Source organism: Streptomyces sp. NPDC093225, assembly GCF_044753805.1.
GTDB lineage: Bacteria > Actinomycetota > Actinomycetes > Streptomycetales > Streptomycetaceae > Streptomyces.
This window is the reverse complement of record NZ_JBIVNX010000003.1, coordinates 306,708-363,765: the sequence shown is the minus strand read 5'-3', so window position 1 is coordinate 363,765 and position 57,058 is coordinate 306,708. Positions and strand designations below refer to the sequence as shown.

Here is a 57,058-nt window from a genome sequence, read left to right as displayed (position 1 = left end):
CGCGAACCCGGCCGTCTGGATGTACTCCTCCGGCCCGGCGTTCGCCGGCATCCTCCACGAGGAAGGCAACGAGGCGCAGAAGCGCATCGCCCAGATCGCGGTCGAGAAGCGCTGGGGCTCCACCATGGTCCTCACCGAGCCCGACGCGGGCTCGGACGTCGGCGCCGGCCGCACCAAGGCGGTCCAGCAGGAGGACGGCTCCTGGCACATCGAGGGCGTGAAGCGCTTCATCACGTCCGGCGAGCACGACATGGAGGAGAACATCCTCCACTACGTCCTCGCCCGCCCCGAGGGCCACGGCCCCGGCACCAAGGGCCTGTCGCTCTTCCTCGTCCCGAAGTTCCACTTCGACTGGGAGACCGGCGAGCTGGGCGAGCGCAACGGCGTGTACGCCACCAACGTCGAGCACAAGATGGGCCTCAAGGCCTCCAACACGTGCGAGATGACCTTCGGCGACCAGCACCCCGCCAAGGGCTGGCTGATCGGCGACAAGCACGACGGCATCCGCCAGATGTTCATGATCATCGAGTTCGCCCGCATGATGGTCGGCACGAAGGCCATCGCGACGCTCTCCACCGGCTACCTCAACGCGCTGGAGTACGCCAAGGAGCGCGTCCAGGGTCCCGACCTGGCGAACTTCATGGACAAGGCCGCACCCAAGGTCACCATCACGCACCACCCGGACGTCCGCCGCTCCCTGATGACGCAGAAGGCGTACGCCGAGGGCATGCGCGCCCTCGTCCTCTACACCGCCGCCGTCCAGGACTCGATCGCCGTCAAGCAGGCGGCCGGCGAGGACGCCTCCGCCGAGGTCGGCCTGAACGACCTGCTGCTGCCGATCGTGAAGGGCTACGGCTCCGAGCGTTCCTACGCGCTGCTCGCCGAGTCCCTGCAGATCTTCGGTGGCTCCGGCTACCTGCAGGAGTACCCGATCGAGCAGTACATCCGCGACGCCAAGATCGACACCCTGTACGAGGGCACCACCGCCATCCAGGGCCAGGACTTCTTCTTCCGGAAGATCGTCCGCGACCAGGGCGCGTCCCTGAACATCCTCTCCGAGGAGATCAAGAAGTTCCTGGCCACCGCCGAGGGCGGCGAGGACCTGGCCGGCGCCCGCGACGCGCTCGCCAAGGCCGCGGTCGACTTCGAGGCGATCACCGGCAAGATGGTCACCGACCTGACCGCCTCCGTCGAGGACGCCCGGAACATCTACCTGGTCGGCCAGAACACCACCCGCCTGCTGATGGCCGCCGGCGACGTCGTGGTCGGCTACCTGCTGCTGCGCGGCGCCGCCGTGGCCGCCGAGAAGCTGGCCACCGCCTCCCCGAAGGACGTCCCCTTCTACCAGGGCAAGATCGCGGCGGCGAAGTTCTTCACCGCCCAGGTCCTGCCGGGCCTCGGCGTCCAGCGCCAGCTGGCCGAGGGCGTCGACAACTCCCTGATGGACCTCGACGAGTCCGTCTTCTAGTTCCAGCAGGGCGGGCGGCCGGTCCCCACGGGGTCCGGCCCGCCTTCCGGCACCGAAGGGTGCGGGGTGCCGTTCCGCACGGCGGCACCCCGCACCCTTCTTCGGCACCACGGCCCCACGGCCCCACCCACCGCCCGAGGCCCGCACCCCCACCCACGACCCGGTGCCCGGGCCGCCGCCACCGGAGGCCGAGCCCCACGTCACAGCCGCGCGGGGCCCCCTTTGTCACCGGCGCATGGCACGCTCGTACGTATGAGTGCACACGAGCAGGGACCCAGGGGGTACGGCGCCCCCGCGGGGGGCTACTCCGTCCCGACCGGGCGGCCGTACGCCCTCAAGGAGCTCCAGGCCGCCCTCGGCGCCCTCGGCGACCAGGCCAGGGAGCTGTACGAAGGCGCCCACCCCGCCGAGTACGAGACCATCGCCGACGCCCTGCACGCGGCCTTCCAGACCGCCGCCGGGCTCGCCCCCGCCCGCTCGTACACCGGCTGCGCCGAGCACCCCAACGGCGCACTGGACCCCGAGGCCCCCGACGGCTGGGGCCGCTGCCTGATCTGCAACGACCGCCGCCGCCTGGCGCTGGCCCGACGGCACGGCCGCTCCGGGCAGCACACCGGCATGCCGGGCGCCGGACCGGCCCCGGACCAGCAGCCCCGGCTCGGCTACCCCGTCCCCGAGGGCCCGTACACGCTCCAGGCCCTGCTCACACACCTGCGCACGGTCGAGGAACAGCGCTTCCACCTCACCATCTCCTCGCCGGACGAGGCCTTCGTCCGCATCGCCGACGACGTCCACAAGGCGTTCATCGTGGCCCGCGAGCTCTCCCGGCCGCGCGGCGCCTCCGGATGCGCCGAGCACCCCGGCGCCCCCGTGGACCCCGACGCACCCCCAGGTGAGGCCTGTATCTTCTGCGCCGGACGCAGGCGCCGCGCGCAGCGCGCCTCCGGGACCCCCGAGATGCTGCCCCGCATCCGCCGGGGCGAGCGGCGGCAGCTGCAGCGGCGCTTCGACCGTCCGACGGGCTGAGACAGGTCCACGGGACGCCCCGCACCATGGGGCGGACCGCGAACACGACCCACCTCGCCGGCTACCCGCCGCAGTCCGGACATGGCGAACACGACCGTCGTTAAGGTGAACCACATGAGCTCTCCCGCCCGCTTCGACCGCGGCCACACCGACGACCTGATGACCTATCTGGCGGCGAGCCCGTCCCCGTACCACGCCGTGGCCAACGCGGCCGAGCGGCTGGAGAAGGCAGGCTTCCGGCAGCTGGCGGAGACGGACGCATGGGACGCGAGCGCAGGGGGCAAGTTCGTGCTCCGCGGCGGCGCGATCATCGCCTGGTACGTCCCGGAAGGCATGCCCGCGCACACCCCCTTCCGCATCATCGGGGCGCACACGGACTCCCCCAACCTCCGGGTCAAGCCGCTTCCTGACACCGGGTCACAGGGCTGGCGGCAGATCGCCGTCGAGATCTACGGCGGCACGCTCCTGAACACCTGGCTCGACCGCGACCTGGGCCTGGCCGGCCGGCTGACCCTGCGCGACGGCAGCCACCGGCTGGTCAACGTCGACCGCGCCCTGCTGCGGGTGCCGCAGCTGGCCGTGCACCTGGACCGCTCGGTCAACACCGACGGGCTCAAGCTCGACAAGCAGCGCCACATGCAGCCGATCTGGGGCCTGGGCGACGTCCAGGAGGGCGACCTGATCGCCTTCCTGGAGGAGGAAGAGGGCCTGCCGGCCGGCTCGGTGGCGGGCTGGGACCTGATGGTCCACTCGATCGAGCCCCCGGCCTACCTCGGCCGCGACCGCGAGCTCCTGGCCGGCCCCCGGATGGACAACCTCCTCTCCGTGCACGCCGGTACGGCCGCGCTGGCCGCGGTGGCCACCGCCGGCAAGCTGGACCACATCCCGGTGCTGGCCGCCTTCGACCACGAGGAGAACGGCTCGCAGTCCGACACCGGCGCGGACGGCCCGCTCCTCGGCAACGTGCTGGAACGTTCAGTCTTCGCCCGCGGCGGCTCGTACGAGGACCGCGCCCGCGCCTTCGCCGGCACCGTCTGCCTGTCCTCCGACACCGGCCACGCCGTGCACCCCAACTACGGTGAGCGGCACGACCCTTCGCACCACCCGCGCGCCAACGGCGGTCCGATCCTCAAGGTCAACGTCAACCAGCGCTACGCCACCGACGGCAGCGGCCGCGCGGTCTTCGCCGCCGCCTGCGAGCGCGCCGGCGTGCCGTGGCAGTCCTTCGTGTCGAACAACTCGATGCCCTGCGGCACCACCATCGGCCCCATCACCGCGGCCCGCCACGGCATCCAGACCGTCGACATCGGCGTGGCCATCCTCTCGATGCACAGCGCCCGCGAACTGTGCGGCGCCGAGGACCCGTACCACCTCGCGAACGCCCTGGTCGCCTTCCTGGAGGACTGATCCCGGCCCGCGCGCGTGCCGGACCGGCATCCCGCGCGCACGCGTGCAGGACCGGCTTCCGCACGCGTGCGGGACCGAACTCCGCACGCACACAAGCGGAATGGCCCCGTCGGTACAACCCGGCGGGGCCCCGGCACGTCTCCCCTGCGAAAACGACCACTCTTTCGCCACAGGGGGAACTGTGCGCCCGTCCGCTCCCGTCCCGTCCGCCCGCGACCCACGAGCGCGCCGCCGCGCCCTGGCCGCCCTGGTGGTCGCCGCCGTCGTGGCCGGCACCGCTCCGGCGCTGACCGCGACCGCCCACGCGGTGGACCTGCCGCCGTGGACGCCGGGGACCAGCGTCACCGCCGAGCAGCTGCGCGACGCCGACACCCAGGCCCTGGTCCGGACCGGCGACGGCACCACCGTCGTGCTCTACGGCCGGCACCTGTACGACGCGGAGAACAACACCGCCCTGTACGCGGCGGTCCGCCCGGCCGGCAGCGAGACCTGGGGAACGCCGAAGCAGCTGTCCGTCGCCGCCCGGCACCCGGGCGCGGGCCGGCTCGCCGTCGTCGGCGACCGGGTGGTCGCGGTCTGGGCCGACTACCCGCACAGCAGGGGCTCCGCCTGGGACAGGACCCCGGGCCGGATCGTCACCGCGACCCTGGACGGCGGCACCTGGTCGGCGCCGACCACCCTGCTCGACGTGGACCGGAACGGCTTCCCGGACGAGCCCGACCTGGCCGCGGGCACCGACGGCACGCTCGCCCTCACCTGGCAGCAGCGCCAGGCCGACGGCGTGGACTGGTCGGTCTGGGCGGCCACCCGCTCCCCCGCCGGCACCTGGTCCGCCCCCGCCCAGGTCAGCCGGGCGACCGAGGACGGCGCCCACGAGGCCGCCCACCCCGAGGCGGCCGTGGCCGCCGGGGGCAGGCCGGTGGTCGCCTTCCGCCAGCTGAGCGACGACCAGGGCGCCAGCATCCGCACCTCCACGCTGCCGGCCGGCGCCTCCGCCTGGACCCGGCCCGCGGTCGTGGCCTCCGCCCCGGCCCTGGGCGAGCCCGCCCTGGCCGGCTCGGGCACCGGCACCGTGGGCCTGACCTGGTCCCAGTGGCGCCGCGCCGAGGGCGACCGGATCCTGCGCACCGCCACGGCCGCCACCGCCGACGCGGCCTGGAGCGAGGCCGCGCCGCTGGCCGTCGGGCCGCACCTGGGGAAGACCCCCGAGCCGCTGATCGGGCCCGCCGGCGACGTGACCCTGGTCTGGAACGGCGGTACGGACGAGTTCCGGGGCCGCATCCGCTCCGCCACCCTCGGCCACGCCGACCGCCGCTGGTCCGCCGTCACCGCCGTCTCCACCAAGGACCACTTCGTCATCGCCACGGACCACGACGCCTCCCTGGGCGCGGACGGCACCGTCCGGGTCGTGTGGGCGCAGGACGGCCGCGAGATGCGCCAGGCACGCCTGAAGGACGGCGTGTGGACCGGCGGCAGCCTGCTGTGGGGCTCGCGCGCCGACCACGTCCGGGGCCTGGTCGTCGCCGGCCCGGACGGCACCGCCACCGCCGTCTGGGGCATGCGCGGCAAGGGGGGCACCGGCCTGATGAGCGCACGCACCACGACCGCGCCGCTGACCGTGGACTCCACCGGCGTCCCGGCCCGCTTCGACGTACGGCAGCGGGCGGACTGGCCCGCCCGGTGGCAGCTCAGCCGGCCCGTCTCGTCCTGGACCCTGACCCTCACGGACACCTCGGGCCGGTTCCGCAGCACCGTCACGGGCGGCGAGGCGCTGACCCCCTCGACGGACTGGAACGGCCGCGCGGACGGCTCCGTCGGGACCCTCGCCCCCAACGGCCCCCTGAAGTGGGCCCTCAAGGGCACCCCCGTCGGCGAGGAGACCGAACGCACCCTCGCCACCGGCACGGTCACCGTCGTGAACGGCGGCGGGGTCTTCCGCGACCAGGGCAGCGCCACCGGCCTGCCCGACGGCACCGGCGACGCACTGGTCCTCACCTCCGGCGGCGGCCTCCGCTCCGTCTACGGCGACCGCGCCACCGGCGCGTTCAAGGGCACGGCCACCGGCGAGGGCTGGGCGGCCGGCAGCCTGCCGGTACCGGTCGGGGACCTGGACGGCGACCGCTGCAACGACCTCCTGGTCCGCAACTCCAAGGGCGAGCTACGCCGTTACACCCCGGCCTGCGGCACGACCGTCACCCCGAAGACCGCGAACAAGCTGCTCGGCCCGGGCTGGAACCAGTACGACGTGCTGACCTCGCCCGGCGACGTCACCGGCGACGGCCGGGCCGACCTGATCGCCCGCAGCGCCGCCACCGGCGCGCTGTACCGGTACTCCGGCACCGAGGCGGGCCTCCTCGCCTCCCGCGTGAAGCTGACCGGCTCCTACAAGGGCTACAAGAGGATCACCGGGGCCGGCGACCTCAACGGCGACGGCCACGGCGACCTGCTGCTCCAGAGCAGGACCGCCCAGCTGTACCGGATGAACGGCACCGGCCGCGGCACGTTCGCCGCGCCGGTGAAGCTCGCCGACGGCTGGGGGGCGTCGTACGACGCCGTGGTGGCCGCCGGCGACCTCACCGGCGACGGCCGGGCGGACCTGCTGGCCCGGGACACCTCCGGGACCGTCTGGCGCTACGCCGGCACCGGCAAGGGCACCTTCGGCGGCCGCGTGAAGATCGCCACCGGCTGGCAGGTCTACAAGGGCCTGTACTAGAGGGCACCGCGGGGCCCGGGCCCGCGGGACCCGGGCGCGCGCCCGAGGCCGCGCGCCCGAGGCCCGCGGCCCTCGGCTCCGTGGACTCAGCCCTGCCGCCGGTCCCCGTCGTCCATGCCGGCGAGGACCAGCGGCAGCCGGGCCGCACCGCCCGCCACGATCCGGACCGGCACGCCCCAGTCCTGCTGGTGGACGTGGCAGGCCGGGTACTCGTTGTCCGGGTCGTCGTCGCACGAGGCGGCCATCGCCGACACGTGCAGCACGCCCTCCGCGACGCCCTCGGCCAGCACCAGCTCGCGGAACAGGTCCGTCCCCGCGCCCTCGCCGGCGGCGAGCAGCTCCGGCGGGGTCGAGCTGACCAGCAGGCGGGTGGAGGGCCCGTACCGGGTGTCGAGCTTCTGCCCCTGGGGCGCCTGGAAGACCACGTCGAGCCGGAGCGTGCCCGGGGCCACCTCGGTCGCGGCCCGCTGCGTACGGTGCGCCACGGCGTCCACCCGTACCGCCTCCTCGGGCAGCCGGAGCCGGGTCAGCCGGTGCCGGGCGGACTCGACGACGACGATGTCGTCCCCGGCCAGCACCGCGGCACTGGGCTCGCGCAGGTCGGTGGCGAGGGTGGTGACCTGGCCGGAGGCCGGGTCGTAGCGGCGCAGGGCGTGGTTGTACGTGTCGCTCACCGCGACCGAGCCGTCCGGCAGGGCCGTCACGCCGAGCGGGTGCTGGAGCAGCGCCTGGGCGGCGTCGCCGTCGCGGTGGCCGAAGTCGAAGAGGCCGGTGCCGACGGCCGACACGATCCGGAAGCCCTCACCGTCCCGCTCCACGTACCGCAGGGCGCTGGTCTCGGAGTCGGCGATCCACAGCCGGTCGCCGGCCGCGGCCAGGCCCGAGGGCTGCGCGAACCAGGCCTCGGCGGCGGGCCCGTCGACCAGGCCCTCGTTGGTGGTGCCGGCCTCGACGCGCACGGTGCCGGTGGCCGGGTCCCACGACCACAGCTGGTGCACGCCGGCCATGGCGATCCAGACCCGGTCCTGCCACCAGGCCACGTCCCACGGCGAGGACAGGTCCACCTCCAGGGCGGGGCCCGAGGTGGCCGAGCCCTGCCACCACTGGCGGCCGGTGCCCGCGACGGTCTCGACCGCGCCGGTGTCGAGGTCGAGGACGCGCAGCGCGTGGTTCACCGTGTCGGCCACCACGACGCGCCCTCCCCCAGAGCCTTCGGCCTGGGAGGTACCCCCGGGCAGCAGGCACAGCCCCTGCGGCTCGCTGAACGCGTCCGGGCCGAAGCCGCGCTCCCCGGAGCCGATCCGGCGCACGACGGTCTCGCCGTCCGGCTCGATCTCCACGAGCTGGTGGCGCGTGGAGTCGGACACCAGGAAGTTCCCGTTCGGCAGCACGATCGCCTTGCCGGGGAAGCGCAGGTGGGTCGCCACCGGCTCCGGGGCCACGTACGGGCCGTCGCCGCGCCGCAGCGTGCCCTTGGCCTCGTGCTCCGCCTCCAGCTCCGCGACCAGCCGCTCGATGGCGTGCGCGTGGCCCTCGCCGGCGTGCTGGGCGACGACGTACCCCTCGGGGTCGATCACCACCAGCGTCGGCCAGGCGCGCACGGCGTACTGCTTCCAGGTCGCGAGCTCGGGGTCGTCGAGCACCGGGTGCTCGACCCCGTACCGCTCGACGGCGTCGACCACGGCCGCGTGCTCGGCCTCGTGCACGAACTTCGGCGAGTGCACCCCGATGATCACCACGGTGTCGCGGTGCTTCTCCTCGAGCTCGCGCAGCTCGTCGAGAACGTGCAGGCAGTTAATACAACAAAACGTCCAAAAATCGAGGATCACGATCCGGCCCCGCAGCCCGGCGAGGTCGAGGTCCTTCCCGCCGGTGTTGAGCCAGCCGCCCTTGCCGATCAGCTCGGGGGCACGGACACGGGCGCGGCGGGTCGTCGCGGGCGGCGCGGGCGCGGGGGTGGGCACCGGGGCGGCAGCATCGTTCATGTTTCAAGCTTGCCATCCCGCGACGGCCACCCCTACGGGTGACCGGCTCCCGACATCCGACCGACACGAACGCCTGTGTGGGACGGTGGCGGCAGGCACCTACGGAGGGAGTACCCGGCATGTCCACAGCGCCCGACTACGGCAAGGGGATCGACCCCGAGCGCGCGCTGAAGTACGCCATCCAGCACATCGAGGGCGATCGCACGGAGATCATCGAGGGAGTGATCCGGCCAGCGGTTCCGACCTGGGGACACGAACGCGCCGCGAAGGTGGTGCGCCGCCAGATCGCAGACCGCGTGGACCAGCTGGGGTGCATCGAGGGATCGGGGAACATCGACCTGCCGGACTCGCCGAACTGGTACATCCCGGACATTGCGGTGGTGCCGGAAGAGCTGGCCAAGGACGACGAGCCCTTGCTGCCCGACCAGACCCTGCTCGTCGTCGAGGTGACCTCGAAGTCCAACGCCGAGACGGACCGCGTCGTGAAGCGCAAGCGGTACGCCGAGTACGGCGCGCCGCTCTACCTGCTCGTCGACCGGCAGGAGGGGAGCGTCACGCTGTTCTCCGAGCCGGGGCACCTCGGGTACACGAAGGCCGACGGGCCGCATCCGTTCGGGACGTCCGTGCACCTGCCCGCGCCGTTCGGGATCGACCTCGACACGAGCGGGCTGTAGCCCGTGAAGTACCTCGTGCGGGACAAGGCGTTCGCGGTCGGGGACGACTACTGGATCGAGGACGAGCACGGGCGGCACGCGTTCCTCGTGGACGGGAAGGCGCTGCGGCTGCGGGACACGCTGGAGCTCCAGGACCCGCAGGGGCGGGTGCTCATCACGCTGCGGCAGAAGCTCCTGAGCCTGCGCGACACCATGACGCTGGAGCGGGACCTGGCCCCGCTCGCGACCATCCGCAGGAAGCGGCTCTCGCTCGTCCGCAACCACTACCGCGTGGCGCTGGTGGAGGGCACGGAGCTCGACGTGCACGGGCGGGTGCTCGACCGCGAGTTCCGGATCGACTACGACGGCGAGCTGCTGGCGCTGGTCTCCCGGCAGTGGTTCCGGATCCGGGAGACGTACGCCGTGGACGTGATCCGCGAGGACGCCGACCCCGCGCTCCTCATCGCGGTCGCGGTGTGCGTGATCCGGATGGCGGAGAAGGAGCGCGAGGGCGGCGACGACTGAGGCCCGGGGGCCGCCCCTACGGCGTGGCGGGGCGCAGCCGGCAGTGGGCCGGGCCCAGGGGGCGGAGGGTGATCCCGGCGCCGACCGGGACCTCCTGGGTGACGGCTTCCAGCTCGTAGGCGCGCAGCACCATCGCCAGGGCCACCACGGACTCCAGCATCGAGAAGTGCTGCCCGATGCACGCCCGCGGACCGCCGCCGAACGGGAACCAGGCGTACCGCTCCCGGGCCTTCTCCGCCTCGGGCGTGAAGCGGTCGGGGTCGAAGCGCTCGGGGTCGGGCCAGTAGCGGGGGTGCCGGTGGGTGACCCAGGGGGCGACGATGACGTCCGCGCCGGCCGGGACGAGCTGCCCGTCGATCTCCGTGGCCGCCACGGCCCGGCGCCCGATCACGGGCGCGGCCGGGTAGAGCCGCATGGCCTCCTTGAGCACCTGCGTCAGGTACGGGAGGGCGTCGGCGTCGGCCGCCCCGGGCGTACGGTCGCCCAGCACGCGCCGCACCTCCTCGCGGGCCCGGGCCTGCTGCTCGGGGTGCTTGGCCAGCAGGTGCAGGGCGAAGGCGAGCGAGGTGGCGGTGGTCTCGTGGCCGGCCAGGAGGAAGATCAGCACCTGGTCGCGGAGTTCGGCGGCGTCGAAGCTGCCGTCCTCGGCGTTCCCGGCCGCCGCGAGGAGGGTGAGCAGGTCGTCGCCCCCGGTCTCGAGGGCGGTCCCGGCCCCCGGGGCGGTCCCGTCCCCGAAGGCGCTCCCGCCCTCCGGTGCCGCCCCACCGGCCGCCCGGCGGGCGGCGATGATGCGGTCGCAGACCGCGTACAGCTCGGCCGTCGCGGCCGCCGCGCGCCGGTTGTCCGGGGTCGGCCAGTGCCGCGGGAGGCTGGCGGGCGAGTAGCCGCGCCGCAGGACGTAGTCGCCGATCACGGGGAAGCACCGCTCCACGACCGCGATGGCCGCCTCCACGTCCGTGCCGAAGAGGATCCGCGCGACCGTGCGCAGGGTGAAGCGGGTCATCTCGGCGACGAGGTCGACCCGGCCGGTGCCGTCGGGTGACTCCCCCCACCCCGCCAGCATCCGCTCGGTCTCCGCCGCCACCGCCGCCGCGTAGCCGTCGACGCGGCGGCGGGTGAACAGCGGCTGCACCAGCCGCCGCTGGCGCAGGTAGTCGTCGTCCTGCGCGGTCAGCAGGCCGTTGCCGAAGGACTCCCGCACCTCCTCGTAGAAGACGTTGTCCTTGCGGAAGTTGGCCGACCCGGTCGCCAGCACCTGCTGGGCGCCCGCCGCCGAGAAGACGCCGTAGACCTCGACCCGCATCCCGGGCGGGCCGCCCCAGACGCGGACCACGTCCCCGTGGGCGCGCCGGGCGGCCAGGAAGGTGCCGAGCGAGTCGTTCCTGAGGTCGAACATCGAGCCCAGCAGGGGGAGTCCCGCCGGGCCGGGGACCTCCCGGCCGCCCGTGCCCACCGTCCGCGTCGCCATGTCGCCGCCCTCCGCGCCTCGCGGCCCGTCCGCAGCCCCGTGCGCGGACGCCGGCCGCCCAGGGCGATCCTCTCCCCGGTCGGTGCGTGCCAACCAGCCGGTTTCCGGCGATCGCGCCGCAGGAGGGGCGGTTACCGGCCACTTTCGACGGCGGGAGCGGGGTCCGGCTCGGCCGGCGCGGCAGGAGGAGTCGCAGACGGGTCCGACGCGGCGGCCGGCCCCGGCACGGTCGCAGCCGCCGTGCCCCACCGCGACTCCGCCGCCAGCGCGGTCACCAGCACCGCGAGCAGCGCGCCCAGTTCCACGGCCCCGTTCACCCGCGGCCCGGCCGCGGCCGTCGCCAGTACCCCGGCCAGCGCCGCCGCCCGGAACCGCAGCGGCCCGATCCGGAGCACCCGGCGGAAGGCCAGGTCGCCGGCGAGGTACAGCCCCACCCCGCCGGCCAGGGCCAGCGCCGGGCCGGTGGCCAGCGGCTCGCCCAGGTGCCCGATGGCCTTCTTCACGCCGGCCGCGAAGATCGCGACACCGATCAGCACCGGCAGGAAGAAGTAGTAGTAGGCCAGCATCGACAGCTTGAAGCGGGTGGGGCCGTCGACCGACGCCAGGTACTCCTCGGCCCGTCCCTCGTCCCGCACGAAGTACGTCCACCACAGCGCGGAGCCGATCGCGAGGGCCAGGAACGCGCCCCCGAACAGGCCCGCGGTCAGCGGCTGGCCCTCCACCCCGATGCCGATCGCGATGACCGACTCGCCGAACACGATGAGCAGCAGCAGCCCGTGGCGCTCCACCAGGTGCGCGGCGCTCATCCCGCCCAGCTGCCCGCTGACGGTGTCCTCCGCGACCTCGGGGGGCGTGGTGGCGAACCGTACGATCAGCTGGGTGCTGAACTGGAAGGCCAGCGCCAGCACCCACAGCCCCCACGCCGGGGCCCCGTCGAAGAAGCCGGCGGCCAGCACGCTCAGGGCGCACAGCAGGTTCGGGGTCGCGAACCAGATCACGCTGCGTCCGTGGACCTCGGCGTACATGAGGCCGTGGACGGCCGTGACGAGCAGGTAGCCGATCCCGAAGGGCACGCCGCCGGCGCCGAAGGCGGTCGGCACGGACAGGGCGCACATCAGGAATCCGCACATGGCGAGCATGAGCAGGAGCCGGCGGCGGGTGCGGTCGGGCGGCACCTGGTTGGTCAGGTGGGCGTAGCCGCCGTACATCCAGAACAGGACGGTGAAGACCAGGACCACGCGCGCCAGGCTCGGGAGCGCGAAGTCGTGGGCGAAGAGGACCGTCAGCTGGGTGACGGTGAAGACGAAGACGAGGTCGAAGAAGAGCTCCAGGGTGGTGACCCGGCGCTCCTCCTCGGCGGTGGTTCTGTCGGTGCCCGAACTGCCCAACACGTGCTCTCCCCCTGAGCGGTGGCCGAAAGTCGAGCGCCAGGGAATCACGCCCGGGGCCGTCCCGGCACCCCCAGTCCCAGCACTCGGTCCTTCAGGGCCGGGAACTGCTCGCGGGTGTCGGCGACCTTCGCCGGGTCGAGGTCGACCACGAGGACCTCCTCGTCCGGGCCGGCCTCGGCGAGGACCTCGCCCCACGGGTCCACGACCATGCTGTGCCCGGCGAGTTCGACGCCGGCGTGCTCGCCCGCGCAGGCGAGCGCGAGGACGTAGGCCTGGTTCTCGACGGCCCGGGCCTGCGCGAGCAGCCGCCAGTGCGCCCGGCGCCGCGCGGGCCAGCCGGCCGAGACGACCAGGGCGGTCGCCCCCGCGTCGACGAGTCCGCGGTACAGCTCCGGGAAGCGCAGGTCGTAGCAGGTGGTGAGGCCGAGGGTGAGGTCCGGTACGGGGACGGTCACCAGGTCGGTGCCGGCGCCCATCATCACGGCCTCGCCCTCGTCGAAGCCGAAGCGGTGGATCTTCCGGTAGGTCGCGACGAGCTCGCCCGCGGGGTCCAGGACGAGGGTGGTGTTGTACATCCGGCCGTCCGGGGCCCGCTCGACGATCGAGCCGCCGTGCAGCCAGACCCCGGCGTCCCGGGCGGCCTTGGACAGCTCCGCGCACGTGGGGCCGTCGACCGGCTCCGCCTCGGCCTCGAAGCGCTGGTAGTCGAAGGCGCCGACCGGCCACAGCTCGGGCAGCACGACCAGGTCGGACCCGCTCTGCTCGCGTACGAGGGCACCCGCGCGCGAACGCCGGGAATCCGCCGACTCGCCCTCGTTCACGGCCATTTGGATCAGTGAGGCGCGCACACTACCACCGTTCCGCCAGGGGCCTGGCTCACATGTCGTCAACTCGGGCCTACGATCGTCACACGAAAGCACTGCCGGGGCGCTCCCCGGCAGCGTAACTTTGGCAGAAAGCCTCCCACTGCCTCCCACTCCGTTCCGTCCAGACCGCGCCACTGAACAGCACGAGGGGTCCCGTGACCGTCCATCCCAGCCTGCAGCCCTCCATCGACGCGTGGACCCACACCATCGAGGCGATATCCGAGCTCGTGCAGCCGCTGGCGGAGAGCGAGTGGAACCGGGCGACCCCCTGCCCGGGCTGGTCGGTCCGGGACGTGGTCTCGCACGTCATAGGCCTGGAGTGCGAGGCGCTCGGTGATCCGCGCCCGATCCACACGCTGCCGCGCGACCTGCGCCACGTCGTGGACGAACCGAGCCGGTACATGGAGGTGCAGGTGGACGTGCGCCGCCACCACACCTCGCCCGAGATGCTCGCCGAGCTGGAGTACACGGTCATCCGCCGGCAGCGGCAGCTGCGCAACGAGAAGCGGGATCCGGCCACGCTCGTGCGCGGCCCGTTCGGCGAGCAGGTGACCCTGGAGCTGGCCATGCGGCTGCGCGCCTTCGACGTGTGGGTGCACGAGCAGGACCTGCGCACCGCGCTGGGCGTGCCGGGGAACCTCGACGCCCCCGGCGCCCACATCGCGCGCGACCTCCTGCTGCACGGGCTGCCGAAGGTGGTCGCGAACAAGGCGGGCGCGCCGGCGCACACGGCCGTCGTCCTCGACGTGCACGGCCCGCTGGAGTTCCTGCGGACGGTACGGGTCGACGCCGAGGGCCGGGGCACGATCGACGGTTCGGTGTCGCTGGGCCCCGCCGTGACGCTGGCCATGGACTGGGAGACGTACGTGCGGCTGGCCGCCGGGCGGGTCCGGCCGCACGCGGTGGCCGACCGCGTCAAGATCGACGGGGACCAGGAGCTGGCCGACGCGATCCTGCGGGAGTTCGCGGTCACGCCCTGACCACGGCGGTCGTCCCCTGACCCCGGCGGTCGTCCCCTGACCCGGCGGTCACCCCCCGACCGTCGCCGCGGGGCCGTGCGCGAGCTCGCGCCCGCTCTCCCGCTCCCGCTCGCGCCGCAGGGCCCGGCCGCGCAGCCGGAGGATCTGCACCACGCCCAGGGCCTCCAGCACGAACACCGAGCAGAACGCGATCCGGTAGTCGTCCCCGGTCGCGTCCAGCAGCACGCCCACCGTCAGCAGCGTGGTCATCGACGCGATGAAACCGCCCATGTTGGTGATCCCGGAAGCGGTGCCCTGACGCTCCGGCGGGTTCGCGGGCCGCGCGAAGTCGAAGCCGATCATCGAGGCGGGTCCGCACGCGCCCAGCACCGTGCACAGCGTCACCAGCAGCCACATCGGCGCCCGGTCGCCCGGGTACGCGATCGTGGCGCCCCACAGCAGTGCGGTGGCCGCGACCGTGCCGAGCGCCAGCGGCACGCGGGCGCTCTGGCGGCGCCCGACGAGCTGCCCGTACACCAGGCCCAGCGCCATGTTGGAGGCCACGACCAGGGTCAGCAGGCCGCCGGCCGTGGTCCGGTCGAGGCCCTGTGCCTCGACCAGGAACGGCATGCCCCACAGGAGCAGGAAGACCATGGCCGGGAACTGCGTGGTGAAGTGCACCCACAGCCCCAGCCGGGTGCCCGGCTCCCGCCACGAGGCGGCGATCTGGTTCCGCACGAAGCCCGGGCCGCCCGGCCGCTCCCGCGCCCCGGTCGGCCCGTGCCCCTCGGGCTGGTCCCGCAGGAACAGCACCAGCGGCACCAGCACCAGCAGCCCGGCCGCGGCGCTGCCCGCGAAGGCCGGCACCCAGCCGACCCCGTGCAGGACGGGCGCGAGGACGAGGGTGGAGACGAGGTTGCCGGCCATGCCGACGAGGCCGGCCAGCTGGGCCATGAGCGGGGCGCGCCGGGCCGGGAACCACCGGGTGCCCAGGCGCAGCACGCTGATGAACGTCATCGCGTCGCCGCAGCCGAGCAGGGCGCGGGCGGCCAGCGCCATGCCGTACGAGGGCGCCAGCGCGAAGCAGAGCTGCCCCGCGGTGAAGAGGGTGGCGCCGATCGTGAGCACCCGCTTCGTGCCGAGCCGGTCCACCATCAGGCCGACGGGTATCTGCATGCCCGCGTAGACCATCAGCTGGAGGAGCGAGAACGTCGACAGGGCGGAGGCGCTGACGTGGAACCGGTCGGCGGCGTCGAGGCCGGCCACCCCGAGGCTGGTGCGGAAGATGACGGCGACGAAGTAGACGGCGACGCCGATCGACCAGACGGCCACGGCGCCGGCCCCGCCGGGGGGGTCGAGGTGCGCGGGCGCGGGACGGGCCGGCCCGCCCTGGACGGGCGCCTGCCGGGCCCCGGCAGGGGCCCGGACCGGTTCGGCGCTCATCGGACCTCGCTCGCGCCGCGGACCAGCAGCTCCACGCGCCCGATGTGGGCGCGTACCGCCGCGGCGGCCGCGGGCGCGTCCCCGGCCCGCAGGGCCGCCAGGATCCCGGCGTGCTCGGCCAGGCTCTGCGCGAGCCGGTCCGGGTGGCCGTGCATGAAGGCGACGCCCATGCGCAGCTGGCGGTCGCGCAGCTGGTCGTACAGGCGGCTGAGGATCTGGTTGCCGGCGCTGCGCACGATCTCGGCGTGGAAGCAGCGGTCCGCGACGGCGAAGGCCGCCAGGTCCCCGGCCCCGGCGTGCCGCCGCTGGGCCTCGAGCAGCTCCTCCAGCCGGTCGAGCAGCGCGGGCGGGGCCGGCACCGCCCGCCGCACGGTGAACTCCTCGACCAGCAGCCGGGTCTCCACGACGTCCGCGATCTCCTGCGCGGAGACGGGGAGGACCAGCGCGCCCTTCTTCGGGTAGAGCCGGAGCAGGCCCTCCGTCTCCAGGCGGAGCAGCGCCTCGCGCACGGGGGTCCGGGACACGCCCACGGCCTCGGCCAGCTCGCCCTCGGTGAGGAGCGTCCCGCCCTCGTAGCGGCGGTCCAGGACCCCCTGCTTGACGTGCTGGTACACGCGGTCGGCGGCGGGCGGCTGCTTGGTCGGGGCGTTCGTCGGCGCTGGCATGCACACAGCATAGATACAACAGAGATACGTCGGGATCCCCGTTCCACGATCCGGACGGGAGCCGCCCGCTGCATCGAAGGATGTAGCCCGTTTCTCCTCCGCCCGTACGAGGAAAGGCCCTTCGCCCGCCGGGACGCTGGAGGCATGTCCACATCCCAGACGTCCGGCCGGTCCGAGACCCCCGCCCAGGCCGGCCCCGCCGCCCCGACCACGTCCGGCGGCGACCGCATCCCGCTCCTCGACGTCCTGCGCGGCGCCGCCGTCCTCGGCACCCTGATGACCAACGTCTGGATCTTCACCGCCCCCGGCTCGGAGTGGTCCGTGCTGCAGGGCGTGCAGACGCCCGACCCGCTCGCCGACCCGTCCCCCGCCACGATCGCCGAGACCGTGTTCCGGTTCCTGGCGGACGGCAAGTTCCTGTCCCTCCTCACCGTCCTCTTCGGCGTCGGCCTGGCCATCCAGTACGACTCCGCCGCCCGCCGCGGCCTGCGCTGGCCCGCCGGCTACCGCCCGCGCGCCCTGTTCCTGCTGGCCGAGGGCACCCTGCACTTCGTCCTCGTCTTCGCGTGGGACGTGCTCATGGGGTACGCCGTCACCGCGCTGCTGGTCGCCCGGCTGCTGACCCGCTCCGCGCGCGCCCGGACCCGGATCATGTGGCTCGCGGGCGGCCTGCACCTGGCCCTGATGGCACTGATCACGGCCGCCATGGCGAGCGCGCCGGGAGACGGGGACGGGGACGCGGTCAGCGCCCGGGCCGTGGACCTGTACGCCCACGGCGGCTTCCTCGAGCAGGTCTCCTTCCGCCTCCACAACGCCCTCGCCCTGCGCATGGAGCCGGTCTTCTCCTTCGGCCTGCTGGTCCTGCTCTTCCTGCTCGGCGTCCGCCTCCACCGCGCCGGCGCCTTCGCCGCCGACGCCCGCGGCCGCCGCCTGCGCACCCGACTGCTCGCCTGGGGCCTGGGCCTCGGCCTGCCGCTGAACGCCCTGTGCACCCTCGGCGGCTCCGACTTCTACTTCCTCGGCCGGTACGTCACGGCCCCGCTCGTCGCCCTCGGGTACCTCGGCCTGGTCGGCGTCGCCCTCGACCGCCGGTGGCTGCCGCGTCCGCTGCGGTCCGGGCTCGCCGCGGTGGGGCGGACGGCGCTGTCGGCGTACGTCCTGCAGAACCTGCTGTGCGTGCTGGCCTGCTACGGGATCGGGCTGGGCCTGGCCGAGCGGTTCGCGGGCCACGGGCCGTGGTGGGTGATGGGGTTGTGGGCCGCGGTCTGCGCGGTGCTCGTCGGCGGCGCGACGCTGTGGCTGCGGCGTTTCCCGCACGGTCCGCTGGAATCAGTACAGAAGAGGCTCATCCGCCCCAAATCGGCCTAGGTTTACCGGAGTCAGGTTGCAGGTTGGTCAAGAAAGCGGGAACCCCCGCATCCATATGATCGTCTTGCATGTCTTGGCCTCGTAGGGCCCGCACCGCGTGCCGGGCCCTCGACAGCACCAAGCACGTGCACGAACCGCACATTCCTGAACATTCGCGAACTCGGGGACACACACTTGATATCCAGCATCTCCCGCGTGCGCCGCCTCGCCGCCGTCACGGCCGCCGCCGGCGCGCTGCTCGCGGCTCCGCTCGCCACGTCCGCCCAGGCCGCCTCCGCGCCGGCGACGTCGGCCAAGGGCGCGTTCATGATGAACAGCACCACGGGCGCGACGCTGTACGGCAAGTACGCCGACACCCGCCGGCCCCTCGCCAGCACCGCCAAGATCATGACGGCGCGCGTCGTCCTGACGACTCCGGGCCTGGACCTGGACAAGCGCATCACGTACAAGCAGGCGTACACGGACTACGCGAACAACGTCGGCGGCAGCCAGGCCTACCTGATCCCCGGCGACCGCTTCACCGTCCGCGGCCTCCTGAACGCCCTGCTCACGCCGTCCGGCTGCGACGCCGCGGCCGCCCTCGCCGACAACTTCGGCAAGGGCTCGACCCAGGCGGCCCGCTTCGCCGACTTCATCAAGCAGATGAACGCCAAGGCGGCCACGTACGGTCTGAAGAACACCCACTTCGACTCGTTCGACGGCAACTCGCCGATCAAGACGGGCACGACGGGCACGTACTCCACGCCCCGCGAGATGGCCAAGCTCGCCCAGTACGGCATCAAGAGCGCGACCTTCCGCGGCATCGTGGACGGCGCGGGCACGGCCACCGCCATCGCCCCCAACGGCCGCTACCGCTACTACAGCTGGAAGAACTCCAACCTCCTCGTGCGCGCCACGAGCGACGGCGGCTACGGCTACCCGGGCGCCATCGGCATCAAGACCGGCACGAACACGCCGGCCGGCCACTGCCTGGTCTTCGAGGTCACGCGCAACGGCAAGACCGTGATCGGCGTCCTGCTGGGCGACACGAACACGTCCCGCTACCCGGACGCGATCAACCTCCTCAACTGGACGTACGGCTCCGGCGCCGCCGCTGCCTCGCAGCGGGCCAACACGGACCCGATCCCGGACGTCCTCGACTGACCCCGACGTCCGGGGGCGTCACCGACGCCCCCGGACGTCGCCCGACCGGTGCCGGCTCCCCTCGGGGCGCCGGCACCGGCGTTTTCACGGGAGCGGGACGGGACGCCGCCGTCGTACGGTGATGCCATGAAGATCATCGACCTGGAGCCGGGCGACCCCCGCCTCATCGACGACCTGCTGCCCGTGCTGGTCGAGCTCCGCCCGCACCTCACCGAGCAGCTCTTCCGCGACATCTACGCCGAGGGCCACCCGCAAGGCCTGCGCTTCACCGCCGCGTACGACGCCGACGGCCGGTGCGTGGGCGCGGCCGGCTGGCGGATCGTCGCCAACACCTGCGACGTCCGCCGCCTGTACGTCGACGACCTCGTCACGGCGTCGACGGCCCGCTCCGGCGGCGTCGGCCACGCGGTGCTGGACCACCTGGAGGCGAAGGCCCGGGACGCCGGCTGCACGCTGCTGGACCTCGACTCCGGCACCCAGCGCACCGACGCGCACCGCTTCTACTTCCGCGAGCGCCTGGTGGTCAACGCGTTCCACTTCGGCAAGGAACTGAACTGACGAACGCCGTCCAGGCCGACGGGCCGACCCGCACCACGGGTCCGCCCGTCGCCTTGCTGTCCCGGAGCGCGACGACGCCGGGTATGTTGCGGGCGACCTCGACGCAGTCGTTGTTGAGGTTGCCCCCGTTGCTGTAGCTCGACTTGACGAACTCGAACTCGAACTCGGCCATCGCTAGATACCTTTACTGAGGTTCTCGATCAGGACTCGGGAGTTGTGCGGCGGAAGGCTGCGCCGGCTCAACTCGTCGAACGCCTTGAGGTGCGGCCTCGTGCTCTCCTGGCTCTCCGTCCAGACGGCACCGGCCGGCCCTTCCGCGTACGCCACGTCGAGGGCATCGGGTTCGGCGAACGACAGTACGTTGAACACACCGCCCATCCCCGAGTGTGCACCAATCCGGAACGGCAGCACCTGGACGCAGACGTTCGGACGCCTGGCCATGTCCACGAGGTGGGCGAGCTGGGCCCGCAGCACCTCCGGGCCGCCGACCTCCTGCCGCAGCGCGGCCTCCCAGATGACGGCGTGCAACTGGAGCGGTTCGTCGCCCCACAACCGGGCCTGCCTCTTGAGGCGCGCCTCGACCATGACCTCGATCTCGTCCGGACGGTCCATCCACCAGTCGCCCGTGACCGCGAGGGCACGGATGTACTCGGGGGTCTGGAGCAGGCCGGGGACCAGCGACAGCTGCCACGTCCGGATGCGGGTGGCCACGTCCTCCATGGACACGTACTCGGCGAACGCGTCCTTGCCGTAGGCCTGTTGCCACCAGCCCTTGGCCCGACGGCGCTCACGGTCCAGGCGCGCGAGACCGAGGAGCCCGTCGATCAGCGCCGCGTCGGTCTCGCCGTACAGGTGGCACAGGGCGCGCACGTCGGGGTCCCGCATGGGGACGAGGCCGCGCTCCATCTTGGCCACTTTCGCCACCGAGGCCGTCAGCGCCTCCGCCGCGTGGACCTGCCTGAGCCCCAACGCCTCGCGCATCCTCAGCAGTTCACCGCCCAGCCTGCGGCCGAGCACCGTCGACACCGTCATGCCCCGGTCCGGACTCCTGCCAGGCATTGCACGCTCCCTCCCTCGGCATCCGGACAGTCTCCTCCCAGCCCTCGGGGCGGACAACTCGCCTCAGTAGAAATTTCTGGCTCGTTCGATTGCTGGCCGCATCACTCTCTCGCTACCGTCGGTGCACAGCCGCTCACAGCAGGCCATCGGGACGGAAGTGCACCCGTGTGCGCGAAAACGCCAGGGCAAGCCACCGCACTCGGCGGGCAGGACTCCCCTGAGGAGGTCGGAAGATGACGAACCGGCATGACGTGAGGAACTACGCCCCGCGGCAGGACTCCGTGACCGCGGCCAGACGGCGGACGGCGTGGTTGGCGGTGGCGTGGGGATACCCCGAGGTCGCGGCGGACGCGGCGCTCGTGACCAGCGAGCTCGCCACGAACGCGATCCTGCACGGGAGCGTGGCGGACCGGCTCGTCCGGGTGGAGGTCAGCCTCAGCCAGAGCGCGCTGCGGATCGCGGTGTCGGACCCCCGGGGCGAACGGCACCCGATCCCGCGCCACGCCGGACCCGACGACCAGTTCGGGCGCGGACTGCACATCGTGGAGGCGCTCAGCAGCCGCTGGGCGGTCACCCCGCGCTCGGTCGGCAAGACGACGTGGGCCGAACTACCCCTCAGCGAGCGGCAGTCCGGCCCGTAGCCGCAAAATGGGAGCGGGCGGCGCCGGGTCGGTCGTCAGTCCTGCCAGCCCTGGTCGGCGAGGGCCTGCTCGATGCGCGCCCGATGGGCCGCCTCCCACTCGTCCAGGGACTGCGCGGCCTCCTCGGCCAGCTTCGCGCGGGCGGCCGCGAGGACCTCGTCCGCGCGCGCCGCCGGGACGACCACCACGCCCTCCTCGTCGGCCACCACGACGTCACCGGCGTGGACGGTCACGCCCGCGCACACCACGGGCTCGCCGAGGGGGGCGACGGCGGACTTCGTGCCGGGGAACGGGACGACGCCGCGGCCGTACACGGGGAAGCCGAGCTCCCGCACCTCGCCCACGTCGCGGATGAGGCCGTCGACGACGAAGCCTGCGACGCCGCGGCGCCGGGCGACGGCACAGACGTTCCCGCCGGCGAGGGCGTACTCGAGGTCGCCGGACTCGGCGACGATCACGTCGCCGGGCCGGGCGCGGTAGATCGCGGCGTGCAGCATGAGGTTGTCACCGGGCGGGCACTTCGCGGTGAAGGCCGGACCCGCGAGCCGCTGCCCGCCCTGCCACAGCGGGCGGATGCCGATGTCCATGACCTGGGCGCGGCCGAGGACGTCGGCGAGGGTGGTCGTGGGGATCTCCTGGAAACCGCCGGTGTCGCTCACGTGCCCGGACCTCTCTCTACGCGTGGTCTGCCGCTGCCCTCGCCCGGCACCCTACGCGGGCGGTCCGGCCGCTCCTCCACCGGGGCGAGAACGCTGTCCACAGCCTGTGGACAGCGTCGCGACCCTCGGACGTACGACCTAGCGTGACGAGCCCGAACGGGGGGCCGGCACAGGGCCGTCCGATGGAATGCGCCCCCGGATCCGCCACCATCCGGCCAGGACGCGCGTTTCACGCCACAGCACAGGGCACTCTCGGGCCCTCTCCCCCCACCGTCCCCCACCCCCACACGGAGGCTTCCATGCGCCGCATCACCACCGCCGTCTTCGGAGCCATCGGGCTCGTCGTCGCCGCCGCCTCGGCGGCCAGCGCGGCCGACTCGATCACCGGCCCGGTCACCGGTCTCGCCGTCAACCCGATCATCACCGCGACGGACCTGATCACCGCCACCAACATCCTGAACAACCTCCTGCCCACCGGCCTGCTCTAGGCACCGCCACCGGTAGCGGTACCGGCAGGCCGCGACCCGTCGGGTCGCACCGGGGGACGGCGGCACCGCAGATCCGCCGTCCCCTGCGCCTGCGCCTGCGCCGACCCGGCAGGCCGGGCGTGTCAGGCCGGGCGGACCGCCTCGAGGATGACGCGGCGCTCCGTGACGCGGTAGCCGGCGCGGGTGAAGGCGGCGGCCATCGGGGCGTTGACGGTGTCGGTCGTCGCGGTGATGCGGTCGGCATCGGCGGCGGCGTGCACGCGGGTGATCTCGCCGAGGATCTCGTCGATCAGGCCCCGGCCGCGCTGCTCCGGGACGACGCCCAGGTAACCCACGTTGCGGTGGTACGGGGTCGCGGACGGGATGGCCATGCCGGCCAGGGTGCCGTCGGTCAGGTGGGCCAGCCGCCACCAGGAGCGCTCGCCGGGGGCGTCGAGGTAGAACGCCATGTCCTCGCGGGCCTGCCGGTCCGGGTCCATGGACGCCAGCTCGCGGCGGGTGTTGACGTCGAGGCTGCCGACCGCGATCCGGCGGAAGACCTCCAGGAACGCCTCGTCGTCCGCCTCCGTGAAGACCAGCCGGCCGGTGGCCTCCGGGACCGGCGAGCCGGCCGTCCACTCCAGGCGCAGCCGCTCGTTCTCCTCGGTCAGGCCGGCCTTGCGGGCCGCCTCGACCCGCCACTCCACGGCCGCGACGACGTCCGGGCGCTCGTGCCAGTCCCCGGGCAGGGCCAGGATGTTGTAGAGCGGCGGGTGCTCGGCGCCGGCCTCGGCGAACGCCGCGTGCCCGGCGGCCAGCAGCTCGGCCGCCAGGGCGGCCGGTTCGCCCGCCCCGTCCCGTACGTGCAGGCAGTCCAGCGCCACCGGGTGCGCGCTGTCCGCCCGCCCCCACCACACCGCGCGGGCCAGGAACTCGCCGTCCTCGTCCTCGGCGAACCAGGTCCACTCGGGACGGTACTGGCGGGCCTTCAGCTCGGCGCGGTACTCGGCGGCGGAGACGGCGGGGACCGGACCGGTCGCGTGGTATTCGGCGGCCCGGTCGGTCTGGTCGGCGGCTATGGGGTGGTAGCGCATCCCGCGATCATCACACGCGGTCACGGACACGACGAAGGGCCCCTACCAACTGGTAAGGGGCCCTCCGTATGGCCGGGTTGGTCGCGCCGCCGGAGCGACTACGACCAGGTCATCAGGCGCTTGGGCTGCTCCAGCACCGCCGCGATGTCCGCGAGGAACCGGGAGCCCTGCTCGCCGTCGATCAGGCGGTGGTCGAAGGACAGCGCCAGCGTGGTGACCTGGCGCGGCTTGACCTTGCCCTTGTGGACCCACGGCTGGAGCTTGATCGCACCGACCGCGAGGATCGCGGACTCGCCCGGGTTGAGGATCGGCGTACCGGTGTCGACGCCGAAGACGCCGACGTTGGTGATGGTGATGGTGCCGTCCTGCATGGCCGCCGGGGAGGTCTTGCCCTCGCGGGCGGTGGCCACCAGGTCGGACAGACCGTTCGAGAGCTCCGCGAGGGTCATGGCGTGCGCGTCCTTGATGTTCGGCACGATCAGACCGCGCGGGGTGGCCGCGGCGATGCCCAGGTTGACGTAGTGCTTGCGCACGATCTCCTGGTTGGCCTCGTCCCAGGCGGAGTTGATCTCCGGGTTGCGCTTGAGCGCGACCAGGACCGCCTTGGCGATGAGCAGCAGCGGGTTGATGCGCAGGCCGGCCAGGTCCGGGTCGGCCTTGAGCTCGGTGACCAGCTTCATCGTGCGCGTCACGTCGAAGGTGATGAACTCCGTGACGTGCGGGGCGGTGAACGCGGAGTTCACCATGGCCTGCGCGGTGACCTTGCGCACGCCCTTGACGGGGATGCGGGTCTCGCGCACGGCGTCCGCGCCGGTCCAGGCCGGAGCGGCGGCCGGCACGGCCTCCGCGGCCGGTACGGGCGCGGCGACCGGCGCCGGGGCGACGGCCGGGGCGGCGGGAGCGGCCGGGGCGGCCACGGCCGCGTGCACGTCCTCGCGGGTGATGATGCCGTCCGGGCCGGTCGGGGTGACCGTGGCCAGGTCGACGCCGAGGTCCTTGGCGAGCTTGCGCACGGGGGGCTTGGCCAGCGGACGGGCACCAGCGGCGGCACCGCCGTGGCCGTTCAGCCCGTTCGCGGACACCGGGGCCGGGGCCGGGGCGGCCGGGGCCGCGGGCGCCGGGGCGACCGGGGCCGCGGCGGCGGCCGCCGGAGCGGCGCCGGGGACCGCCTTGCGCGGCCGGCGCTTGGTCGAGGTCTGGGCCACGCCGTAGCCGACCAGGACCGGCTGCCGGGCGGCGGGCTGGGCCTCCTCGGCCGGGGCCGCCGGGGCGGCCTCCGCCACCGGGGCCGGAGCGGCCGCCGCGGCGCCGCCCTCCCCGGTGTCGACCGTGATGATCACCTGGCCGACGTCGACCGTGGTGCCCTCCGCGAAGCGCAGCTCGGCCACCACGCCGTCGAACGGGATCGGCAGCTCGACGGCCGCCTTCGCCGTCTCGACCTCGCACACGACCTGGCCGTCGGTGACGGTGTCACCCGGCTGGACGTACCACTTCAGGATCTCGGCCTCGGTGAGTCCCTCGCCCACGTCGGGCATCTTGAACTCGCGCAGTGTCGTCGTCATCGTCGTCACGACCTCTCCCTCAGTACGCCAGCGAGCGGTCGACGGCGTCGAGCACGCGGTCCAGGCCGGGCAGGTACTCCTCTTCCACCCGGGCCGGCGGGTACGGGGCGTGGAAACCGCCCACGCGCAGCACCGGCGCCTCCAGGTGGTAGAAGCACCGCTCGGTGATGCGGGCGGCGATCTCGGAGCCGACGCCCAGGAACACCGGGGCCTCGTGGACGACGACCAGGCGGCGGGTCTTCTCGACCGAGGCCTGGACGGTGTCGAAGTCGACGGGGGACATCGAGCGCAGGTCCACGACCTCGACCGACTTGCCCTCCTCGGCGGCGGCCGCGGCCGCCTCCAGGCAGACCTTCACCATCGGGCCGTACGCGGCCAGGGTGAGGTCGGCGCCCTCGCGGGCGACCCGCGCCTTGTGGAGCTCGCCGGGGATGGCGTCGACGTCGACGTCGCCCTTGTCCCAGTAGCGGCGCTTGGGCTCGAAGAAGATCACCGGGTCGTCGCTCTGGATGGCCTGCTGGAGCATCCAGTACGCGTCGGAGGCGTTCGAGGGCGAGACCACCTTCAGGCCCGCCACGTGCGCGAACAGCGCCTCGGGGGACTCGGAGTGGTGCTCGACCGCGCCGATGCCGCCGCCGTACGGGATGCGCACGACGACCGGCATCTTGACCTTGCCGAGCGCGCGGGCGTGCATCTTCGCGAGCTGCGTGACGATCTGGTCGTACGCGGGGAAGACGAACCCGTCGAACTGGATCTCCACGACCGGCCGGTAGCCGCGCAGGGCCAGGCCGATGGCGGTGCCGACGATGCCGGACTCGGCCAGCGGGGTGTCGATGACCCGGTCCTCGCCGAAGTCCTTCTGGAGGCCGTCGGTGATGCGGAAGACACCACCGAGCTTGCCGACGTCCTCGCCCATGACGAGGACCTTGGGGTCGGTGTCGAGGGCCTTGCGCAGCGACTCGTTGAGCGCCTTCGCGATCGACATCTTCTCAACAGCCATGATCAGTGACCCTCCTCGAAGGACGCGAGGTAGGCGGCGAACTCGGCGCGCTCCTCGTCCACGAGCGCGTGGCCGTCCGCGTAGACGTTCTCGAACATCGACATGCCGTCGGGGTCGGGCATGGCGCGCACGACCTCGCGCACGCGCTTGCCCAGGGTCTCGCTCTCGGACTCCAGCGAGGCGAAGAACTCCTCGTCTGCGCCGCCGGAGGCCAGCAGGTAGGCCTTCACGCGGGCGATCGGGTCCTTGGCCTCCCAGGCCTCGCGCTCCTCGTCGCGGCGGTAGCGCGTCGGGTCGTCGGAGGTGGTGTGGGCGCCCATGCGGTACGTGAAGGCCTCGACCAGGGTCGGGCCCTCGCCGCGGCGGGCCCGCTCCAGGGCCCAGCGGGTCACGGCGAGGCAGGCCAGGACGTCGTTGCCGTCCACCCGGATGCCCGGGAAGCCGAAGCCGGCGGCGCGCTGGTAGAGCGGGACGCGGGTCTGGCGCTCGGTGGGCTCGGAGATCGCCCACTGGTTGTTCTGGCAGAAGAACACCACGGGGGCGTTGTAGACCGCCGAGAAGGTGAAGGCCTCGTTGACGTCGCCCTGGCTGGAGGCGCCGTCGCCGAAGTACGCGATCACGGCCGAGTCGGCGCCGTCCTTGGCGATGCCCATGGCGTAGCCGGTGGCGTGCAGCGTCTGCGAGCCGATGACGATCGTGTACAGGTGGAAGTTGTTGGTGTTGGGGTCCCAGCCGCCGTGGTTCACGCCGCGGAACATGCCCAGCAGGTTGGTCGGGTCGACCCCGCGGCACCAGGCGACGCCGTGCTCCCGGTAGGTCGGGAAGACGTAGTCGTCGTCGCGCAGCGCGCGGCCGGAGCCGATCTGCGCGGCCTCCTGGCCGAGCAGCGAGGCCCACAGGCCGAGCTCGCCCTGGCGCTGCAGGGCGGTGGCCTCGGCGTCGAAACGGCGGGTCAGGACCATGTCGCGGTACAGCCCGCGCAGGTCGTCGGCGGAAATGTCGGCGACATAGGGGGCGAACTCGGGGTCCTCGACCCGGTCGCCCTCGGGCGTCAGCAGCTGTACGAGCTGGGGCTCGGCAGCCTGCGCGGCGGCGGCGGTCTTGCCGGTCGCTCGCTTGGTGCCGCTGCTGCGTCGCGGCTTGCGCGCGGCAGTGCTCTCCACGGTCACGTGTGCTCCTCCGTCGGTCCGGCACCCGGGGTCGTCCGGGGACCAGTGCGGCTCGCCCGTGTTCCCTTCCTCGCACGGGGTGGGTGCGACTCGGCGGGAAACAGGCGTGACAGGTGCCCCGGCTAGTGCCCTGCGCAATGCACGTTACCCAGTGCGCCGCATAACCGCGAAACCCCAGTTGACCTGGGATTTTGCTTGGATTTCCAAGTAAATCCGAGGTTGGGGGAACAACCACTGGTCACAGCCTTGCAGGAGGCCGGAACAACGGCACGTTATCCGGATCACCCCCGCCTGTGAAGAGGCGAGTGTGTGAAACTGAATCCGTGCGGGAAGACGGAAAAATCACGGTATTCCTCCTTGACGACCACGAAGTGGTGCGTCGGGGCGTCCACGAGCTGCTGTCGAGCGAGGCCGACATCGAGGTGGTCGGGGAGGCCGGAACGGTGGCCGACGCGCTGGTGCGGATTCCGGCCACGCGCCCGGACGTGGCCGTGCTGGACGTGCGCCTGCCGGACGGCAGCGGGGTCGAGGTCTGCCGCGAGGTGCGCTCCCGGGACGAGGACGTCAAGTGCCTCATGTTGACCTCGTTCGCGGACGACGAGGCCCTCTTCGACGCGATCATGGCCGGCGCCTCCGGGTACGTCCTGAAGGCGATCCGCGGGAACGAGCTGCTCAACGCCGTACGGGACGTGGCGGCCGGCAAGTCGCTGCTGGACCCGGTGGCCACCGCGCGGGTGCTGGAGCGGCTGCGGGACGGCAAGAACGGCAAGGGTGACGACCGGCTCGCGAACCTGACGGACCAGGAGCGCAAGATCCTCGACCTGATCGGCGAGGGCCTGACCAACCGGGTGATCGGCGAGCGGCTGCACCTGGCCGAGAAGACCATCAAGAACTACGTCAGCAGCCTGCTGTCCAAGCTCGGCATGGAGCGGCGCTCGCAGGCGGCCGCGTACGTGGCGCGGCTCCAGGCGGAGAAGCGCTGACGCCGCCCGGCTGACGGCGGACCCGGTTCCCGCTCCCCGAGGGGGCGGGAACCTCTTTTTTTCGCCGTGTTCGAGCCGGTCCTCCTGCGGTATCCGGCCACAGTTCGCCCTCGTGCACGCGTTCGCGGGAAATCCCGGACGCGTCACCGGCACGTTCTCGGATTACCGGCGGTACGCCCCGTTTTCTCCATGATCACCTGACGGTGTACGGTCACCCTCAGCAAAACTACTGGACGGTTATACCCATCGGTAACAGCCTTTGAGGAGGCTTCCTTTGGGCTGCCGTCCTGGTCTTGCCTTCCCGTGACCTGACCACTCAACGCCGAAGGTGACCCCACCCATGTCCAAGCGCACCCTGCCGCAGCGCGCCCTCGTGCTGCCCGCGCTGACCGTGACCGCCTCCCTCGCCCTCTGCGGCGTCCTCGCCGCCCCCGCCACGGCCGCCCAACCGGCAGCCCCGGCAGGCCCGTTGACGGGCCCGGCGGCCGGACGCGCCGCCACCACCCCGCTCGCGCTCGCCTCGTACGACCGCCGCACCGGCAAGGCGAGGCTCACCGCGCCCCGCGCCGCCCGCGGCCCGCACGCCCCCGCCGCCGAGACCGCCGGCGTCCGGCCCGGCCAGCTCATCGCCAGCCCGCCGTCGGCCGCCGCGCCGCGCGGCGCCCTGCTCGCCATCACGGCCGTGGAGCCGGCCGCGGGCGGCCAGGTCGAGGTCAGCACCCGCCCGGCCACCATCGCCGAACTGCTCGGCGACGCCAACGCGGCGCTGCACAAGGAGCTCGACCCGCGCGCCATCCAGGTCAAGCCCATGCTCAAGGACCTCAAGGTGTCGTACACCAAGCGGGCCGACGGCGCCGACGGCCACGCGTCGGCCGCGCTGGAGCTCGACGCGGACACCAGCGTGCCGCTGCCCGGGGGCGCCTCCGCGAGCCTGTCGGGCGCCGTGGAGATCGACCCGTCGGTGAACTTCTCGTACACCGGCACCAAGGGCATCCTGCGACCGCAGCAGGCCAAGGTCGGCCTCGACCTCGGCGCGCACGCCAACTGGCACATCAGCGCCGGGCTCAGCGCCTCCGCGACGCCGGTGCGCATCCCGCTCGCCAAGCTCAGCGCCAGCCCGGTCCTGATGGTGGGCCAGCTGCCGGTCGTGGTGAACCTCGACCTCACGCTCGCCGCCGAGATCGGCGCGGACGGCTCGGTCACCCTCGACACCCAGCAGGACATCAACGGCTCCTGGTCCATCGAGGGTTCGTACACCAAGGGCGAGGGCTGGAAGACCGCCACCACCCCGCTGACCGTCAACGCCTCCCCGGTCCGCGCCAAGCTCAGCGGCAACGCCTCGGTGCGCACCGGCCTCGCCGCCGACGCCTCGGTGGCGCTGTACGACACCGTGGGCCTGAAGGCGTCGGTCAAGCCGTACCTGCGGACCTCGGTCAACGGCACGGTCACGGTGGACAGCAGCGGCGCCGCGCCGGTCGTCCAGGGCTCGGCGGGGCTCTACGGCGGCTTCGACCTCACCGGCGCCCTGATGGCCCGGATAGCCATCTTCGGCACGCCGCTGTTCGAGAAGGACATCCCGCTGGGGTCCCTGCACCGCGAGTGGACGATCGCCGAGCGCACGACCGGCTGACGCCCGTCGGACGACCGTCGGACGACCGTCGGACGACCCATGAGAAAGCCGATGCCGGCACCCCCTCGTCGAGGGGGTGCCGGCATCGGCGTACCGCTTCGGTGCGTGCCCGCGGGGCCGCTCAGCCCGCGCCCGCGCCGCCGTCCGGGCCGCCCGCGTCCGTGCCCGGGCTCTCGGTGCCCTTGGTCGGGTCCGTGGTCGGGTCGGTGGTCGGGTCCGTCGGGTCGGTCGTCGGGTCGGTCGACGCGGTCGGGTCCGTCGTCGGGTCCGTCGACCGCGTCGGGTCGGTGGTCGGCGGGTCCTGGCTCGGGTGGTCCCAGGACGGCTTCGGCTTGGGCGTCCACGTCTCGCCGTCGTCGGAGCCGGTCTCGTCGTCCGTCGTGCCCTTGGAGGACTCCTCCGGGTCCGGGCTCTTCGGCGCCTGGCTCTGGCTGTGCGACACCCCGGGGTTGACCGGGCCGTTCTCGTCGCCGCCGGTCGGCGTCTTGGCCTTCTGCAGCGCGTACGTGACGCCGCCCGCGATCGCCACCATCGCGACCACGGCCAGCAGCCACATCTTCCAGCGGCCGCCCCCGCCGCCCCGGGCGGTGCGGTCGTCGTGGTAGCCGCCGCCACCGCCGCCGTAGGCGGCGCCGTCGTCCGGGTTGAGCGGGGGCACCATCGGCCCGCCGAACTGCGGGGTGTTCCCGTGGGAAGGGTACGCCTGCACGCCCGGACCGTTCGCGGCCGGGCTCGCTGTGGTGGCGTTCGGGCCGTGCGGCAGGGCCATGGTGACCGGGCCGGTGTTCCACGTACCGGTGCCGGCGCCCTGCTCCTGGAGCATCTGGAGCGCGTACTGGACCAGCCCGCGCATCTCCTCGGCGCTCTGGAAGCGGTCGTCGGCGTCCTTGGCGAGGGCGCGCATCGCCAGGCCGTCGAGCTCCGGCGGCACGCCCGGGGTCTGGTGGGACGGCGGCACGGGCGCGTCCTGCACGTGCTGGTAGACCACCGACAGCGGGGTCTCGCCCGTGAACGGCGGCCGTCCGGTGAGGAGTTCGTAGAGCAGGCAGCCGGTGGCGTACAGGTCGCTGCGGTGGTCGACGGCCTTGCCGAGGGCCTGCTCGGGCGACAGGTACTGCGGCGTTCCCATGACCATGCCGGTCTGGGTCATCGTCGTGGACGCGCCGTGCAGGGCGCGGGCGATGCCGAAGTCCATCACCTTGACCGCGCCGGCGTTGGTGATGATGACGTTGGCGGGCTTGATGTCGCGGTGCACGATGCCGTGCTGGTGCGAGTAGGCCAGCGCCTCCAGGACGCCGGAGACGATGATGAGCGCCTGGTCGAAACCGGGGGGCTCGGCGCTGATGAGGAGGTCGCGGATCGTGCGGCCCTCGACGAGCTCCATGACGATGTAGGGGACGACGTTGCCGTTCACCCGGTCCTCGCCGGAGTCGTAGACCGCCACCACCGCGTGGTGGTTGAGGCCGGCGACCGACTGCGCCTCGCGCGTGAAGCGGGCCTTGGAGACCGGGTCCTCGGCCAGGTCCGCGCGCAGCAGCTTCACGGCGACGGTGCGGCCCAGCCGCACGTCCTCGGCGGCGAAGACCTCCGCCATGCCGCCGCGGCCCAGACGGTGGGTCAGCCGGTAACGGCCGTCGCCCACCATGTTCCCTGAGAACTGCTCGGGGACATCTGCCATCCCGGCGCCGCTGCCCTCGGGTTCGGGTGCCATCAGTCCTCGCCGTCGTTTCCAGCCCGCGTCAGCGGTACGTCTTACGTTTGTTTTATTCAGGGTGCTCCGATGAACGCTACAGCCTTCGGGCCCTCCGCCGGTCCGGCATCGCGCCCTGTCCGCGTGTGGTCACAGAGCGGGCACCCGGCTTGACTGGTCACGACCCTCCGGCAGACTGTGGCCCGACATACGGATATCGCCAGGCGTGGCCGCGTACAGCCGACGAGAGCTGAGGAGTACTGCGGCGCACCGCCGGGCACCGCCGAGGGGAAGCACAGTCATGAGCCAGGACGGCACACAGGGGCGTTACGCAGGCGGCTCCCTGGCCCGTGGCCGTTACCAGCTGCGGGACTTGCTCGGCGAGGGAGGCATGGCGTCGGTGTACCTCGCCTACGACGCCGCCCTCGACCGGCAGGTCGCGATCAAGACCATGCACACCGAGCTCGGCCGCGAGCAGTCGTTCCGCGAGCGCTTCCGCCGCGAGGCGCAAGCTGTGGCGAAACTGTCGCACACCAACATCGTCTCGGTATTCGATACGGGCGAGGACACCGTCGCGGTGCCGGGCGAGGGCGACGGCGCCCTGATGCCCTACATCGTCATGGAGTACGTCGAGGGCCAGCCGCTCGGTTCGGTGCTGCGCGACGCGATCGGGCAGCACGGGGCGATGGCCGCGGACCAGGCGCTGAAGGTCACGGCCGACGTGCTGGCGGCGCTGGAGGCCAGCCACGAGCTCGGCCTGGTGCACCGCGACATCAAGCCCGGCAACGTGATGATCACCAAGCGTGGTGTGGTCAAGGTCATGGACTTCGGCATCGCCCGCGCGATGCAGTCGGGCGTCACGTCCATGACGCAGACCGGCATGGTCGTCGGCACGCCGCAGTACCTCTCGCCGGAGCAGGCGCTGGGCCGGGGCGTCGACGCCCGCTCGGACCTGTACTCGGTCGGCATCATGCTCTTCCAGCTGCTGACCGGGCGGCTGCCGTTCGACGCGGACTCGCCGCTGGCGATCGCGTACGCGCACGTGCAGGAGGAGCCGGTGGCGCCCTCCGCCGTGAACCGGTCCGTCACGCCGGCCATGGACGCGCTGGTGGCGCGGGCGCTGAAGAAGAACCCGAACGAGCGTTTCCCGACCGCCGCCGCCATGCGCGACGAGTGCCTGCGGGTGCTGTCGGCCGGGCAGACCGGCGCGCCGGTGATCGTCGCGGGCGGTCCGGTGAACAGCGGTGCGGGCGTCGGCTCGACCGTGTTCCCGCCGCTGGACTCCGGGCTCCAGGGCCCGCCGCCGCAGTCGGTGCAGCAGCCCTACCCGGGTCCGTACGGGCCCGCCCAGACTCCTCCGCCGCAGCACACCCCGGTCCCGCAGCAGCAGGCGCACCACCAGGCCGGCTACGCGTACCCGCCCTCCCCGGCGCCGCAGCAGGGCTTCTCGACCCCGCCGCCGTACCCCGGTGCGAGCACCGGCTCCACCGGAGCGGCTTACGCCGCGCCCCTCAATGGGCCGGCCACGGCCCCGTCGTCGTCCCCCGCCCGACCGGGCTCGGGCTCGGGCGGGCAGCGCAGCCGGCTGGTGACGGTCGGCTCGATCGCGGTCGCGCTGCTGGCGGTGGGCGGTCTGGTCACGGCGCTGATCCTGAACATGGAGAACGACGACGAGGGCGGCAACTCCCCGCAGGCCGGCAGCTCGTCCTCCAGCTCGTCGGCGAAGGCGGGCCACCGCGGCCCGGACCGCTCGCGGACGATCAAGGAGTCCGAGTGCAAGGACGCCACCGAGTCCTACAACGACCCGTCCAAGGTCAAGATGCCGGACCTGCGCTACAAGGACATCCTCTCCGTCAAGAAGTGCATCCAGTTGGCCGGCTGGCACATCGACGTCCAGGAACGGGACGAGGCCGTGTACGGCGAGGACCAGGTGCTGGAGCAGTTCCCGAACCCGGACGACGACATCGACCCGAACGGCACCAAGGTCACCGTGTACATCTCCACGGGCAACCCGGCCTCCTGACGGCCCCCTGAGCCGCGGGGCCCCGCGGCCCCGCCGCACCGGGCCGCAGCGGCCACCGGGCCGCAGCGACCCGCACCGGCGTCAGTCGTCGCGCATGCGCAGCCGCAGCCCCATGTAGCCGAGGCCCAGGCCCATCAGGGCCAGGCCGGCGCCGAGCGGGAGCAGGTGCGCCGCCAGGTCGGCGGCGCGCGCGTTCGGGTCGGCGCCGAGCGCGGCCGGGGGCCTCTCGCTCGGTTCGGGGCGGGCCGGCTGCTGCGGACGGGGCCGGGCCGGCTGCGGGACGACGTGCGGGGGGACGGGCGGGGGGACGGGGGGCTGCGGTACCGGCCGGGCCGCGGGCAGTCCCGGCCCGGGCAGCTGTACCTCCTCGCCGACCCGGCCGGGCCGGGTCCGGCCCTCGCCGGCGAAGCTGCCGGCGAGTTCGTCGTCCGCGTGGGTGAGCGCGTCGAGGTCCACCTCGTCCGCGGCCTCGGCGGCCCCGGTGGCCTCGGTCGCCTCGGTGGTCTCCGCGATCTCGGCCGTCTCCACGATCTCCGCGGCTTCCGCCGCCTCCGGGGCGTGCGCCCCGTCCACGGCCTCCCGGGCGGGGGCCCGAGCGGGAACGGGGTCCGGGGCGGCCGGCCGGTCCGGTACGGACGCGGCCGTACGGGGGTGCGCGGGGGCCGCGTCCGCCGTCCCGGGGAGCAGCGCGCCGAGGGCGAACGCCGCCCCGGCCGTCCACCGGACCGCACGAAGGCGCTGAGTCACGGGGACCCCTCCGTCCCGAACCACCGAGATGTCAGGCTCAGATTCACACGAACCGACATTCCCGGCATCCCGGACGGGTCGTCAGAGCGGCGCCGCCGGCGTCCCCCCTGAGATGTACATCTCAGGGAGCTTTGCAGCCTCGAACATACTCGGTATACATACTCGGTATGTCGATCCGCCACGGACTCCTCGCCCTGCTGGAGCGCGGCCCCCGGTACGGCTCCCAGCTGCGTACCGAATTCGAGACCCGCACCGGCTCCACCTGGCCGCTCAACGTCGGCCAGGTCTACACGACCCTCGCCCGCCTGGAGCGGGACGGCCTCGTCGCGCCCGACGGCGAGGACGCGGCCGGGCACACCCTCTACGCCATCACGGAGGCCGGCCGTACCGAGCTCCACGACTGGTACGAGCGCCCGGTCGACCGCACCAGCCCGCCCCGCGACGAGTTGTCCATCAAGCTCGCCATGGCCGTGGGCGCCCCCGGCGTGGACATCCGCGCCGTCATCCAGGCCCAGCGCTCCGCCACGATCAAGGCGATGCAGGACTACACCCGGCTCAAGGCGCAGGCGCTCGCCGCGATCGAGTCTGGGCGGTCCCAGGAGCGCGACGACGTGGCGTGGCTGCTCGTCGTCGAGCAGCTCATCTTCCAGACCGAGGCCGAGGCCCGCTGGCTGGACCACTCCGAGACCCGGCTCGTCCGGCTCTCCGCGGCGGCCGGACGGAGAGCCGAGCACGACCCGGCCGAGACGACCACCCCGACCCCGCGCGGCGCCGGCGCCGCCGCTCCGACCCCGACCGCCCAGGCCCCCGCACGGGCCCCGCGGAACTGACGACCGTCCCAGGGGGGACCGCTCCATGCCCGACCAGCACCTGCCCCACCAAGGCCACCAAGCCCACCCGACCCCGCCGACCTACTCGGCGCCCCCGACCCACCCGACCCACCCGACCCAGCAAGGTCAGCAAGGTCAGCAGGGTCAGCAGGGTCACCAGGGCCGGCAGCCCGTCCTGCACCTCCAGCAGCTCACCCGCGTCCACGGCAGCGGCGCCACCGAGGTGCACGCCCTGCGCGGCATCGACCTCGCCGTGCACCCCGGCGAACTCGTCGCCGTCATGGGCCCCTCCGGCTCCGGGAAGTCCACCCTGCTGACCCTCGCGGGCGGACTGGACACCCCCACCAGCGGCCGCGTGGTCGTGGAGGGCACCGACATCACCACGGCCGGCCGCAAGCAGCTCGCGGCCCTGCGCCGCCGCAGCATCGGCTACGTCTTCCAGGACTACAACCTGATCCCGGCGCTCACCGCCGCGGAGAACGTGGCCCTCCCCCTCGAGCTCGACGGCACCTCGGCCCGCCGCGCCCGAGCCGCCGCCCTGGCCGCGCTGGAGGAGATGAACCTGCCGCAGCTCGCCGACCGCTTCCCCGACGAGATGTCCGGCGGCCAGCAGCAACGCGTGGCCATCGCCCGCGCCCTGGTCGGCGACCGCCGCCTCGTCCTCGCCGACGAGCCCACCGGCGCCCTCGACTCCGAGACCGGCGAGTCCGTCCTCGGCCTGCTGCGGGCCCGCTGCGACGCGGGCGCCGCCGGCGTCCTCGTCACGCACGAACCGCGGTTCGCGGCCTGGGCCGACCGCGTGGTGTTCCTGCGCGACGGCAGCGTCGTCGACGAGACCGTGCGCAGCAACGCGGACTCCCTGCTCTCCGGGCGGGCCGCCCGGTGACGTCCTGGTACCACTCCTGGGTCGCGGCGGTCCGCATCGCCCGCCGCGACGCCTGGCGCTCCAAGGGCCGCAGCCTCCTGGTCCTCGCCATGATCGCCCTGCCCATCCTGGGCGTGAGCGCCACCGACGTGACGCTGCGCAGCGCCGACCTCTCCCCCGAGCAGAAGCTCTCCCGCGCCCTCGGCGCGGCCGACGCCCGGGTCGAGGGCACCGGCATGGGCGGAACGCCGATCCTGCAGGACGCGAAGGCCACGAACTGGGCGCCGGCCGGCGGCTACGAGGACGGCAAGGACTACCCCGAGGGCCCCACGAACATCCCCTCTGCGCTCCCGCCCGGGTCCACCGTCCTGAAGGACACCACGACCACCGCACGGATCCGCACCAGGTACGGCCTGCTCAGAGCCGACGTGCGCGAGCTCGACACCGCGAGCCCGCTGGCCGCCGGCCTGCTGACCCTCAACCGCGGCCGCTTCCCCGCCGGACCGGGCGAGATCGCCGCCACCGACCACCTGCTGGAGTCCGCCGGCCTGTACGTGGGCTCGAAGGTCGTCTTCCGCGGCATGGAGAACTCCCCGCTGCGCGTCGTCGGCGCGTACGAGCTCCCGAGCTCGCTGAAGGACGACCAGCTGCTCGGCGCCCCCGGCGCGGTCCTCCCGCGGCTCGACGGTGCGCTGAAGGCGACCGGCCTGCAGCCCCTGGACACGAACAGCAGTTACTTCGTGCGCACCGGCACCCCGGGGGGCTTCACCTGGGACATGGTGCAGAAGGCCAACGCCAAGGGCGCCCTGGTCCTGTCCCGACAGGTCTCGCTGCACCCGCCGGCCGACTCCGAGGTCCCGTACTACCGGCAGGAGCCGCGCCACGACTACGGCGACTCGGCCGCTGCGAACGCCGAGGCCCTGGCCGTCGCCGCGACCGTCGTGATGCTGGCCATGTTGGAGATCTGCCTGCTGGCCGGCCCCGCCTTCGCCGTCGGCGCCCGGCGCTCGCGCCGCCAGCTCGGCCTGGTGGGCGCCAACGGCGGCGACCGCCACCACATCCGCGCCATCGTGCTCTCCGGCGGCCTGGTCATCGGCGCCTCCGCCGCGGTCGTCGGCACCGCCTTGGGCCTGGTGCTCACGTGGGCCCTGCAGCCGGTACTGGAAGGCCAGTTGGGGAATCGTTTCGGCGGCTTCGAGGTGCGCCCGCTGGAGCTCCTGGGCATCGCCCTCCTCGCCGTCGTGACCGGCCTGCTGGCCGCGGTCGTCCCCGCCGTCACGGCCTCCCGCCAGACCGTGCTGGCCTCCCTGACCGGCCGCCGCGGCGTGCGCCGCGCCAACCGCGTGCTGCCCGTCGTCGGCCTGGTCGCCGTCGGCATCGGCGCCGCCGTGGCGCTGTACGGGTCCACCCAGGAGTCCGGCGGCTTCCTGATGGTCGGCGGTGGCAGCGCCGTCGCCGAGCTCGGCGTGGTCGCGCTGACCCCGACCCTGGTCGGTCTGTTCGGGCGGGCCGGGCGCTGGCTGCCGCTGTCACCGCGGCTCGCGCTGCGGGACGCGGTGCGCAACAGGGGGCGTACGGCTCCGGCCGTGGCCGCCGTCCTGGCCGCCGTGGCGGGCACCGTCGCCGTGGCCACGTACAGCGCCAGCACCGACGCCCAGCAGCGCGCGGAGTACGACGCCAAGGCCCCGTACCTGTCCGGCTGGGCCAGCGCCACGGACGCGGCCTCGCAGCGGGACCTGCCGGCCGTCCGCGCCGCCATGGCCCGGGAACTGCCCCTGGCCGTACGGACGGACGTCGAGCGGGTCTACGTCGGCAAGCCCAGCTGCGACCCGTGGAACGTCGGCGACGGCTGCGGACAGGTGCAGCTGTACACGCCCAAGGCGAACCGCTGCCCGCGCGACACCGTCCGGGACCTCGACAGCCTGCCGCCCGAGAAGCTGCGCGCCATGGCCTCCGACTGGCGCTGCAAGCCCCTCAGCAAGGTGTACGCCGAACTGGACGTCGTGGTCGGCGACGAGAAGCTGCTCACCGTGCTCGGCATCACCGACCCCGGCGCCGTCCGGGCCCTGCGCGACGGCGGGGCGGTCGCCTTCGGCAAGGCCAACGTGGCGAACGGCCGGATCAAGTTCACCGAGGTCGTCGACGAGAAGAAGGCCACCGCCGCCTCCGACCGGGGCGAGGACCCCCCGGGGCGCACCTCCACCGTCCCGGCCCACCTCACCACCTCCGACGGGTACGGCCTCCGGGCGATCCTGTCCCCGGCGGCGGCGAAGACCGCGGGCTTCAAGACCGTCGCGTACGCCACGTACTTCACGCTCGACCAGGAGCCGAAGCCCGAGCAGCGGCAGGCTCTGGACGCGGCCCTGGACCGCATCGGCACCGAGATCGTCGTGTACGTCGAGCGCGGGTACGAGAGCGAGACGGGCATCGAGACGCTCGCCCTCACCGTGTTCGCCGGCCTCGTCACGATCGGCGCGGCGGGCATCGCCACCGGCCTCGCCCAGGCGGACGCCGAGGCCGACCTCAAGACGCTGGCGGCGGTCGGCGCCGCCCCGCGGGTACGCCGCACCCTGAGCGGGTTCCAGTGCGGCGTGGTCGCGGCGATGGGCGTCCTGCTCGGGTCCGCGTCCGGGATCCTGCCGGCGGTGGGGCTGCGCTGGAGCCAGCAGCGGACCCAGGAGTCCTTCTACCAGCAGTCCGTCGCCGGCGGCTGGGGCGTCGCGGGCGAAGGGCCGGCGGAGCTGCCGGTGATCGTGCCCTGGCAGACGCTGGCGCTGCTGCTCGTGGCGGTCCCGGTGGGCGCGGCGCTGCTGGCGGCGCTGGTCACCCGCTCCTCGGGCGCGCTGGCCCGGCGGGCCGCGCAGTAGGGGGAATTCCCGGCTTCGTGCCCCCGTACAGGGTGGATCACCGCTGTACGGGGGCACACCGTCTGATGACGCAGGTGTGCGAGAGAATGGCGGCATGGAGATGCCGAGGAGTGAACGGTCGCAGGACAGCCCCCCGCATGTGCTGATCGTGGGCCAGGACGGGATGGCGGTCGGCGGCGCCCATGACGAGTCCCGCGAGGTGCCGGTGACGGAAATGGTGGAACAGCCCGCGAAGGTCATGCGCATCGGGAGCATGATCAAGCAGCTTCTTGAAGAAGTACGAGCGGCTCCTCTGGACGAGGCCAGCCGGGTGCGCCTGAAGGACATCCACGCCTCCTCGGTGAAGGAACTGGAGGACGGCCTCGCGCCGGAGCTGGTCGAGGAACTGGAGCGCCTGTCCCTCCCGTTCACCGACGAGGCCATCCCTTCCGAGGCGGAACTGCGCATCGCACAGGCGCAGTTGGTGGGCTGGCTGGAGGGCCTCTTCCACGGCATCCAGACCGCCCTGTTCGCGCAGCAGATGGCCGCGCGGGCCCAGCTGGAGCAGATGCGCCGCGCCCTCCCGCCCGGCGCCCCCACGGACGACGAACCCGGCCACGGCATCGCCTCGGGCCCGTACCTGTAACCCCCCTCGAACGCCGGCGAGGCTGGATGTGCGCATCCAGCCCGCGCGGCGTTTGAACGCACCCGGCGCGCAGCGCCAGGGTTTCCCGGGCGGAGCCCGGTGGGCGGCGTCCGTGGTCGCGAGCCACGGTTGCGGGAAGGGGCGGGGAGGGGACACCGCCCCGCAGGGCCCACCGGCCGAGGACGGCCCACCCGGGGCGCCCCGCCCGGCCCGAACCCGCCCCGCGTGCGGGGCGGGGTGAGCACCCCACCCCGCACGGAAGACGACCCCGCCATACTCGAGGGCATGACGTACGACGCCATCGTGTTGGCAGGCGGCGCCGCGCAACGCCTCGGCGGCGCCGACAAGCCCGGCCTGCCCGTCGGCGGCCGCCCCTTGGTCGACCGCGTACTGGACGCGTGCGCCGACGCGGCCACGACCGTGGTCGTCGGCGGCCGACGGGCCACGCCCCGCCCCGTCACGTGGGCCCGCGAGGACCCGCCCGGCGGCGGCCCCCTCGCAGCCCTGGAGGCCGGCCTCCGCCACGTCACGGCGGACCGGGTGCTCGTACTCTCCGCCGACCTCCCGTTCCTGGACCGCGCCACCGTCCGCACGCTGCTGGCCGGACTGGACGCCGCGCAGGCGTCCACCGACCGGGCCCACGAGCCCGCCGGCCCACATCCCCGGCCGCACCGCCCCGAAGCCGTCCTCGTGCGGGACCGTACCGGCCGGGACCAGCCACTGGTCGCGGCGTACGCCACCGAACCGCTGCGCCGCGAGCTCGCGCTGCTCGCCACCGAGTACGGATCCGTCACCGGCCTCCCGCTGCGCCTGCTCACCGCCGAGCTGGCGCTGGCCCGCGTCGACGGGGCCGACGCGGCCGCCTTCGACTGCGACACCTGGGAGGACCTCGCGGCGGCCCGCGCCCGGATCAGGGAGCATGGGAACGTGCTCGACGAATGGATCACCGCAGTCAAGACCGAACTCGGCATCGACGTCGCCGTCGACATCCCCGAGCTGCTGGACCTGGCCCGCGACGCCGCACACGGCGTGGCCCGCCCGGCCGCACCGCTGACCACCTTCCTGGTCGGGTACGCCGCCGCGCTCGCCGCGGCCGACGGCGCCGACCCGAAGGCGGCCCTGACCGAGGCCTGCCGCAAGGCCGCCGACCTCGCCACCCGCTGGGAGGCCGAGACCGGCCCGGCCGGCAGCCCGGCCGGCGGATGACCGCCGCCCCCGCGTCGCCGGAGGAGCGGGCCGTGTCGCCGGAGGAGAAGGCCGTCCAGGAGGCCCTCGCCCTCGTGAGCCGCCCCGGCCACGGCTCGCCCGCCGGCGGCACCCGCGGCACCCCCGGCCCGTCCGACGCCCCCCGCCCCGGGGCCGCCGCCCACGGCCGCGGTGCCGGACCCGGACCCGCCCCCGAGGAGGCACGGGCCCGCGCCGAGGGCGGCGACCCGAACCGGAGCCGGCACCAGAACCCGGACCGCGACCGAGCCCACCCCACGGCGGCACCGGAAGCGGAACCCCACGCCCACCGCGCCACCCCCTGGCCGAAGGCCCGCGCCACCGCCGTCCGCGCAGCCCGCACCACCACCCACACCACCGGACCGACCGGACCCGCGGCCCCCACCGGGACCGCCCCCGCCCGGGCCGTCCCCCTGGCCGAAGCCCTCGGCCGCGTCCTGGCCACCCCCCTCGACGCCCTCACCGACCTGCCCTCCTTCGACACCTCCGCCATGGACGGCTGGGCCGTGGCCGGCCCCGGCCCCTGGCGGGTCCGCGACACCGGCGCCGAGGGCGGCTCCGGGGTGCTGGCCGGCGCCGCCGCGCCCGCCCCGCTCGCGGACGGCGAGGCGGTCCGGATCGCCACCGGGGCCCGCATCCCCGCCGAGGCCACCGCCGTCATCCGCAGCGAGCACGCCCGCCACGACCCGGACAAGGCCCGGCTGTACGCCGACCGCGAGGTCGTCACCGGCCAGGACATCCGCCCCCGCGGCCAGGAGTGCCGCACCGGCGACCGGCTGCTGCCCGCCGGGGTGACCGTGAGCCCGGCCGTGCTGGGCCTGGCCGCGGCCGCCGGGTACGACGAGCTGGCGACCGTACCGAGGCCCACCGTCGAGGTCCTCGTCCTCGGCGACGAACTGCTGGCCGAGGGACGCCCGCACGACGGCCTCATCCGCGACGCCCTCGGCCCGATGCTCGGGCCCTGGCTGACCGCCCTCGGCGCCGAGGTGCTGGCCACCCGCCGCCTCGGGGACGACGCCGAGGCGCTGTACGCGGCCGTCACCGGCTCCGCCGCCGACGTGGTCGTGACGACCGGCGGGACCGCGTCCGGGCCCGTGGACCACGTCCACCCGGTGCTCGCCCGGGCCGGCGCCGAGCTGCTGGTCGACGGGGTCGCGGTGCGCCCCGGCCACCCCATGCTGCTGGCCGGGACCGCCCCGGGCCGGTTCCTCGTCGGACTGCCCGGCAACCCGCTGGCCGCCGTCTCCGGCCTGCTCACCCTCGCCGAGCCGCTGCTGCGCGCCCTGTCCGGCCGCGGACCCGCCGCGCGCTACGCGCTGCCCGTCCGGGACGACGTCCCCGGGCACCCGCACGACACCCGACTGGTGCCGGTGGCACTGCGCGCCGAGCACGCCGTACCGCTGCGGTACCACGGTCCGGCGATGCTGCGCGGGATCGCGGCGGCCGACGCGCTGGTCGTCGTACCGCCGTACGGTGCGGTGGCCGGTCAGGAGCTGGAGGTCCTCGAACTGCCCTGGGCTGCGGGTGGTTTCACGTGAAACTCCCCGGCCGGGACGCGATGGCGCGGGACGCCGACGAGAACCTGGTCACGCGACGGGTGAAACTGCCCAAGCGGGTGGTGGAACGGCCCCTGCGCCAGGTCGGCAAGCGGCTGCTGATGGCCCTCGGCGTCCTCGTCCTGACGGTGCTCATCGTCTGGCTCGACCGCGACGGCTACCACGACAACGCCGACGGCAGCGTCGACCTGCTCGACTCGATCTACTACGCCACCGTGACGCTGTCGACCACCGGGTACGGCGACATCGTCCCGCAGAGCGACTCGGCGCGGCTGACGAACGTCCTGCTCATCACCCCGCTGCGGGTGCTGTTCCTGATCATCCTGGTCGGCACCACCCTGGAGGTCCTCACCGAACGGACCCGGGAGGAGTGGCGACTGAACCGCTGGAGGGCCCAGGTGCGCGAGCACACCGTCGTCGTCGGATTCGGTACGAAGGGCCGCTCCGCGCTCCTGACCCTGCTGGCCACCGGCCTGCGCAAGGAGCAGGTGGTGATCGTCGACCCGAGTTCCAAGGTCGTCGAGGCGGCCAACGCGGAGGGTTTCGCGGGCGTGATCGGCGACGCGACGCGCAGCGACGTGCTGCTGCGGGCCGAGCTGCCGAAGGCCCGTCAGGTCATCGTGGCCACCCAGCGGGACGACACGGCGGTGCTGGTCACCCTGACGGCGCGGCAGCTCAACCGCGGCGCGAAGATCGTCGCGGCGGTGCGCGAGGAGGAGAACGCCCCGCTGCTGAAGCAGTCCGGCGCGGACGCCGTCATCACGAGCGCGAGCGCGGCCGGGCGGCTGCTGGGGCTCTCGGTGCTCAGCCCGAGCGCCGGGACCGTGATGGAGGACCTCATCCAGCAGGGCAGCGGACTGGACCTGGTCGAGCGGCCGGTGCGGAAGTCCGAGGTGGGCAGGACCGTGCGGGAGACCGACGACCTGGTGGTCAGCGTGCTGCGCGGGCACCGGTTGCTGGCGTACGACCACCCGAAGGCGAGCCCGCTGGAGCTGACGGACCGTCTCATCGTCATCGTCCGGGCGGCCCCGCCGGAGCCGGCGGCCCCGTAGCCGGCGACGGCGCGGCGCACGCCCCGGCCGGTGGGCGGCAGCGGACCGCGGCCCCGCGACCCGAGCCGGCCCTCCGGCAGAACGCCCCACGGCCTCGGGACCCGCTCGGCGGCCGGCCGGTAGCCTCGCGCCATGCGTGCGATCACGATTCCCCAGCCCGGCGGCCCCGAGGCCCTGGTGTGGGCCGAAGTCCCCGATCCCGTGCCCGCCGAGGGCGAGGTCCTCGTCGAGGTCGCGGCCAGTGCCGTGAACCGGGCCGACCTGCTCCAGCGGCAGGGCTTCTACAACCCGCCGCCGGGCTCGTCCCCGTACCCCGGTCTCGAATGCTCGGGCCGCATCGCGGCGTTGGGACCCGGGGTGTCCGGCTGGTCGGTGGGCGACGAGGTGTGCGCACTGCTGGTGGGCGGCGGGTACGCGGAGAAGGTCGCGGTGCCGGCCGGGCAGCTGCTCCCGGTGCCGGAGGGGGTCGACCTGGTGACGGCCGCCGCGCTGCCGGAGGTCGCGTGCACGGTGTGGTCCAACGTCTTCATGATCGCGCACCTGCGGCCGGGCGAGACGCTGCTGGTGCACGGCGGGGCGAGCGGCATCGGCACGATGGCCGTCCAGCTCGCGAAGGCGGTCGGGGCGAAGGTCGCGGTGACGGCCGGCAGCCCGGAGAAGCTGGCGCGCTGCGCCGAGCTGGGTGCGGACGTACTGATCGACTACCGGAAGCAGGACTTCGTCGAGGAGGTGCGGGCCGCGACCGGGGGTGCGGGGGCGGACGTGATCCTCGACATCATCGGGGCGAAGTACCTGGCGCGGAACGTGGACGCGCTGGCCGTGAACGGGCGGATGACGGTCATCGGGCTGCAGGGCGGGGCCAAGGCCGAGCTGAACCTGGGGGCGCTGCTGATGAAGCGGGCGGCGGTCGTGGGTACGACGCTGCGGGCCCGGCCGCTGGGTGAGAAGGCGGCGGTCGTCGCCGCCGTGCGCGAGCACGTCTGGCCGCTGGTCGAGGCGGGTCGGGTGCGGCCCGTCGTCGACCGCGCCCTTCCCCTCGCCGAGGCCGCCGAGGCGCACCGCCTCCTGGAGTCCGGCGAGCCGGTGGGCAAGCTCCTGCTGACGCGCTAGCCCCACCCTGCGGGGCGGTTCCCCCACCCTCCGCAGGCTTCGTCCGGGGGACCCCCGCTTCCCCCGTTTCCCCGGGGCTCCGCCCAGCCCCCTGGGGCTCCGCCCCAGACCCCGCGCCTCAATCGCCGGCGAGGCTGGAATCGACCCACCGAGTCCGCAACCGCGCCCACCGGCGGGAACGAAATCCAGCCCGCGCGGCGTTTGTGCGCACCCGGCGCGCAGCGCCGGGGTTCCCGGGCGGAGCCCGGTGGGCGGCGTCCGTGGTCGCACGCCACGGTTTCGGGAAGGGGTGGGAAGGGGGACATCGCCCCGCAGGGCCCACCGGCCCGCGGACGGGTCGGGGCGGGCACCACCGCGGAGGTGGGGCCGGGCCGGACGGACCGGAGGGGGAAGCGCGCCCCGCCGAGGCAGCGGCACGCCACGGCCCCGGGGCCGACGAGCGGCACCCGGGGCCGGGAAGGCGGACCGGCGGGCTACAGCGACCGCAGCAGGACCGCCGGGGACTCGACGCAGTCGGCGACGTAGCGGAGGAAGCCCCCCGCCGTACCGCCGTCGCAGACGCGGTGGTCGAACGTGAAGGACAGCTGGACCACCTGCCGGACGGCCAGCTCGCCGTCGTGCACCCACGGCTTGGGGATGATCCGCCCGACGCCCAGCATGGCCGCCTCGGGGTGGTTGATGATCGGCGTGGAGCCGTCGACCCCGAACACCCCGTAGTTGTTGAGCGTGAACGTCCCGCCCGTCAGGTCCGCCGGGCTGAGCCGACCGGCCCGGGCCACCTCGGTCAGCCGGGCGAACTCGGCCGTGAGCGCCTCGGGGTTCATACGGTCCGCGTCCCGGACGACCGGGACGACCAGGCCCCGCTCGGTCTGGGCGGCGAAGCCCAGGTGCACCGACGGCAGCCGGACGATCTCGTTCGAGGCCAGGTCCACGGTGGCGTTCAGCTCCGGGAACCGGGCCAGGGCCGCCGTGCAGATGCGGGCCAGCAGCGCCAGCACGGAGATCTTCGGGCCGCCGGCCGCGTTCATCGCCGCGCGGGCGGCCATGAGCTCGGTGGCGTCCGCGTCCACCCAGCAGGTGGCGTCGGGGATCTCGCGGCGGCTGCGGGACAGCTTGTCCGCGACCGCGCCGCGCAGGCCCTTGAGCGGGATCCGCTCGCCGGCGACGGAGGGGGCGGCGGCCGCCACCGGGGCGGCGACGGGCTCCGGGGCCGTGAGCGCGCGCAGGGCGGCCTCGACGTCGGCCCGCATGATCAGGCCCTCGGGCCCGCTGCCGGTGAGGCCGCGCAGGTCGATGCCGTTGTCCCTGGCGATCTTGCGCACGAGCGGGGAGATGACCGGCACGGGACCGCCCGCGCCACCCGCCGTCACCGCGGCCACCGCGGCCACGGCCGACGCGGCCGGAGCCACGCCGACCGGGGCCGGAGCGGGGACCGGCGCCGCAGCAGGAGCTGCGGCCGAACCACCCGAGCCACCCGGACCACTCGCACCGCCCGGCGCCGCCGGTCGCACGCGGCGGCGCCGCGCGGGCCGCGAGTGGTCCGTGCCGTACCCGACCAGGACGTTGCCCGAGCCGGTGCTCTCCTCGGCGGAATCCGCCGGGACCGTCGCCGTGCCGACCGCCACCGTCAGCAGCGGCGCGCCGACCGGGAGTTCCGTGCCCTCCTCGCCGAAGCGGGCCGTCACCACGCCCCCGTACGGGCACGGCACCTCGACCATCGCCTTGGCGGTCTCGACCTCGACCACGGGCTGGTCGATGGCGACCACGTCGCCCACCTGCACCAGCCAGCGGACGATCTCCGCCTCGGTGAGTCCCTCACCGAGGTCGGGCAGCTTGAACTCCAGTACCTGTGGCATCAGTTCTCCCACTGAAGGCGGGCCACCGTGTCGAGGATCCGGTCCACGCCCGGCAGATGGTGCTTCTCCAGCATCGGCGGCGGGTAGGGGATGTCGAATCCCGTCACCCGCAGCACCGGCGCCTCCAGGTAGTGGAAGCAGCGCTCCGTGACGCGCGCGACGATCTCGCCGCCCGGGCCGCCGAATCCGCTCGCCTCGTGGACCACGACCGCGCGGCCGGTCCGGCGCACGGAGGCGACCACCGTCTCCTCGTCGAACGGCACCAGCGAGCGGAGGTCCACGACCTCCAGGTCCCAGCCCTCCTCCTTGGCCGCCTCGGCGGCCTCCAGGCAGACGGGCAGCGACGGGCCGTACGTGATCAGCGTCGCGCTCGTGCCGGTGCGGCGGACCGCGGCCCGGCCGATCGGCTCCACGGCCGCGGGGGACTCCGGCGTCCAGTCGGACTTCGACCAGTACAGCCGCTTGGGCTCCAGGAAGACCACCGGGTCGTCCGAGGCGATCGAGGCCCGCAGCAGCCCGTACGCGTCCTCGACGGTCGCCGGGGTCACGACGTGCAGGCCCGGGGTCGCCACGTAGTACGCCTCGGAGGAGTCGCAGTGGTGCTCGACGCCGCCGATGCCGCCGCCGTAGGGCACGCGGATGGTGATCGGCAGGGGCATCGCGCCGCGGGTGCGGTTGCGCATCTTCGCGACGTGGCTGAGGAGCTGCTCGAACGCGGGGTAGGCGAAGGCGTCGAACTGCATCTCGACCACCGGCCGCAGCCCGTACATCGCCATGCCCACGGCCGCGCCGAGGATGCCGGCCTCGGCCAGCGGGGTGTCGGTGACGCGGTCCTCGCCGAACTCCTTGGCGAGCCCGTCGGTGATGCGGAAGACACCGCCGAGGGTGCCGACGTCCTCGCCCATCACGTGGACGGTCGGGTCTTCGGCCATCGCGTCGCGCATCGCGCGCGTGAGGGCCTGCGCCATGGTGGCGGGCTTGCGGCCGGCCGGGGCGGCGGCGCGGTCGCGGGCGGCGGTGGTCACGAGGCGGCCTCCGCGTCGAGCTCCGCGCGCAGCTGGGCGGCCTGGGCCTTCAGCTGGTCGGTCTGCTCGGCGTACACGTGGGTGAACAGGTCCATGGGGTCGAGCACCGGGTCGGCGTTCATGCGCTCGCGCAGGGCGGCGGCCATGGTCTCGGCCTCCTCCTTGGCGGACTCGACGGTCTTGTCGTCGAGCAGGCCGCGGGCGGTCAGCTCGCGCTCCAGCAGCAGGATCGGGTCGTGGTCGCGCCAGGCGTCGACCTCGGCGTCACCGCGGTAGCGGGTGGCGTCGTCGGCGTTGGTGTGGGCTTCCATGCGGTAGGTGACCGCCTCGATGAGGGTGGGGCCGCCGCCCGTGCGGGCCCGGTCCATCGCCTCGGAGAGCACCTCGTGCACGGCCGCGATGTCGTTGCCGTCGACCAGGCGGCCCGGCATGCCGTACCCGACGGCCTTGTGGGCCAGGGAGGGCGCGGCGGTCTGCTTGGCCAGCGGGACGGAGATGGCGAAGCCGTTGTTCTGCACCAGGAAGACCACCGGGGCCTGCCAGACGGCCGCGAAGTTCAGCGCCTCGTGGAAGTCGCCCTCGCTCGTGCCGCCGTCGCCCACCAGGGCGAGGGCGACCACGTCGTCGCCCTTGAGGCGGGCGGCGTGGGCCAGGCCCACCGCGTGCGGCAGCTGGGTGGCGAGCGGGGTGCACAGCGGGGCTATGCGGTGCTCGTGCGGGTCGTAGCCGGTGTGCCAGTCGCCGCGCAGCAGGGTCAGGGCCTGGACGGGGTCGAGCCCGCGGGCCACGGCCGCCAGGGTGTCGCGGTAGCTGGGGAAGAGCCAGTCCTGCTCCTGCAGCACCAGGGCCGCGGCGATCTCGCACGCCTCCTGGCCGACGGTGGAGGGGTACACGGCCAGCCGGCCCTGCTTCGTCAGCGCCGTGGCCTGGGCGTTGTACCGGCGGCCGCGGACGAGCTCGCGGTAGCAGCGGTGCATCAGCTCGGGGTCGAGCCGGTCGGCGGCGGGGGTGCCGAGCACGCGGTGGGGCTCGGCGTCCGGCAGCAGCGGGGCGGCGTCGGTACGCGGCCTCCAGGCGGGCGGCGGGGTGGGCTGGTAGGACGCACCCGGCAGCTCTTGGACCGTCATGGCGGCGTGCACCTCCTCGTGGGAAGCGGGCTGGGCGACCCAGCGGTGGCTGGGGGCAGGGGGCAGCCCCGGTGTGAGGTGCCTCACCAACCGATTGTTCGGTTGTTGGCGCAATTTGGCTACAGGCCGCTCGAGGCTGTGGACAAAAGGACGGACACGGCCTGGGATAGGCGCAGGACGTCCAGAAGAGGGGAGCCGCAGCCCATGGCGGATGAACAAATGGCCGACCCGGTCGCGGAGGGGCCCGAGGCCCCGCTTCCGGTGCCGGCCCCGGAGGCCCCGGCTCCCGCGACTCCGCCCCGCCCCCTGGACGCCATCGACCGGGCGATCCTGCAGATCCTCCAGACGGACGGCCGGGCCTCCATACGCTCGGTCGCCGAACGGGTGCACGTCTCGCGCGCCAACGCTTACGCGCGCATCAACCGGCTGATCGACGACGGGGTGATCCGGGGGTTCGCGGCCCGGGTCAACCACGAGCGGGCCGGCCAGGGCGCCTCCGCGTACATCACGCTGCGGATCGTGCAGAACTCCTGGCGGACCGTGCGCGAGCAGCTCCAGCAGTTGCCGGGGGCCGTGCACATCGCGCTGGTCAGCGGCGATTTCGACGTCCTGCTGCTGGTGCACACGCCGGACAACCGGACGCTGCGGGAGCTGGTGCTGACCCGGCTGCAGGCCATTCCGGAGGTGCTGTCGACGCGGACGCTGCTGGTGTTCGAGGAGACCGACCTGGACCCGTTCACGGGGGCCTGAGGGGGCCTCCCGGGTCCGGGGGCGGTCCCGGCCGGACCCCGGCGCCCGGGCGCGCCCCGCAGGGCCGCGCAGGGCCTCGAAGGCCCTCGCCGGGCCTTGCTGGGCCGCGCAGGGCCTCGGGGCGGTCCGGCCTCAGGTGCCGCCCAGCCCGTCCTCCTGCACCCGCCGGGCCAGGTCGATCTTGGTGTAGGTGGGCCGCCCGGCCAGCTGGTACTTCTCCTTGACCCGGTCGAGGTAGTACTTCGCCGTGTGCGGTGTGACCCCCGCCCGCCGCGCGGTCGCCTTCAGCGTCAGCCCGGAGGCGTAGTCCAGCAGCACCTGGAGCTCGCGCGGGGCCAGCCGGGGCCGCTCCGGCGCGGTGTCGTGCGCCCACGCGAAGGCCAGCTCCACGCTGTGCGCCGTACCGCCCCCGGCCACCGTCTCGACGGCCCCGACCAGGTCCTCCAGCGGGTGGTCCTTGGTGAGGTACCCGTCCGCCCCGGCCGCGACGGCCGCGACGATCCGGGAACGGTCGGCGACGGTGCTGATGACCAGCACGCGGGCGCCCGCCGCGCGCAGCCGCCGCACGTTGTCCGGCGGCTCCGAGCCGTCCTTGAGGACCAGGTCCAGCAGGACGACGTCGGGCAGCCGGCCGCCGGGAAGGCCGCCGGCGAGCAGCTCCCCCACCGTCGGCACCGCGGCCAGCAGCGCGAGCCGGTCCGACCCGGCCAGCCAGGACCGCAGCCCCTCGCGCAGCATCCGGTCGTCGTCCACCACGGCCACCGTGATCACCCCGGCCACCTCAGCTCGATCCGCGTGCCCTCGCCGGGTGCGCTGTCCACGTCCGCCGCTCCGCCCACGGCCGCCATCCGGGCCCGCACCGACCGGCGCAGCCCCGTCCCGCCCACGGCGCCCGCGCCGCCGACCGGCACCCGCTCCGGGTCGAAGCCCACCCCCCGGTCCACCACGGTGACCACCACCCCGGTGCCGTCGCCCACCGCGGTCAGCCAGGCGCGGCCGGTGCCGGCGTGGGTCCGTACGTTGTTGAGCGCCTCGGCCGCCGCCGAGGCGAGCGCGGTGGCCACCGGCCCCGGTACCGCCGGCAGCCCGTGGTACTGCGCGCTGACCGCCAGGCCCAGGCACTCGGCCGAGCGCACCGCCTCCTCCAGCGCCCGCCCCATCGGCACCTCGGACGGCGGCCCCGGCTCCTCCCCCTGGTCCTCGCGCTGGATCAGCCTCCGCAGGTACGCCGCCTCGCGCGCGCACCGCTCGCGCACCTGGGGGGCGTTGGCGTCCACCCCGCCCGCCGCGATGGCCGTCAGCGTGGCCAGGACGGTGTCGTGCAGGGCCCGGTGGTGGGCCATCCGCTCGGCCTGCCGGGCCCGCCGGGCCTCGGCCGTCACGGCCCGCTCCTTGGCCTCGTCGAGCATCGTGCCCTGGCGCTTGAGGTACCACCAGAAGACCGCGGTCATGACGGCCGAGGACACCACCGAGATGAGGTGGCCGACGAGTTCGCCCGAGACGTGTCCGCGGGCGGTCGCGTGCCCGACCACCACGGCCACCACCGCCAGCGCGCCCGCGCGCGGCCGCAGCCCCGCCCCGGCGGCGGCCGTGGCCGAGCCGCCCAGCAGCATCAGCCAGCCCTTGGGGGCCACCGCCTCGTCCCCGAGCAGCGCGGCCCCGACGAAGGGCAGGGCGCAGCCGGTCACGAGGACGTCGGCCCAGATCCAGCGCGCGTCGAACCAACCGCGCGCGTAGGCCGTCCCGTACAGCAGGAGGGTCAGCACCAGCGCGGTGCCCAGCACCGTCCAGGGCGCGGACCCGAGGGTGGTGCCGGGGGCCCGGCGGGCCACCGCGGCGACGCCGACGGCGAGGTGGCTGGCCCGGTAGAGGGCGGTGGCAAGAAGCAGGAAGCGCTGTGCGCGCTGCAGACCCGAGCCGACACCACTCACCACAGCCTCCGCCGTGAACACACCCCCCTGAAAGGGCGGGTACCGCAAGGCCAGTGGATCTCGGTAACTTCACGAACGTCAAGAACGTGACCAGACAGCCACTTTCGGATGTTTCCAGTCAGGGGGAGACATGGCGCCGACCACGCGGACGACCGCGGCCCGGCGCACCGGACCGGACGGGCGGCTGCGGCGAGCCTCTTGAGCCGCCCGTCCCAAATCGGGGGAATGGACCGCACCGGGGTACCCCGTCCCCGGTGCGGTCCTTGGCTTTCGTCCGGGTACGTCCCGGCATCCGCCCGGGACGTACCCGATGTGTGCCGGGTGCGTCCCGGCACCTATATGGACGGCGTCCGCAGCCCGTCGAAGGCCAGGTGCACCACCGCGTCGGCCACCTGCTGGGGGTCCGCCCCGCCGCCCGGGTGCGGCCGGTACCACTCCACCAGGGAGTTGACCATGCCGAAGAGCAGCCGGGTCGCCAGCCGGATGTCCACGTCGGCGCGCAGGTCGCCCTCGGCCTGGGCCGCCTTGAGCAGGTCCGCGACCCGGTGGTCGAACTCGCGCCGGCGCTCCAGCGCCCACCGCTCGGTGCGCGTGTTGCCGCGCACCCGCAGCAGCAGCGTGACGTACGGGAGTTCGCCGACCAGCACCTCCACGGTGCGCCGGGTGACGTACTCGACCCGCTCGATGGCCCGGCCGCGCAGCGCGCCCGGCTCGTCGAGGATCCCGAAGAGCCCGTCCAGGGCGCGGCTGACGGCCCGGCTGAGCAGCTCCTCCTTGCCCGCGACGTGGTGGTAGATCGAGGACTTGGAGATCCCGGCGGCCTTGGACAGGTGCTCCATCGACGTGCCGTCGTAGCCGCGCTCGTTGAAGACCTGCACGGCCACCGAGAGCAGCGTCTCGGGCGTGTACGTGTCCCGCCTGGCGGTGGTCATGCGTCCGCCTCCGCGCCGGAGCCGTCCGCCGCCCCGTCGCCGTCCTCGGCGTGGGCCGCGCCCGGGTCCGCGTACGAGGCCTTGAACAGCGCCAGCGAGGGGGCGTAGCGGCCGCCCGGGCAGCGCTCGTCGAGGTTGTGCAGCAGCTCGTACGCCCAGTCCTGGCCCAGGGTCTCGTGCCACTGCCAGGGGCCCATGGGGTAGTTGACGCCCTTGCGCATGGCGGTGTCGACGTCCTCCGCGGTCGCCGCGCCGCGCTCGACCGCGTCGGCCGCGAGGTCGATCAGCATCGCGACCGTGCGGGCCACGATCATGCCCGGGACGTCCCCGATGACGCTGACCTGCTTGCCGAGCTTCTGGAAGAGGCCGACGGCCGCGGCGAGGGTCTCCGGCGAGGTGTCCGGGGAGGCGGAGAGGGCGACGCGGGTGGCCGCCGCGTAGTCGAGGGCCAGGTCGAAGTAGACGACGTCGGCGAACTCGACCGAGGTCTTGCCGTCGGCGAGGACCAGCTGGCCCTCGCCGGGCAGCTGGATGTACGGGCCGCCGGTCTCGGCGGACTCGACCTCGATGCCGGCCTCCGCCATGAGGTCGACCAGCCCGGCGGCGGGCCCGAGGTCGCCCACCACGGTCACGGCCGCGGGGGCCTCCTCGGGGCCGGCCGTGTGCGGTTGCGGGGCGGCGGCGCCGTCCTCGTACGAGAACCAGCCCTGCCCGGACTTGCGGCCCAGCCGTCCCGACTGGACCAGCCGGCGCTGGGCCAGCGAGGGCAGGAACTTCGGGCTGCGGAAGAAGGACTCCCACACCGACCGGGTCACGGCCTCGTTGACGTCCTGGCCGATCAGGTCGGTCAGCTCGAACGGGCCCATCTTGAAGCCGCCGCTCTCGCGCAGCACCGCGTCGATGGTGGCGGGGTCGGCGCCCCGCTCCTCGTACACGGCGAAGGCCTCGGCGTAGAAGGGCCGGGCGAGGCGGTTGACGATGAAGCCCGGGGTGTCTGCGCACCGCACGGGGGTCTTCCCCCAGGCCAGGGCCGTGTCGTGGACCCGCTGCGCCACCGCCGGGTCGGTCGCGAAGCCGCTGACCACCTCGACCAACGGCAGCAGCGGCGCCGGGTTGAAGAAGTGCAGTCCGAGGAAGCGGCCGGGCTGCTTGAGCACCGCCGCGATCTCGGTGACGGACAGGGAGGAGGTGTTCGTCGCCAGCACGCAGTCCGGGGCCACCACTCCTTCGAGCGCGGCGAACAGCTCGCGCTTGACGGCGGTGTCCTCCAGGATCGCCTCGATCACGAGGCCGGCCCCGGCCAGCTCCGCGAGCTCCGCCGCGGCGCCGATCCGGCCGATCGCGGCGTCCGCGTCGGCCCGGTCCAGCCGGCCCTTGGCGACCAGGCGCTCGACCCGGTCCGCCACGGCGGCCGCGGCCTCGCCCGCCCGACCGGGCAGGGCGTCGTACAGCAGCACGGGGTGACCTGCGAGAAGTGCGACCTGGGCGATGCCCTGGCCCATGGTTCCGGTGCCGACCACCGCCACCGCGCGGGACCGTTCGATACCTGTCATGACCCCGATCCTCCCGCATGCACCGCGGCCCAACGGCCCCGGGCCTCGTCCCGCCGGGGCCCCCGACGTGTTCGCGCCGGATGGCTCCGGCCCTCTTGTCCCGACCGATCGTTCGGTTACTCTAGCTCCAGTCTGCTCTTCTCCACCTGCCTGCGCGCGATCCGCCGGCCCCTCGCCCGGCCGCGATCCGCCGGCGTACCGCCCGGCTCAACGAGGAGTTGGTCCCTGATGACCGCCGACCTGTCCGCCAACCTGACCGTCGCGTCGCTCTCCGAGAAGCACCGGCCCGTCCTGGACCAGGCGCTGGAGGCCATCCGCACCCGCGCCTACTGGTCCCCGCACCCGGAGCACCCCAAGGCGTACGGCGAGACCGCGCCGGCCGACGGCCAGGCGGCCTTCGAGGCGCTGCGCGGCACCCGGTTCGACCTGGACCAGCCCGGTACGGACGGCTGGGCCGGCGCCGAGGTCTCCCCGTACGGCATCGAGCTCGGCGTGGAGTACCCGCACGTGGACGCGGACGTCCTGCTGCCCGCCATGAAGGCCGGCATGGCCGCCTGGCGCGACGCCGGTCCCGAGACCCGCGCCCTGGTCTCCATCGAGATCCTGTCCCGCATCTCCGCGCGCACCCACGAGTTCGCGCACGCGGTCATGCACACCAGCGGCCAGGCGTTCATGATGGCCTTCCAGGCCGGCGGCCCGCACGCGCAGGACCGCGGCCTGGAGGCGGTGGCGTACGCGTACGAGGAGCAGACTCGCGTCCCGGGCGCCGCCGGCTGGTCCAAGCCGCAGGGCAAGCGCGACCCGCTGAACCTCGACAAGACCTTCACCGCCGTGCCGCGCGGCGTCGCGCTGATGATCGGCTGCAACACCTTCCCGACCTGGAACGGCTACCCCGGCCTGTTCGCCTCCCTCGCCACCGGCAACGCGGTGCTGGTCAAGCCGCACCCGCGCGCCGTGCTGCCGCTCGCGCTCACCGTCCAGGTGGCCCGCGAGGTGCTCGCCGAGGCCGGCTTCGACCCGAACCTGGTCGCGCTGGCCGTCGAGCGTCCGGGCGAGGGCATCGCCAAGGAGCTCGCCGTCCGCCCCGAGATCCGGATCATCGACTACACCGGCTCGACCTCCTTCGGCGACTGGCTGGAGGCCAACGCCCGCCAGGCGCAGGTCTACACGGAGAAGGCCGGCGTCAACACCGTCGTCATCGACTCCACCGACGACTACAAGGGGATGCTCTCCAACCTGGCGTTCTCGCTGTCCCTCTACAGCGGCCAGATGTGCACCACCCCGCAGAACTTCCTGATCCCGCGCGACGGCATCGCCACGGACCTCGGACCGAAGTCGTACGACGAGGTCGTCGCGGACCTCGCGAAGTCCGTGGACGGCCTCCTGGGCGACGACGCCCGGGCGAACGCGCTGCTGGGCGCCCTGGTCAACCCCGACGTCAAGGCCCGTCTGGAGGCCGCGGCCGGACTGGGCGAGGTCGCCCTGGCCTCGCGGGAGATCGCCAACCCCGAGTTCCCGGGGGCGGTCGTGCGCACGCCGGTGATGGTCAAGCTCGACGCCGCCAAGCCGGACCCGGAGGCGGCCTACCTGTCCGAGTGCTTCGGCCCGGTCTCGTTCGCCGTGGCGGTCGACTCGACGGCGGACGCGCTCGACCTGCTCCGCCGCACGGTCCGCGAGAAGGGCGCCATGACGGTCGGCGCGTACACGACCTCGGCGGACACCGAGCGGGCCGTGGAGGAGGTCTGCCTGGAGGAGTCGGCGCAGCTGTCGCTGAACCTGACCGGCGGCGTCTACGTGAACCAGACCGCGGCCTTCTCCGACTTCCACGGCTCGGGCGGCAACCCGGCCGCGAACGCCGCCCTGTGCGACGGCGCCTTCGTCGCGAACCGCTTCCGGATGGTCGAGGTCCGCCGCCAGGCCTGACCCCTGCGCACGGCTACGGGAGGTCCGACCCCAGCGGGGCCGGGCCTCCCCAGTGGAACAGCGCCATCGCGACGCTCGTCGCGAGGTTGTAGCTGGACACCTGCGGCCTCATCGGCAGGGACACCAGGTGGTCGGCGCGTTCGCGCAGCTCCGGCGAGATGCCGTGGCGCTCCGACCCGAACGCGAGCAGCGCGTCGTCCGGGAGGGCGTGGGCGCGGATGTCGTCGCCCTCGGGGTCGAGGGCGTACAGCGGGCCGGGCGGCAGCTCGGCGAGCGTGACGCGCTCGACGGCGGTGGCGTAGTGGAGCCCGGCGCCGGCGCGGACGACGTTGGGGTGCCAGGGGTCGAGGTCGCCGGTGGTGACGACGCCGGTCGCGCCGAAGCCGGCGGCGAGCCGTACGACGGCCCCGACGTTGCCCAGGTTGCGCGGATTGTCGAGCACGACCACGGGCGCGGTCCTGGGAGCGACCCCCAGCACCCGCAGGTTCGCCTCCCGCTCCGGCCGGGTGGCCAGTGCCGCCACGCCCGTCGGGTGCACCCGCAGCAGCAGCTCGTGCAGCACCTGCGTGGGCACCTCGCGGACCACCGCCGCGACGGCGTCGGTGACGTCCGGTGCCAGGCTCCGCGCGAGCGCGAGCACGGCCGCGCGGTCGTCGGCGATCCCGATGCGGACGTCGGCGCCGAAGCGCAGGGCGTGCTTGAGGGCGTGGAACCCGTCGAGCAGCACGGCCGCGTCGGCCGTCGACCGCCAGTCCAGCACCGCTTCGGCCAGCTCGGCGCCGCCCGGGCCGCCGCCGCGCCCCTGCCGGCGCTCTCCGCTCTCCTCGCTCATGCCCTCACCCTATGGCTCCGCCCCGCCCCTCCCGGGCCACCACGGGTTCCGCGCGGTGTCGGCGGCGGCTCGGTCCCGTGCGCGTGCGGTGCGGGTGCGTCCGTCGGTCCGTCCGGTCGGCCGAGCGCCGTCCCGCCGGTGCGGGCCGTCGCCCTGCGGGGCAGTTCCCCCACCCCGCCCTTTCACCGTTTCCCGAGGCTCCGCCCCGGCCCCCCGACCGGCGCTCCGCACCGGTCCGCCTCAAACGCCGGCGGGGCTGGATGGATCCCGCCGCCGTCGACTCCAGCCCCGCCGACGTTCGAGGCACGGGGTCCGGGGCGGAATCCCAGGCCACCTCCAGCCCCCGACCCTTGAAGCGCAGGGCCCGGGGCGAAACCCCAGGTCGACTCCGGCCCCGCCGACGTTCGAGGCGCAGGATCCGGGGCCGAAACCCAGACCACCTCCAGCCCCCCGACGCTTGAGGCTCAGAGCCCGGGGCGGAAACCCAGACCACCTCCAGCCCCCGACCCTTGAAGCGCAGGGCCCGGGGCGGAAACCCAGGCCACCTCCAGCCCCCCGACGCTTGAGGCTCAGAGCCCGGGGCGGAAACCCAGACCACCTCCAGCCCCCGACCCTTGAAGCGCAGGGCCCGGGGCGAA

The 57,058-nt window shown here is 73.9% G+C and carries 48 protein-coding genes (1 of these 48 running past the window's edge); 25 read left to right on the top strand and 23 right to left on the bottom strand.

The features are described from left to right. The 4 genes from ACIQCH_RS05715 to ACIQCH_RS05700 all read left to right on the top strand — a co-directional run. Window positions 1-1,468: the 3' portion of an acyl-CoA dehydrogenase gene (locus ACIQCH_RS05715; RefSeq protein ID WP_402578251.1), read on the top strand. It extends 359 nt beyond the left edge of the window; 1,468 of the gene's 1,827 nt are visible here — the last part of the coding sequence; its start codon lies beyond the left edge, outside the window; its stop codon occupies window positions 1,466-1,468. 252 nt (window positions 1,469-1,720) lie between these two features. After that, the gene (locus tag ACIQCH_RS05710) at window positions 1,721-2,494 is read left to right on the top strand and encodes a hypothetical protein (RefSeq protein ID WP_402578249.1); all 774 of its coding nucleotides are present in this window, start codon (window positions 1,721-1,723) and stop codon (window positions 2,492-2,494) included. A gap of 114 nt (window positions 2,495-2,608) precedes the next feature. After that, entirely contained in the window at window positions 2,609-3,901 is a 1,293-nt protein-coding gene (locus tag ACIQCH_RS05705) for a M18 family aminopeptidase (RefSeq protein ID WP_030193159.1), read from the top strand. A 181-nt stretch (window positions 3,902-4,082) separates the two neighbouring features. Next, window positions 4,083-6,614 (top strand): FG-GAP repeat domain-containing protein, encoded by a 2,532-nt coding sequence (locus ACIQCH_RS05700; protein ID WP_402578247.1) that lies wholly within the window; start codon window positions 4,083-4,085, stop codon window positions 6,612-6,614. An 86-nt stretch (window positions 6,615-6,700) separates the two neighbouring features. Here ACIQCH_RS05700 and ACIQCH_RS05695 read toward each other — a convergent pair whose 3' ends face one another. Further along, window positions 6,701-8,599 (bottom strand): NHL domain-containing thioredoxin family protein, encoded by a 1,899-nt coding sequence (locus ACIQCH_RS05695; protein ID WP_402578245.1) that lies wholly within the window; start codon window positions 8,597-8,599, stop codon window positions 6,701-6,703. Window positions 8,600-8,718: 119 nt separating this feature from the next. On the opposite strand from ACIQCH_RS05695, the gene ACIQCH_RS05690 reads away from it, so the two are divergent. Together ACIQCH_RS05690 and ACIQCH_RS05685 are read left to right on the top strand one after the other, a co-directional pair. Continuing rightward, the gene (locus tag ACIQCH_RS05690; RefSeq protein WP_402578243.1) at window positions 8,719-9,273 is read left to right on the top strand and encodes a Uma2 family endonuclease; all 555 of its coding nucleotides are present in this window, start codon (window positions 8,719-8,721) and stop codon (window positions 9,271-9,273) included. A 3-nt stretch (window positions 9,274-9,276) separates the two neighbouring features. Next, entirely contained in the window at window positions 9,277-9,777 is a 501-nt protein-coding gene (locus tag ACIQCH_RS05685) for an LURP-one-related/scramblase family protein (RefSeq protein WP_402578241.1), read from the top strand. Between the two features lie 16 nt (window positions 9,778-9,793). On the opposite strand, the gene ACIQCH_RS05680 is transcribed toward ACIQCH_RS05685, so the two are convergent. The 3 genes from ACIQCH_RS05680 to ACIQCH_RS05670 all read right to left on the bottom strand — a co-directional run bounded on the left by ACIQCH_RS05680 (window position 9,794) and on the right by ACIQCH_RS05670 (window position 13,484). Next, window positions 9,794-11,245, bottom strand: a complete 1,452-nt coding sequence (locus tag ACIQCH_RS05680) for a cytochrome P450 (RefSeq protein WP_402578239.1) — start codon at window positions 11,243-11,245, stop codon at window positions 9,794-9,796. A gap of 131 nt (window positions 11,246-11,376) precedes the next feature. Then, window positions 11,377-12,636 (bottom strand): low temperature requirement protein A, encoded by a 1,260-nt coding sequence (locus ACIQCH_RS05675; protein ID WP_402578237.1) that lies wholly within the window; start codon window positions 12,634-12,636, stop codon window positions 11,377-11,379. Between the two features lie 44 nt (window positions 12,637-12,680). After that, the gene (locus ACIQCH_RS05670; RefSeq protein WP_402578235.1) at window positions 12,681-13,484 is read right to left on the bottom strand and encodes a carbon-nitrogen family hydrolase; all 804 of its coding nucleotides are present in this window, start codon (window positions 13,482-13,484) and stop codon (window positions 12,681-12,683) included. Between the two features lie 173 nt (window positions 13,485-13,657). Here ACIQCH_RS05670 and ACIQCH_RS05665 point away from each other — a divergent pair, with 173 nt between their 5' ends. Further along, complete coding sequence (locus ACIQCH_RS05665; protein WP_402578233.1) at window positions 13,658-14,482, top strand: maleylpyruvate isomerase family mycothiol-dependent enzyme; 825 nt, start codon at window positions 13,658-13,660, stop codon at window positions 14,480-14,482. A gap of 48 nt (window positions 14,483-14,530) precedes the next feature. Here ACIQCH_RS05665 and ACIQCH_RS05660 read toward each other — a convergent pair whose 3' ends face one another. Both ACIQCH_RS05660 and ACIQCH_RS05655 read right to left on the bottom strand, forming a co-directional pair. Continuing rightward, the gene (locus ACIQCH_RS05660; RefSeq protein WP_402578231.1) at window positions 14,531-15,904 is read right to left on the bottom strand and encodes a nitrate/nitrite transporter; all 1,374 of its coding nucleotides are present in this window, start codon (window positions 15,902-15,904) and stop codon (window positions 14,531-14,533) included. Continuing rightward, a complete protein-coding gene (locus ACIQCH_RS05655) occupies window positions 15,901-16,569 on the bottom strand; it encodes a GntR family transcriptional regulator (RefSeq protein ID WP_402578229.1) in 669 nt (222 codons plus the stop codon). The genes ACIQCH_RS05660 and ACIQCH_RS05655 overlap by 4 nt, the downstream gene beginning before the upstream one ends. A gap of 144 nt (window positions 16,570-16,713) precedes the next feature. Between ACIQCH_RS05655 and ACIQCH_RS05650 the strand changes: the two genes are divergently transcribed. From ACIQCH_RS05650 to ACIQCH_RS05640, 3 genes are all read left to right on the top strand, one after another. Then, window positions 16,714-17,937, top strand: coding sequence for a DUF418 domain-containing protein (locus ACIQCH_RS05650; protein WP_402578227.1), 1,224 nt, complete (start codon window positions 16,714-16,716; stop codon window positions 17,935-17,937). Window positions 17,938-18,111: 174 nt separating this feature from the next. Next, the gene (locus ACIQCH_RS05645; RefSeq protein ID WP_402578225.1) at window positions 18,112-19,080 is read left to right on the top strand and encodes a D-alanyl-D-alanine carboxypeptidase family protein; all 969 of its coding nucleotides are present in this window, start codon (window positions 18,112-18,114) and stop codon (window positions 19,078-19,080) included. A gap of 126 nt (window positions 19,081-19,206) precedes the next feature. Then, a complete protein-coding gene (locus ACIQCH_RS05640; RefSeq protein WP_402578223.1) occupies window positions 19,207-19,638 on the top strand; it encodes a GNAT family N-acetyltransferase in 432 nt (143 codons plus the stop codon). Here the strand turns inward: ACIQCH_RS05640 and ACIQCH_RS05635 are convergent. Continuing rightward, a complete protein-coding gene (locus ACIQCH_RS05635; RefSeq protein WP_402578221.1) occupies window positions 19,604-19,810 on the bottom strand; it encodes a DUF397 domain-containing protein in 207 nt (68 codons plus the stop codon). The two genes, ACIQCH_RS05640 and ACIQCH_RS05635, sit on opposite strands and share 35 nt — an antisense overlap. Window positions 19,811-19,812: 2 nt before the next feature. After that, window positions 19,813-20,697 (bottom strand): helix-turn-helix domain-containing protein, encoded by an 885-nt coding sequence (locus ACIQCH_RS05630; protein ID WP_402578220.1) that lies wholly within the window; start codon window positions 20,695-20,697, stop codon window positions 19,813-19,815. A gap of 233 nt (window positions 20,698-20,930) precedes the next feature. Here ACIQCH_RS05630 and ACIQCH_RS05625 point away from each other — a divergent pair, with 233 nt between their 5' ends. Then, window positions 20,931-21,338 (top strand): ATP-binding protein, encoded by a 408-nt coding sequence (locus ACIQCH_RS05625; protein WP_402578218.1) that lies wholly within the window; start codon window positions 20,931-20,933, stop codon window positions 21,336-21,338. A gap of 35 nt (window positions 21,339-21,373) precedes the next feature. On the opposite strand, the gene ACIQCH_RS05620 is transcribed toward ACIQCH_RS05625, so the two are convergent. Beyond that, complete coding sequence (locus tag ACIQCH_RS05620; RefSeq protein ID WP_402578216.1) at window positions 21,374-21,997, bottom strand: RraA family protein; 624 nt, start codon at window positions 21,995-21,997, stop codon at window positions 21,374-21,376. 299 nt (window positions 21,998-22,296) lie between these two features. Between ACIQCH_RS05620 and ACIQCH_RS05615 the strand changes: the two genes are divergently transcribed. Next, window positions 22,297-22,485 carry a hypothetical protein gene (locus ACIQCH_RS05615; protein ID WP_402578214.1) on the top strand — a complete coding sequence of 63 codons (189 nt, stop codon included), beginning with the start codon at window positions 22,297-22,299 and terminating at the stop codon, window positions 22,483-22,485. Window positions 22,486-22,607: 122 nt separating this feature from the next. Here the strand turns inward: ACIQCH_RS05615 and ACIQCH_RS05610 are convergent, their stop codons facing one another. The 4 genes from ACIQCH_RS05610 to pdhA (ACIQCH_RS05595) all read right to left on the bottom strand — a co-directional run bounded on the left by ACIQCH_RS05610 (window position 22,608) and on the right by pdhA (ACIQCH_RS05595) (window position 27,289). Further along, entirely contained in the window at window positions 22,608-23,558 is a 951-nt protein-coding gene (locus ACIQCH_RS05610) for a GNAT family N-acetyltransferase (RefSeq protein WP_402578212.1), read from the bottom strand. A 98-nt stretch (window positions 23,559-23,656) separates the two neighbouring features. Continuing rightward, window positions 23,657-25,120 (bottom strand): dihydrolipoamide acetyltransferase family protein, encoded by a 1,464-nt coding sequence (locus ACIQCH_RS05605; protein WP_402578301.1) that lies wholly within the window; start codon window positions 25,118-25,120, stop codon window positions 23,657-23,659. A gap of 19 nt (window positions 25,121-25,139) precedes the next feature. Next, window positions 25,140-26,120, bottom strand: a complete 981-nt coding sequence (locus ACIQCH_RS05600; protein ID WP_030193192.1) for an alpha-ketoacid dehydrogenase subunit beta — start codon at window positions 26,118-26,120, stop codon at window positions 25,140-25,142. 2 nt (window positions 26,121-26,122) lie between these two features. After that, window positions 26,123-27,289 (bottom strand): pyruvate dehydrogenase (acetyl-transferring) E1 component subunit alpha, encoded by a 1,167-nt coding sequence (gene pdhA / locus ACIQCH_RS05595; RefSeq protein ID WP_402578209.1) that lies wholly within the window; start codon window positions 27,287-27,289, stop codon window positions 26,123-26,125. Window positions 27,290-27,612: 323 nt separating this feature from the next. On the opposite strand from pdhA (ACIQCH_RS05595), the gene ACIQCH_RS05590 reads away from it, so the two are divergent. Both ACIQCH_RS05590 and ACIQCH_RS05585 read left to right on the top strand, forming a co-directional pair. Then, complete coding sequence (locus ACIQCH_RS05590; RefSeq protein ID WP_402578207.1) at window positions 27,613-28,272, top strand: response regulator; 660 nt, start codon at window positions 27,613-27,615, stop codon at window positions 28,270-28,272. 340 nt (window positions 28,273-28,612) lie between these two features. Continuing rightward, window positions 28,613-29,902 carry a hypothetical protein gene (locus tag ACIQCH_RS05585; protein ID WP_402578205.1) on the top strand — a complete coding sequence of 430 codons (1,290 nt, stop codon included), beginning with the start codon at window positions 28,613-28,615 and terminating at the stop codon, window positions 29,900-29,902. A gap of 121 nt (window positions 29,903-30,023) precedes the next feature. Here ACIQCH_RS05585 and ACIQCH_RS05580 read toward each other — a convergent pair whose 3' ends face one another. Then, a complete protein-coding gene (locus ACIQCH_RS05580) occupies window positions 30,024-31,613 on the bottom strand; it encodes a protein kinase (RefSeq protein ID WP_402578203.1) in 1,590 nt (529 codons plus the stop codon). Window positions 31,614-31,893: 280 nt separating this feature from the next. Between ACIQCH_RS05580 and ACIQCH_RS05575 the strand changes: the two genes are divergently transcribed. After that, window positions 31,894-33,615, top strand: coding sequence for a protein kinase (locus ACIQCH_RS05575; RefSeq protein ID WP_402578201.1), 1,722 nt, complete (start codon window positions 31,894-31,896; stop codon window positions 33,613-33,615). A gap of 81 nt (window positions 33,616-33,696) precedes the next feature. Here the strand turns inward: ACIQCH_RS05575 and ACIQCH_RS05570 are convergent, their stop codons facing one another. Beyond that, a complete protein-coding gene (locus ACIQCH_RS05570) occupies window positions 33,697-34,362 on the bottom strand; it encodes a hypothetical protein (RefSeq protein WP_402578199.1) in 666 nt (221 codons plus the stop codon). Window positions 34,363-34,529: 167 nt separating this feature from the next. On the opposite strand from ACIQCH_RS05570, the gene ACIQCH_RS05565 reads away from it, so the two are divergent. The 8 genes from ACIQCH_RS05565 (at window position 34,530) to ACIQCH_RS05530 (ending at window position 44,491) form a co-directional block, all read left to right on the top strand. Further along, on the top strand, window positions 34,530-35,192 hold the full coding sequence (locus ACIQCH_RS05565) for a PadR family transcriptional regulator (protein ID WP_402578197.1): 663 nt from the start codon (window positions 34,530-34,532) through the stop codon (window positions 35,190-35,192). 25 nt (window positions 35,193-35,217) lie between these two features. Further along, a complete protein-coding gene (locus tag ACIQCH_RS05560; protein WP_402578195.1) occupies window positions 35,218-36,078 on the top strand; it encodes an ABC transporter ATP-binding protein in 861 nt (286 codons plus the stop codon). Further along, a complete protein-coding gene (locus ACIQCH_RS05555; RefSeq protein ID WP_402578193.1) occupies window positions 36,075-38,924 on the top strand; it encodes an FtsX-like permease family protein in 2,850 nt (949 codons plus the stop codon). The genes ACIQCH_RS05560 and ACIQCH_RS05555 overlap by 4 nt, the downstream gene beginning before the upstream one ends. 94 nt (window positions 38,925-39,018) lie before the next feature. Then, window positions 39,019-39,549 (top strand): bacterial proteasome activator family protein, encoded by a 531-nt coding sequence (locus ACIQCH_RS05550; protein WP_402578191.1) that lies wholly within the window; start codon window positions 39,019-39,021, stop codon window positions 39,547-39,549. A gap of 285 nt (window positions 39,550-39,834) precedes the next feature. Continuing rightward, on the top strand, window positions 39,835-40,755 hold the full coding sequence (locus ACIQCH_RS05545) for an NTP transferase domain-containing protein (RefSeq protein ID WP_402578189.1): 921 nt from the start codon (window positions 39,835-39,837) through the stop codon (window positions 40,753-40,755). Further along, a complete protein-coding gene (locus tag ACIQCH_RS05540; protein WP_402578187.1) occupies window positions 40,752-42,311 on the top strand; it encodes a molybdopterin molybdotransferase MoeA in 1,560 nt (519 codons plus the stop codon). Before ACIQCH_RS05545 ends, ACIQCH_RS05540 begins: the two co-directional genes overlap by 4 nt. 20 nt (window positions 42,312-42,331) lie before the next feature. Then, a complete protein-coding gene (locus ACIQCH_RS05535) occupies window positions 42,332-43,381 on the top strand; it encodes a potassium channel family protein (protein ID WP_402578299.1) in 1,050 nt (349 codons plus the stop codon). Window positions 43,382-43,513: 132 nt separating this feature from the next. After that, the gene (locus ACIQCH_RS05530) at window positions 43,514-44,491 is read left to right on the top strand and encodes an NAD(P)H-quinone oxidoreductase (protein WP_402578185.1); all 978 of its coding nucleotides are present in this window, start codon (window positions 43,514-43,516) and stop codon (window positions 44,489-44,491) included. A 473-nt stretch (window positions 44,492-44,964) separates the two neighbouring features. On the opposite strand, the gene ACIQCH_RS05525 is transcribed toward ACIQCH_RS05530, so the two are convergent. From ACIQCH_RS05525 to pdhA (ACIQCH_RS05515), 3 genes are read right to left on the bottom strand one after another with little or no spacing between them, the layout of a single operon-like run. Further along, window positions 44,965-46,347: a dihydrolipoamide acetyltransferase family protein gene (locus ACIQCH_RS05525; protein ID WP_402578183.1), complete on the bottom strand. Its 1,383-nt coding sequence runs from the start codon at window positions 46,345-46,347 to the stop codon at window positions 44,965-44,967. Beyond that, complete coding sequence (locus tag ACIQCH_RS05520) at window positions 46,347-47,315, bottom strand: alpha-ketoacid dehydrogenase subunit beta (protein WP_402578297.1); 969 nt, start codon at window positions 47,313-47,315, stop codon at window positions 46,347-46,349. The genes ACIQCH_RS05525 and ACIQCH_RS05520 overlap by 1 nt, the downstream gene beginning before the upstream one ends. A 53-nt stretch (window positions 47,316-47,368) precedes the next feature. Further along, window positions 47,369-48,499 (bottom strand): pyruvate dehydrogenase (acetyl-transferring) E1 component subunit alpha, encoded by a 1,131-nt coding sequence (pdhA, locus tag ACIQCH_RS05515; protein ID WP_402578295.1) that lies wholly within the window; start codon window positions 48,497-48,499, stop codon window positions 47,369-47,371. 204 nt (window positions 48,500-48,703) lie between these two features. Here pdhA (ACIQCH_RS05515) and ACIQCH_RS05510 point away from each other — a divergent pair, with 204 nt between their 5' ends. Further along, window positions 48,704-49,249 carry an Lrp/AsnC family transcriptional regulator gene (locus ACIQCH_RS05510; RefSeq protein ID WP_402578181.1) on the top strand — a complete coding sequence of 182 codons (546 nt, stop codon included), beginning with the start codon at window positions 48,704-48,706 and terminating at the stop codon, window positions 49,247-49,249. A 132-nt stretch (window positions 49,250-49,381) separates the two neighbouring features. On the opposite strand, the gene ACIQCH_RS05505 is transcribed toward ACIQCH_RS05510, so the two are convergent. The 4 genes from ACIQCH_RS05505 to ACIQCH_RS05490 form a co-directional block, all read right to left on the bottom strand. Beyond that, complete coding sequence (locus tag ACIQCH_RS05505) at window positions 49,382-50,020, bottom strand: response regulator transcription factor (protein ID WP_402578179.1); 639 nt, start codon at window positions 50,018-50,020, stop codon at window positions 49,382-49,384. Next, on the bottom strand, window positions 50,017-51,180 hold the full coding sequence (locus tag ACIQCH_RS05500; RefSeq protein ID WP_402578177.1) for an ATP-binding protein: 1,164 nt from the start codon (window positions 51,178-51,180) through the stop codon (window positions 50,017-50,019). The genes ACIQCH_RS05505 and ACIQCH_RS05500 overlap by 4 nt, the downstream gene beginning before the upstream one ends. Before the next feature lie 335 nt (window positions 51,181-51,515). Then, complete coding sequence (locus ACIQCH_RS05495; RefSeq protein ID WP_402578175.1) at window positions 51,516-52,112, bottom strand: TetR/AcrR family transcriptional regulator; 597 nt, start codon at window positions 52,110-52,112, stop codon at window positions 51,516-51,518. Next, window positions 52,109-53,665: a 3-hydroxyacyl-CoA dehydrogenase gene (locus ACIQCH_RS05490; protein WP_402578173.1), complete on the bottom strand. Its 1,557-nt coding sequence runs from the start codon at window positions 53,663-53,665 to the stop codon at window positions 52,109-52,111. Before ACIQCH_RS05490 ends, ACIQCH_RS05495 begins: the two co-directional genes overlap by 4 nt. Window positions 53,666-53,905: 240 nt before the next feature. Here ACIQCH_RS05490 and paaN point away from each other — a divergent pair, with 240 nt between their 5' ends. Then, window positions 53,906-55,588: a phenylacetic acid degradation protein PaaN gene (gene paaN, locus ACIQCH_RS05485; protein ID WP_402578294.1), complete on the top strand. Its 1,683-nt coding sequence runs from the start codon at window positions 53,906-53,908 to the stop codon at window positions 55,586-55,588. A 13-nt stretch (window positions 55,589-55,601) separates the two neighbouring features. On the opposite strand, the gene ACIQCH_RS05480 is transcribed toward paaN, so the two are convergent. Then, window positions 55,602-56,420, bottom strand: a complete 819-nt coding sequence (locus ACIQCH_RS05480) for a TrmH family RNA methyltransferase (RefSeq protein WP_402578171.1) — start codon at window positions 56,418-56,420, stop codon at window positions 55,602-55,604. Window positions 56,421-57,058 lie beyond the last annotated feature (638 nt).

Coding starts and splice junctions, on each gene's coding strand:
- ACIQCH_RS05615 (WP_402578214.1), top strand. CDS start 22,297: ATGCGCCGCATCACCACCGCCGTCTTCGGAGCCATCGGGCTCGTCGTC.
- ACIQCH_RS05635 (WP_402578221.1), bottom strand. CDS start 19,810: ATGGCCGAGTTCGAGTTCGAGTTCGTCAAGTCGAGCTACAGCAACGGG.
- pdhA (WP_402578295.1), bottom strand. CDS start 48,499: ATGACGGTCCAAGAGCTGCCGGGTGCGTCCTACCAGCCCACCCCGCCG.
- ACIQCH_RS05575 (WP_402578201.1), top strand. CDS start 31,894: ATGAGCCAGGACGGCACACAGGGGCGTTACGCAGGCGGCTCCCTGGCC.
- ACIQCH_RS05490 (WP_402578173.1), bottom strand. CDS start 53,665: ATGACAGGTATCGAACGGTCCCGCGCGGTGGCGGTGGTCGGCACCGGA.
- ACIQCH_RS05545 (WP_402578189.1), top strand. CDS start 39,835: ATGACGTACGACGCCATCGTGTTGGCAGGCGGCGCCGCGCAACGCCTC.
- ACIQCH_RS05650 (WP_402578227.1), top strand. CDS start 16,714: ATGTCCACATCCCAGACGTCCGGCCGGTCCGAGACCCCCGCCCAGGCC.
- ACIQCH_RS05705 (WP_030193159.1), top strand. CDS start 2,609: ATGAGCTCTCCCGCCCGCTTCGACCGCGGCCACACCGACGACCTGATG.
- ACIQCH_RS05695 (WP_402578245.1), bottom strand. CDS start 8,599: ATGAACGATGCTGCCGCCCCGGTGCCCACCCCCGCGCCCGCGCCGCCC.
- ACIQCH_RS05510 (WP_402578181.1), top strand. CDS start 48,704: ATGGCGGATGAACAAATGGCCGACCCGGTCGCGGAGGGGCCCGAGGCC.
- ACIQCH_RS05495 (WP_402578175.1), bottom strand. CDS start 52,112: ATGACCACCGCCAGGCGGGACACGTACACGCCCGAGACGCTGCTCTCG.
- ACIQCH_RS05480 (WP_402578171.1), bottom strand. CDS start 56,420: ATGAGCGAGGAGAGCGGAGAGCGCCGGCAGGGGCGCGGCGGCGGCCCG.
- ACIQCH_RS05655 (WP_402578229.1), bottom strand. CDS start 16,569: ATGCCAGCGCCGACGAACGCCCCGACCAAGCAGCCGCCCGCCGCCGAC.
- ACIQCH_RS05560 (WP_402578195.1), top strand. CDS start 35,218: ATGCCCGACCAGCACCTGCCCCACCAAGGCCACCAAGCCCACCCGACC.
- ACIQCH_RS05600 (WP_030193192.1), bottom strand. CDS start 26,120: ATGGCTGTTGAGAAGATGTCGATCGCGAAGGCGCTCAACGAGTCGCTG.
- ACIQCH_RS05690 (WP_402578243.1), top strand. CDS start 8,719: ATGTCCACAGCGCCCGACTACGGCAAGGGGATCGACCCCGAGCGCGCG.
- ACIQCH_RS05585 (WP_402578205.1), top strand. CDS start 28,613: ATGTCCAAGCGCACCCTGCCGCAGCGCGCCCTCGTGCTGCCCGCGCTG.
- ACIQCH_RS05630 (WP_402578220.1), bottom strand. CDS start 20,697: ATGCCTGGCAGGAGTCCGGACCGGGGCATGACGGTGTCGACGGTGCTC.
- ACIQCH_RS05525 (WP_402578183.1), bottom strand. CDS start 46,347: ATGCCACAGGTACTGGAGTTCAAGCTGCCCGACCTCGGTGAGGGACTC.
- ACIQCH_RS05660 (WP_402578231.1), bottom strand. CDS start 15,904: ATGAGCGCCGAACCGGTCCGGGCCCCTGCCGGGGCCCGGCAGGCGCCC.
- ACIQCH_RS05535 (WP_402578299.1), top strand. CDS start 42,332: ATGGCGCGGGACGCCGACGAGAACCTGGTCACGCGACGGGTGAAACTG.
- ACIQCH_RS05550 (WP_402578191.1), top strand. CDS start 39,019: ATGGAGATGCCGAGGAGTGAACGGTCGCAGGACAGCCCCCCGCATGTG.
- ACIQCH_RS05640 (WP_402578223.1), top strand. CDS start 19,207: ATGAAGATCATCGACCTGGAGCCGGGCGACCCCCGCCTCATCGACGAC.
- ACIQCH_RS05530 (WP_402578185.1), top strand. CDS start 43,514: ATGCGTGCGATCACGATTCCCCAGCCCGGCGGCCCCGAGGCCCTGGTG.
- ACIQCH_RS05610 (WP_402578212.1), bottom strand. CDS start 23,558: ATGCGCTACCACCCCATAGCCGCCGACCAGACCGACCGGGCCGCCGAA.
- ACIQCH_RS05565 (WP_402578197.1), top strand. CDS start 34,530: ATGTCGATCCGCCACGGACTCCTCGCCCTGCTGGAGCGCGGCCCCCGG.
- ACIQCH_RS05710 (WP_402578249.1), top strand. CDS start 1,721: ATGAGTGCACACGAGCAGGGACCCAGGGGGTACGGCGCCCCCGCGGGG.
- ACIQCH_RS05625 (WP_402578218.1), top strand. CDS start 20,931: ATGACGAACCGGCATGACGTGAGGAACTACGCCCCGCGGCAGGACTCC.
- ACIQCH_RS05605 (WP_402578301.1), bottom strand. CDS start 25,120: ATGACGACGACACTGCGCGAGTTCAAGATGCCCGACGTGGGCGAGGGA.
- ACIQCH_RS05680 (WP_402578239.1), bottom strand. CDS start 11,245: ATGGCGACGCGGACGGTGGGCACGGGCGGCCGGGAGGTCCCCGGCCCG.
- ACIQCH_RS05540 (WP_402578187.1), top strand. CDS start 40,752: ATGACCGCCGCCCCCGCGTCGCCGGAGGAGCGGGCCGTGTCGCCGGAG.
- ACIQCH_RS05520 (WP_402578297.1), bottom strand. CDS start 47,315: ATGGCGCAGGCCCTCACGCGCGCGATGCGCGACGCGATGGCCGAAGAC.
- ACIQCH_RS05580 (WP_402578203.1), bottom strand. CDS start 31,613: ATGGCACCCGAACCCGAGGGCAGCGGCGCCGGGATGGCAGATGTCCCC.